The organism is Granulicella sp. L60 (genome assembly GCF_009765825.1).
In the GTDB taxonomy this organism is placed as follows: Bacteria; Acidobacteriota; Terriglobia; order Terriglobales; family Acidobacteriaceae; genus Edaphobacter.
Map to the genome: position 1 here is coordinate 109,108 of NZ_LMUR01000010.1, position 57,671 is coordinate 166,778.

Consider the following 57,671-nt stretch of genomic DNA (forward strand, 5'->3'; position numbering starts at 1 on the left):
CTATGCAGACAATGGGGCGGGTTCCGGATCTACTGGACCGTCTTTCGCCTTCCCAGCTTACTTCAGCTTGAACAAGGCTACGGCGAGCTACGATCGTACAAACAACCTGCAGATCTGGACCATCTATCATCTTCCCTTTGGCAGTGGCCATGATTACCTGAACCACGGCATCGTAGGAGCGATCGCAGGCGGCTGGCAGTTGAATGGTCAGCTTAGCCATGTCAGCGGCGCACCCTTCTCGGTAAGCCCTTCGAGTTCGACTATCAACTCTCCTGGCAACACGCAGTATGCCGATCTGATCAAGCCCTATCGACAGCTCAGTGGTCACAACCGCACACCAGGCAATACTGCAATAAGCGGCGGCAACCCATGGTTTGACCCGACTGCTTTTGCAAACCCTACCCTGAACCCTGACGGCACTCCTCGCTTCGGCAACACACACCGCAATGAGTTTCGCGGTCCCGGTGTAACCGATATCAACGCAAGCGTCTTCCGCGGGTTTCACGTCTTCCGCGAGAGCGAGTTCCAGGTTCGTGTAGAGGCCTTCAACCTGCTGAATCACCCGCAGCTGATCGCCAATCCAAACTCGACACTCGGCAACAGCTCCTTCGGTTACATCACCAACTTCAGCAGCACCAATAATGCCAACCTTACGCGTACGCTACAGTTCAGCGGTCGCTTCAACTTCTAACAGCTGCAGATTTGTATAGTAAGAGGCAGCCTAACCGGGCTGCCTCTTTTTTAGCGGACGATGAGAGAGAAATACACGATGAACCGACGTTCTTATGTGTGGCCTGCCTTGATGCTGTTTGCGACGGTCTTCTACCACTCGAACTACGTGAGAGCGCAAACCGAATCGACGAGTGAACAATATCCTGCAGTGGTTCATTTAACTGCGGAACAGGACCATCAGAGAATGATGGATCTGCTGCACATAGATTCAATTCGACGTGGGCGAGACGGCAGTCCCGACTCTCCTTACGCGGCAAATTACGATGAATCGAAGGCGAACCCTTATCCTAGTCTTCCCAATCCGCTCATCCTGAACAACGGAAAGAGTGTGAAGACCGCGAAAGTATGGTGGAGTGAACGCCGCCCAGAGATTGTGGAAGCGTTCGATCGTGAGATCTACGGACGTGTCCCCGCAAGCACCCCTAAGGTGACGTGGGAGGTGATCAGTACAAAGAACACCACATACGGTACGACGCCGGTCGTGACGAAGAGCCTGCTCGGACACGTCGACAACTCGTCTTATCCGCTGATTCATGTTGATATTCAGTTGGAGTTGACTACTCCCGCCAATGCGAAGGGACGGGTTCCGGTGATCATGGAACTCAGTTTTCCAAATAGTCGACCTGCACGAGCCGGAGTACCGGCTCCTCCTCCGCCTCCGCCGGGACCGAGCTGGCAGCAGCAGCTTCTCGATAGAGGCTGGGGCTATGCAACTCTTATACCCGTCAGTATCCAAGCCGATAACGGGACGGGTTTAACTGAAGGCATCATTGGGCTCTGCAACAAGGGACAGCCCAGAAAACTGGACGACTGGGGAGCGCTGCGAGCATGGGCATGGGGTGCATCGCGTGCCCTCGACTACTTCGAAACAGATAGCTCCGTCGATGCCAGGCAGGTTGGAATCGAAGGTCACTCGCGCTATGGAAAAGCCGCGCTGGTTACGATGGCATACGATCAGCGGTTTGCGATCGCATACATAAGTTCGTCTGGAGAGGCGGGCGCGAAGCTAAGTCGCCGTAACTGGGGCGAGGTCGTGGAAAATGTTGCGGGAACGAGCGAGTATCACTGGATGGCGGGCAATTTTCTGAAGTATGCAGGCCCGCTGCACTGGACTGACCTTCCAGTCGATGCGCATGAACTGGTCGCATTGTGTGCTCCGCGCCCCGTGTTTATCGGAGGAGGCGCAACGCAGGGAGATGGCTGGGCGGATGCACGAGGAACGTTTATGGCAGAGGTTGCCGCCGGTCCCGTGTATCGGCTGCTGGGGAAGCATGACCTTGGAACTACTGAATTTCCTGCTATGGAGACACCTCTTATCAACGGCGATCTCGCGTTTCGACAACATAGCGGCGGTCACACTCCTGTTCCGAACTGGCCGACTTTTATCACCTTTGCGAGTCGCTACCTTCATGCTCCCGCGGCAGGAGCATAGCCGAGATCAGCCCTCCCGTTTAGCGACTTCAGCTACATCTCAGTACGTGACGTGCGACCTCGCCATCATGCCTTACGTTTTCTGGAAGGTTTTTCACTTGCTGTCGCATTCGCTGCACGGTGGTATCCGGAGTGTCGTTGCAGAACTAGGGCAGCTGCGCCTCTAAGCCGTGCGAGCTCTGCATCCGTGGTGACCATCAGCCGTGGAGCGACGCCCGGCGCCAGGGTGCGGCTGTTCAACTCCGCTTCTACAATGGGCCCGAACTTCGGCCACGAGATCGTCAGATCCCCGGTAAGCAGGATCAACTCCGGCGACAATGCGGTGGTGATGAGCGTGAGCCCTTGGCCCAGAAACATCGCCTGACGGCTCAACGCCTCAACTGCCTTTCGATCACCGTCCTCCGCCCGATTGAGTAGTTCACGAATAGTCAGAGGCTCTGATTTTGGAGAGAGCTCCGCATAGAATCGCAGCGCTGCACGTGAAGAGGCATACATCTCCCAGCACCCATTGCGACCGCAGCCACACCGAAGACCGCTGGGATTGATCGGGATGTGTCCAAACTCACCCGCCAGGCCGGACTTGCCGGTGACCAACTGACCATTCGCAAGAATCGCCGCGCCAACTCCCTCCGAGATCGTAATCAGGACGGCGTTACGAATGCCATCCATTCTGCCGAACCAGAGTTCTGAGAGTAGGCAGGCATTCGCGGCGTTGTCCATCTCAACCTGGAGTGAGATTCTTTGCTCAATCGCCTTCTTGATGTCATAGTCGCCCCACTTCAGGTTTGGCGCCATGATGAGCCGTTGCGTTACAGGATCGACTCGTCCGGGAAGACTGAGACCTATTCCTTCGAAAGACCTCTCAGGATGCCTTGCAAGCATCTTCTCCATGCAATCGATGACGTTGCTTACACCACGCTCGGGATCAGTAAGAAGAGGAAGTGTCTCACGGGAGAGAAACCGTCCGTTCAGATCGACCACGGCAATGACTGCCTGGTCGGGACGAATATCGGCGGCCAAAATGACCATGTCCCCGTTCAGTGAAAGCAGGGTAGGACGGCGGCCCCTTGGTCTGCGTGCTGCAGCGCCTTCAACGATCCACTTTTCTTCGAGGAGTTGTTCGACGATCAGAGACACGGTACTCGGCTGCAGTCCAGACCATCTCGACAGGTCGGCGCGGGCAATCGGCTGCTTCGTGCGGATCAGTTCCAGTACGACATCTCGATTGATATCGCGAGCGATCTCGCTCGACGCAAGTTCCACATACGCGAGATCTATACGTCGAATGCCTTGTCTTCTTTGGGCTCGGTCTATCTGAGTCTTCATGGTTCCTATGTTCCCGGAAATAAGGTATACAAGCTTTCGGCATTGCACTGCGTCATTTGTTCTTTGTCGGAGAGTGATCTAACACTCTTCAGGTTTGTGCGCCGGTTTACACATACTATTCGTCGAATTAAAGATGTACTACAACAAACAACGATCTTTCCGCGATAGGCATAACCCGTGTCTGGAGAAATCTCTCAGGATGCATCTAAGATGCTGCATCTAAAGTCATCGCGACCATCTCTTTTACTAGCCAAGCAAATATACGCCTCGGAGGCGCTGGCTGTAAGTCTGTTTCTGGATAGCTATTTATATTTGTCGAAAATAATATCTAATTCGCTGTCTTTACATTTGGGGTTTGCGAAAATTCCGCGTTATTCCCACCTCCGCGAACCCTTGGGAGCATTTGTTTCCGCAGCGAGTGCATTGGTAGAACTTTATGGCGGGTAAGCAACTCGAGACAGGCTGGGCAGGTGTCAGAGGGGCTATACCTGCGGATCTGAGCGCAATAATAGACAAAACGCCCTTCTTCCGTGCTGCCTTTATCGTTGAAGCAAGAGGCGCTGCTGATTCATTGTCCTTATTCTTCAATCAAAAACGAGTGACAGTGCTAAATTATTTGTGATACAAACATAAGACGTTTGAGTCAAGTCTCTTCCAGGAAAGCGACGCGCATGTTTGATTTCACGGGCAAGGTCGCTGTGGTTGTGGGTGGGACATCCGGGCTCGGAAAAGCTATTGCTCTTGGGCTAGCACAGGCAGGCGCGGACGTAGTAGCCTCCGCACGATCAAAGCCACGCGTCGAAGAAGTCGCTAGTGAGATCGAAGCTGCGGGCAGACGGACCTTGCGTATTGTGTCCGATGTCACGGACAGGAAGTCTCTGCAGAGCCTCCATGACGATGTCCACGAGGCATTTGGCGCGATTCATATTCTGGTTTACGCCGCTGGTATCACCAGCCGGGTTCCTACTCTCGACTGCTCCGAAGAGCTTTGGAATAGCATCATGGACGTCAACCTGAACGGTATGCTCCGCGCGTGTCAGATCTTTGGCAGGACGATGATTGGGCAGGGTTATGGACGCATTATCAATATTGCCTCTCTCTCTACCTTTGTGGCCTTTCACGAAGTCGCAGCTTACTGCGCCAGCAAGGCCGCGGTAGGATCGTTGACACGCTCTCTTGCAGTCGAATGGGGCGGTCATGGTGTCTGCGTGAATGCAATTGCTCCGGGGATCTTTCCGACGGAACTGAATCGAAGCTTATTGGAGACGCCTCGGGGACAGGAGCTTTTGCTGCGGACGCCGATGCACCGTTTCGGCAAAGTGGAAGAGGTTGTCGGAGGTGCCGTCTACCTGGCTTCCTCCGAGTGCTCCTTCACGAACGGAGAGATTCTGACCATCGACGGCGGTTATATGGCTAGCGGCGTCAATCAGTAAGACTGATACTTCCTCGAAATCGGAACCCTGGCCCGGAATAAAACTGAATTATTGACAGTAGTGTGTCTAATCCAATATCTTTCGATACGCAAAATAAATGACTTTGATCGAGTGGCCGTCTTTGCTGAGCTGTGATTCGAGGATGTGCGATGAGCAGATCGACCGCGGTCTTTTGATGGGTTAGCATGAAGCGTTTGGTATGTCCGCTTCCCTATGCATTCCCCGGCATCGCAAAGTGCTTTGCACGAAAGGATACTCATCGTGATTCGTTCTCTCTTCTCTGCCGCCGCCGCTGTCTCTCTTGCAACCGTAGTGCTGGTCTCGCCGGCCTCTCTTTCGGCGCAGAACGATAAGGTCTACCTCGATCCATCGCAGCCGATCGAGAAGCGCGTCGATGATCTGGTCTCGCGCATGACTCTCGATGAGAAGGTCAAGCAGATGATCAACACCGCTCCGGGCATCCCGCGGTTGGATGTTCCAGCATACGACTGGTGGAACGAAGGTCTTCACGGTGTCGCTCGCTCCGGATTCGCTACACTCTTTCCTCAGGCAATCGGTAACGCCGCTACCTTCGATGAGCCCCTGCTTGGCAAGATCGGAGAAGTTGTATCGGTTGAAGCTCGCGCCAAGCACAACGAGGCCGACCGCAACGACATTCACTCCATCTACTTTGGGCTCACCATCTGGTCGCCCAACATCAATATCTTCCGCGATCCACGCTGGGGTCGCGGCCAGGAGACCTACGGTGAAGATCCCTTCCTGACCGCCACCTTGGGCACCGCTTTTGTGAAAAGCCTGCAGGGCGATGATCCGAATTACTACCGTACCATCGCAACTCCAAAGCACTACGCCGTCCACAGTGGGCCTGAATCCACTCGACACAAAGCCAATATCGACCCCAGCCCGCATGATCTTTGGGATACCTACCTGCCCGCGTTTCGTTCCACCATCGTCGAAGGCAAAGCCGATTCCATCATGTGCGCTTATAACGCCGTTGACGGAGAGCCAGCCTGCGCCAGCGATTTGCTGTTGAAAAAAGTACTTCGCAACGACTGGAAGTTCCAGGGGTTCGTCACCTCCGACTGCGGCGCCATCGATGACTTCTACGAGCCTCAGGACCACCACACTAGCCCTGATGCCGAACACGCCTCCGCCGACGGTATTCGCGCTGGTACTGACACCAACTGCGGCAAGACCTATCTCAATCTCGCAGACGCTGTGCACAAAGGTATCATTACCGAGTCGGAGATTGACGTCTCGCTCAAGCGTCTCTTCACCGCTCGCATGAAGCTCGGACTCTTCGATCCTGCTGCCAAGGTCCCCTACGCCTCCATTCCTTTCAGCGAGGTTATGTCGCCCGCACACACCGCGGTCGCCCTGCAAGCCTCTCGCGAAGCCATGGTTCTCCTCAAAAACAGCAACCAGACGCTTCCGCTCTCGCCTGCAAAGTTCAAAACCATTGCTGTCATCGGTCCCAACGCCGCGTCCCTCCCTGCAATTGAGGGAAATTACAACGCTATCCCTCGCGACCCCGTTCTTCCTGTCGACGGCCTCGCCGCAAAGTTCCCGAACGCGAAGATTCTCTACGCCCAGGGATCGCCTTACGCTGAAAACGCCGCGATTGTCATCCCTCGTACTCAACTCCGCGTCGCACAGGGCTCTCCTACCGAAGGCCTCAAAGGCGAATACTTCGACAACGACAGCTTCACCGGCACTCCTGTGGTAACTCGTACCGACAAGGAGATCGATTTCGACTGGAATGGAGCATCGCCCAGCCCGGGTGCGATCAACTATCGTGCCTTCTCCGTGCGCTGGACCGGGACGATCCAGGTTCCTGCGCCTGGCGACTATCAGCTCACCGGCATCATGGCCCACTGCAGTCCCTGCAGCGAGTCTGAGCACTACGCCGTCAAGTACGACGGAAAAGAACTTTCGACCTCCCAGCTCACTGTCGACAAATCTCAGCACGGAGCCACCACCACCGGTGCGAAGATCCACATCGACGACACCAATCCGCACCCCATAGAAATTACCTACTCGCACACAAAGAAACTGCTAGGTGCAGGCTTCTCGCTTCAGTGGGTTCCTCCAGTCGAGCCAATGCGCGCCCAGGCTATGGAGAACATCCGTAAGGCCGACCTTACTATCGCCTTTGTTGGTCTATCGCCAAACCTCGAAGGGGAAGAGATGCCAGTCCACATTCCCGGTTTCTCCGGTGGCGACCGTACCGATATCGTTCTTCCGGAAGCCCAGCGCCAGCTCTTGGAGGCAGCGAAATCCACTGGCAAACCTCTCGTCGTCGTACTCATGAATGGCAGCGCCCTCGCGGTCAACTGGTCCCAGCATAATGCCGACGCCATCCTCGAGGCCTGGTATCCGGGTCAGGCCGGCGCGCAGGCCATCGCCGAAACGCTGGTAGGCGAGAACAATCCCGGAGGCCGTCTTCCCATAACCTTCTATAGCTCGGTCGATCAGCTTCCCGCCTTCGACAACTACTCAATGGCCGACCGCACCTACCGCTACTTCAAAGGCAAGCCGCTGTATGGCTTCGGCTATGGACTCAGCTATACGACCTTTTCCTACTCCGGTCTTAAGCTCTCGAAGAAGCGCCTGCATGCAGGAGAGAGCCTCACCGTCGAGGCGGATGTCAAGAACACCGGAAGCCGCGAGGGCGACGAGGTCGCGGAACTCTACCTCATCCCACCCCACACTGACGTATCTCCCGCGCTGGCCTTGGATGGCTTTACGCGTATTCACCTGGCTGCCGGCGAAACCCGCCATGTCACGTTCACTCTTGATCCGCGCACCCTCTCGCAGGTCGATGCAAAAGGCATTCGCGCTATGACCCCCGGAAGTTACAAACTCGCCGTCGGCGGCGGTCAGCCGACGGAGGCGAAGGACATAACTACCGAGTTCTCTATCGAAGGCTCGCAGGAGATACCGCGCTGATGCGTCTGCCTCTCGTCCTTGTTCTTCTCACAGCCACAAGCATCGGCACGGCGTGTGCGGAGACTGGCGCAGATGGCTGGCTCCGCTATGCGCGCATTACTGATCCTTCGGCCCTCCACCAATACGACGCTCTACCCAGCCGCATCGTCGTCCTCGGCGACACACCTGTAGACCATGCCGCCGCGACCGAACTTCAGCGTGGTCTCGGCTCAATGCTCGGCCGCACCTTCACCATAGTGCAAGGCATCGGACAACTCAACGGTGGATCAGACGCAATCATCATCGGTAGCGTCGCCGCACTGAACAAAAAAATCGCCGTCATACAATTAGACGACCCACTCAAACCCGAATCCTTCACCCTTGGCTCCAGGAGTGAAGGCCCGTCTCATCGCTTCATCATCTTTGGCGGTGACTCGCGTGGTGAGCTCTACGGAGTCTTTCATCTGCTCGAACTCGTAGCCAGCCAGCAGACGCTGCCTGCGAAGCCAACCACCGAGTCACCCTCTTCTCCAGTCCGCTGGGTAAACCAGTGGGATAACCTCAACGGCACGATCGAGCGCGGCTATGCTGGCCGCAGCATCTTCTTCGACAACGGCCATGTTCGCTCCGACCTCACGCGTGTCTCAGCCTATGGCCGCCTTCTGGCCTCCGTCGGCATCAACGGCGCGACGGTCAACAACGTCAACTCCGACCTCCGCACTCTCGAACCCGACATGATCGTCGAGTTCGCCCGCATCGCCGACCAGCTTCGTCCCTGGGGCGTTCGTATGTCGCTCTCTGTCGACCTCTCCAGTCCAATGGTCGTAGGCCACCTCGCCACCTTCGATCCCAACGACCCCATCGTCGCCGCCTGGTGGCAGACAAAGGTAGACGAGATTTATAAAGCGATCCCTGACTTCGGAGGCTTCGTCATCAAAGCGGACTCCGAGGGCCGCGTCGGCCCATCTAAATACGGACGCACTCCAGCCGAGGCCGCCAATGTTGTCGCCCGCGCACTGAAGCCGCACGGAGGCATCGTCCTCTACCGCGGCTTCGTCTACAACAATCATCTTGACTGGAACGACCTGAAGGCCGATCGCGCCCGTGCTGGCTACGACAACTTCCACGCACTGGACGGCAAGTTTGAGCCCAATGTCGTGATTCAGGTCAAACACGGCCCCATCGACTTCCAGGTGCGCGAGCCCGTCTCGCCACTCTTCGCAGCCCTCCAGCACACCAGTCAATCCATCGAACTTCAGATTACGCAGGAGTACACCGGCCAACAACGCCATATGGTCTTCCTCGTCCCCATGTGGAAGGACGCACTCGACACCGACCTTCGCGCCCAAGACCGCAAAACCCTGGTAAAAGAGATCGTCGAAGGTAAGAGCTTTCATCAGCCTCTGGGTGGCTTCGTCGGCGTAGCCAACGTAGGGCTCGACACTAACTGGATGCATCATCCCATGGCCATGGCGAACCTCTACGGCTTCGGCAAACTCGCCTGGAATCCAGACCTCACCAGCGATCAGATCATCGACTCTTGGACTCGTCTTACCTTCGGCAACAACCCGCAGGTCGTCTCTACAATCGACCGCCTTCAACTCGAATCCTGGCACGCCTATGAGCAGTACACCGGCCCCCTCGGCATGGGTACTCTGACCAATATCCTCGGCGTCCACTATGGTCCTGGAATTGAATCTGCCGAACGTAACGGCTGGGGACAGTGGTTCCGTGCCGACAGTAAAGGCATCGGTATGGACCGCACCGTGGCTACCGGCACCGGCTACATCGGTCAGTATCCACCAGAGCTCGCAGCAAAATATGAGAGCCTGGCAACCTGTCCAGATGACCTCCTGCTATTTATGCATCACGTGCCGTACGACTACGTTCTGCACAGCGGCAAGACCGTCGTCCAGCACGTCTACGACTCACACTATGAAGGTGCCGAAACCGCAGCCACCTACGCTCCCGCATGGATGACGCTTCACGGCCTTATCGACGGCGAACGCTACAACGAAACACTGCAACTCTTCGAGTACCAGGCAGGTCATGCCATCGTCTGGCGCGACGCTGTCACAGACTGGTTCCAGCGCATCTCCGGTATCCCCGACAAGATCGGCCGCGTCGGCAATCATCCCAACCGCGTCGAAGCCGAGTCCATGCAAGCCGACGGCTATACCCCGGTCGACGCAACTCCATGGGAGACAGCCTCGGGCGGCAAGGCAGTCGCCTGTGACCGTACCAATACCTGCATTCTTACTGCAAAGCTCGACAAGCCCGCAGGCTACTACACCATCGCCGTTCAGTACTTCGATCTCCGCACCGGTGCCTCAAAGTACGATCTGCTCCTGAATGGAGCATCCATCGCCCACTGGACAGCAGACGCTGTACTCCCTGCAGCTACCATCGACAAGCGCTTGGACGGCAGCACAAGCACCCGATACACCATCTCCAACATCGCCCTGAAACCCGGTGACACCCTTACTCTAAGCGGCACACCCGACGGCGACGAACACGCACCCGTCGACTATATCGAGATCACCCCAACCAAGGACCGCACGCATCCATGAAGATCACCGCCGCCCGCCTCATCGTCTGCTCTCCTGACCGCAACTTCGTCACGCTCCGCATCGACACCGACGAGGGAATCTACGGCTTGGGCGATGCAACGCTTAATGGGCGTGAGCTTGCCGTCGCATCCTATCTCGAAGATCACGTTCTCCCCTGCCTCATCGGTCGCGATCCCTTTCAAACCGAAGACATCTGGCAGTACCTCTATCGTGGAGCCTACTGGCGTCGCGGCCCTATCACCATGACCGCCATCGCAGCCGTCGACATGGCGCTCTGGGACATTAAGGGCAAGGCGCTCAACACTCCCGTCTACAACCTGCTCGGCGGAAAGTCCCGCGAAGGATGTCTCGTCTACACTCACGCCAACGGAGCCGACATCGCCGAGGCCCTTGACTCTGTTCGCAAGCACATGGACGAGGGCTATCTCGCCGTCCGCGCCCAGGCTGGAGTTCCGGGAGTCGCAAGCAGCTACGGTGTCCCCAAAGCCGGAAAGCCGTACGAGCCAGCGGAGCGCGGCCTGCCCTCAGAGAGCCTCTGGTCCAGCGAAAAGTATCTCAACTTCGCACCATTGCTCTTCGAAAAACTGCGCGTTGAGCTCGGTCCTGACGTCCATCTTCTCCACGACGTCCATCACCGGCTGACACCCATCGAGGCAGCCCGCCTTGGGAAGTCTCTCGAGTCCTATCACCTCTTCTGGATGGAAGATCCTTGTCCCGCCGAGCTGCAGGAGGGCTTCGAACTCATCCGTAAGCACACCACGACGCCTATCGCGACCGGGGAGGTCTTCAACTCCATCTGGGACGCGCACGACCTCATCCGGCACCAGCTCATCGACTACATCCGTATGACCGTCGTTCACGGCGGCGGCATCACCCACGCGAAAAAGACCGCAGACTTCGCCGCCCTCTACCAAGTCCGCACCGGCTACCATGGTGCAACCGACCTCTCCCCCATCGCCATGGCAGCCGCCCTCCACCTCGGTCTGGCGATCCACAACTTCGGCATCCAGGAGCACATGCACCACAGCAAGCTCACTGACGAAGTCTTCCCGCACCAATACAACTTCAACGCTGGCTATATGCATCCCGGCGAAGCGCCTGGCCTGGGGGTGGAAATTGACGAGACACTCGCCGCCAAATACCCTTATCAACGAGCCTATCTTCCGGTCGCCCGCAAGTTGGATGGAACACTCACAGACTGGTAACGCCGACAAGTTCACGCAACCAAAGACGGCGTCGCCGTTCGAAGAACCTCTCATTTGCGTGAGAGGCCAGAATTTGACTGCCCATTTTGTGTAATTGCGGCTCCAGTCTGAAGCCGTCACACTCGTTCCAAGTCTAAAAGAAATAAACCAGCACGATAGTCGTCTTCGTTAAATCCGGTCGTATCCCTATTGCGGTCCCCGATAGATTTTATGCAAGGAAGCTAGCGTGGAAATACCTGACATTCTGATCGTAGGTTCGATCCTGCTGGCATGTGGCAGTTGCGGTCTTCTTGTTGTGCGACTGAGCAATCCACGCTTGAAGGGTCTGGGGTGGCTAGGCGGTTCTTTCGGTGCCGGAGGAATCGGCGCACTCCTTCTTCTCCTTCATGGAAGCGTTCCGGCCTTCTTTTCCGTACTTTGTGCCGATGTCCTGATACTGCTTGCCTTTGTTCTACTGCACATCTCCTTCCTCGATCTTGTCGATTCGGACTCTAACCTCCGCAGCTCCGGACTGCTGCTACTAGTCATTCAGGCTTTGGGCGACGTTCCTTATCTTTACCCACATCCGGTGGTTCACCTCCGCATCGTCAGCGTAGGAGTGCTGGTCGCCGTCCAGGTGCTCCTTACGGTAAGGCTGCTCGTTTGCAGTAACAAAAAGGGAGTTCGCGCACCCGTCTGGTTCTGCGTCATCATCCTTGGTGGATTTGCGGCGCTCAATCTGCTGCGCAGCATCGCAGACGCCGTGGGACTGCTCTCGACCGCCTCGATCTTCTATCAAGTGGAAGCACTGACTTTTCTCATTTATATCGCTACTGCATTGGGAATCGCCTTTGGCTTCTTTTGGATGACCACTGCGACACTCAGTTCGGCATTGGAGGAGATCGCCAGCACAGATCCGCTGACCCGGATCTATACACGTCGCGTCTTCCGTGAGTGGTGCGAAAAGGAGCTAATCAGGAGTGAGCAAACGGGGAGCACGTTCTCGTTGCTCATGGTTGATCTCGATCACTTCAAACAGATCAACGACCGTTTTGGCCACCGTGCCGGAGACGACGCACTGTGTGCCGTTGTAGAACAGATGCAGCGTTCCATCCGTGGAATCGATGTTTTAGGGAGATGGGGCGGAGAAGAGTTCGTCGTTCTCCTTCCGGGAGCTTCGGCCTCATCGGCTCTGCAGATCGCTCAGCGGCTGCGTGGCAACGTCGAAACGCTGATGATCCCGCCCTCCATCAGTGCTTTTTCACGCGGCGAAGAGGCGATTCCTGTCACAGTCAGCCTTGGGGTAGCGAGCTACAGAGGTGTCGGAGATCAGATCGAAGACATGCTGGAGCGTGCCGATGCAGCTCTCTATGAGGCAAAAGACGCAGGAAGAAACCGCGTGCTGGCCGCCATATAAAGAACGTATCTCGCACCACGCCGGGTGCATATCGCGCCCACATCGACCACTCCAACTTCATGGTAGTTACCTAGGATTCAATGCTCTGGGCCAGTCCGACACGTCGGTAACGGTTCTGTAGCGCCTTTAGCAGAGGAACAATCAAGCGCCCGGCCATTCAGCATTCAGAGCAACGACAGGGAATGACTCCTGCAATCCAACTTCTGCACATCCTTCCATCGTTTTAAAAGCCCCGAACCCAAATCCAGGCACTTCAACGACCCTAGGAAGATTGCCTACGCAAGCCTCTCTTGGAGAGGAGGATGAGCAGGTTAGCGCACCTGAAATCCGTCAGGAAAAGTCAGGCCATGATTATTAATGAAATAGCCATTTCATAATTTCCTTGACAAGTATGGAGCATATTCTTTATTCCATTATCCGCAATGAGTATTTCAGTTTCTCGGTGCTGAAATCGTTTGCAATGGATTCGCAGGTTGACGAGGGTCAGATGGCACGAGCCGCATTCACGCTTCTACAGACGCTAAAACGCAGCCTTTTGCGGAACACGCTAGAACTCGCGGACATGCTTTCTGAGAGTGGACAACTTCTTGGCAGCAGCGTATTCGCCCGAGTCTGGAACAATAGCCGGCCGCAGTGTCATTTGGAGTGGTGCACTACTTCCGCGCCATTGAGACTGATCTATCACGCGACCGACAGCAACGACCGAGAAAAGGCTACCTGGCAGAAACAACGATACGAAGCACATGTAGTCAGTCGACGTAAAACACTCAGGAGTTATAGATGAATATGCCACAAAACACTTTACCCGCCCAGAACGCTCCACGCATCCGCCCGTGGTTTTCGATGATGCTTCTCGCCCTGAGCATGGTGCTGTTTCTCGGCGCTGGCGCTCACGCTCAACTTACGGCTGGGCACGTTACCGGCGCCGTTAAGGATTCAACCGGGGCAATCGTTCCAGGAGCCACCGTTACGCTTACGAGCGAAGGAACAGGCATCGCGGCGAAGACCACCTCCACATCGAGTGGAGACTACACCTTTGCACAGGTAAACCCCGGATCTTATACGTTGCGTGTAGATGCTCCAGGCTTTCAATCACAGATCACTCGCGGCATTCAGGTGCACGTTCAGGAGAGCGCAACCCAGGACTTTACCTTGTCCGTGGGAAATGTGTCGGAGCAGGTGACAGTCACTTCCGCAACTCCCCTATTGCAGGCAGAGTCTGCATCCGTCGGACAGGTGGTGGATTCCAAAGCCATTAACGACCTGCCCCTGGTGAGCAGGGACTGGACCACTCTTGCCCATCTCGCCGCCGGAACAACGACGACTAGTACTGGAGGAGCAGCGGGCCTTCAGTTTTCCGCCAATGGAGTAAATACCACCCAGAATGACTACCGTCTGGATGGCATCGACGACAACATGGAGTTCTATGGGGGATTCGGAACGATTTCGATTCAAGGTGTTGTCTCTATCGTTCCTCCGCCCGATGCCATTCAGGAGTTCAACCTTCAGACGGGAGACTTAAGCGCCGCATTCGGCCACTCCACCGGCTCAGTCGTCAACGCTGTCATCAAATCCGGCACAGACAAATTTCATGGCGATCTTTGGGAGTACCTGCGGAACAATGTTTTCAATGCCAATGACTTTTTTGCGAAACAGGCTGGACTCCCGCGGCCGGCATACCATGAGAACCAATTCGGCGGAACGATCGGTGGACCAGTGGCAATTCCTGGGACGCACCTTGGGCTTAAGAAAACGTTCTTCTTCTTCGATACGCAGCGCGTCAGGATTCTAACGCCGGTAACTTCTACTTCAACTGTTCCAACTCCTGCGATGAGAAATAGCAACTTCACAAATATGCAGGACCTGATCAACGACACCAGCGGCACTCGCACGGACGGGCTAGGCCGCGTATTCCCGACAGGCACAGTCCTGGATCCCACGACGACCAGGCAGGTCGCTGCTGGCGCTGTGGATCCGATCACCGGGCTGCGAAACGGTTCATCCAACTCGGTGTTTGTGCGCGATCCCTTTTTCAGCGGTGGTAGCGTCGCCGGTATCACCAACTTCGTCGGCCTTACACCGCAACTTAACATGCTTCCGGCAGGCCGTATCGATCCGAACGCGGTGAAGATACTGAATCTTTATCCTTCGCCAACCGGAAACGGCCTGGTCAACAACTTTGTTTATTCTCCTAACATCGATCTCACTCTCAATCAATATGACGTCCGTATTGATCACGACTTCAATGAGAACAACCAGCTATGGGGAGTATTCAACTGGTATCACGCCTTCCAGACGACTCCAGGGTCTCTGCCGGGGCTCGCTTTCGGAGCCGTGTATGGAGGCGGCACGGATGACAGTCCGCACTGGGCGACCGCCATTAGCTACACGCATATCTTCACTCCCTCCCTCACGAACTCGCTCAATGTGGGCGTTCAAAGCTCCACAAACAATAACGTGCCGCCGTTTGGCAACACTCCCGGAATTCCCGACCAGTTTGGAATTCAGGGCGAGCAGTTCGGCCCTGGGCTTGGTGGTCTTCCAACGATCAATCTTACGAATATGACAACGCTTGGTGCATCCGGCTACAACCCGGTCACCAACAACGTCTCTTCCTATGAAATACAAGACACCGTGACGAAGCTCTATAAGAACCATACGTTCAACATCGGTTATGAGGTCACCCTGATTCGGGCAAGACTGCGGCAGCCAACCAGTGGATCGGGAGCTATGACGTTCAGCGGCCAATTTACTGACGTTCCAAGCAACTCCTCAGGGTATACCTCCATGGCCGATATGTTGCTAACACCTACAGGAGCCTCTGTTCCCGGGGGGCTCAGCAACCAGGGAGGTGTGACTTCGTTCGTCCAGTCCAACGCTACGACTATCCACAACGAGAGGCTATATAACGCAGTATTCTTCCAGGACGATTGGAAAGTACTTCCTAATCTGACTCTCAATCTCGGCCTGCGCTGGGACCGCTATGGAGCGCCGCTCGAAGACAACGATCATCAGGCGAACATGATTGGAAATGATGGAGGCAACGGTCCTGGAGGCACGTTCTACATGCCTCAATCCACTTGCGGTGCAGCGCCAGCTCAGTTCCTCGCTCTCCTTGCTAAGGACAATATCAATCAATCGTGCATTGGGAACAGAAGTCTCAGCAACGTTCAGAATACGAACTTTGCTCCAAGAGTCGGCTTCGCCTATCGGATCAGGCCCGATCTCGTTATTCGCGGAGGATACGGCATTGCCTATGGTTCCTTGGCGAACATAGGTGCAGCGCCTTATGTTCTGGGCAACAACTTCCCGTTTGCATACAGCGTTACCTATACCGCTCCTAATCCCACAACGCCGGTCACACTTTCCAACGGTGCGCTTCCAACTCTGGAGAATGTTTTTGCATCAGTAAATCTCTCCTCTGCTGCGACGGCAAATCCGAGTGGGGCCAACCTCGCCGGGCGTGTCTTCGATTTCTCGACGCCTTATACGGAAGCCTTCAACTTGACGTTGCAGAAGCAGCTCGGAAGCCATGATTCTGTGCAGATCGCTTACGTCGGGGACGTCGGCAGGCATCTCGATGCTCGAGGAACCTTCAACGATCCTTCGGAGATAACGCCTCCGGGGACCAACAACTTCGCGAACGGCATCATCCCCTTTCCGGATTTTGCTATCGGCTCTGCCTTCCTAACGACGAATGCAACAAGCTCCTACAATTCACTGCAGACGGTGTATACGCATCAATTCAGTGGAGGCTTGTCTGTCCTCGCAAACTACACTTACAGCAAGTGCATGACGAATCAAGGGGCAATTACGGACGGTATAAACTACCGGGCGCAGTGGCTTCCTGGGTTTGGCATCAATCGGGATTACACTCTCTGCCCGAATGATGCGACCAACGTGGTACACGCATCGGGATCTTACGATCTGCCGGTTGGGCGAGGAAGGGAGTTTCTATCTTCGGCGAACCCTGCCACGCAGGCTGTACTCGGCGGATGGGGAGTCAACTACATTGTGACTTACCAAAGCGGGCAGCCCTTTACGATTACCTGCCCAATACCGACCACCTCCTACTTCGGCTGCAATGCGAACAGGGTCCCTGGCGTGAGCGAGTCTGCAGGAGCACACACCCAGAAGCAGTGGCTGAATCCGAATGCGTTCTCAAATCCACCTGTGGCTACGCAGTTGGGTCAGACGGACTATTCCCCACTCGGTTCGGTATCCGAGCAGGTCCGCGGTCCCAGCTTTACCAACGTGGATGCATCTGTCTTCAAGGAGTTTCCCATCAGGGAGGCCGTTCACCTGCAGTTTCGCGCGGAGGCGTACAACCTGTTCAATCATGCGCAATTTGGCAACCCTACCACAAACCTGGACTTCCTGAACGCTCCTACATTTACGGAGATCACGACTCTAAGAAATCCAACGCGGGTACTGCAGTTCGCACTGAAACTGTTCTACTAGTTTGTCATTTTTCTCCGTATGCTCCTTCGCATGGAATCGTTCAACACGATCTATGCGAGGGAGCATTCGGCACTTCAGATCCGACAATCCAATTACTCGCAATTCAGCGGATTGATCGAATGATGTCAGCTAGCGAAGGATCATACACCTACATGGGGAATTACACTCTGATGTCCTTACAGAATCTTAAGAAACTCAAAGGCCGTTGCAGCGCAGCTTTCTGGCCCACCGTACGCGCCAGTGTCATGTTCTCAGCTTTAGTCGCGATGAGTTTTCATGTCTCGGTCGCTCAGAGCGATCATAAAACATGGTCACAATATGGCGGCGGCCCCGATAGTTCGAAATATACGACGCTCAATCAGATCACGAAGGAAAATGTCGGCAACCTTACAGTCGCTTGGACCTATCCGACGCGCGATCACAGCACCTATCTCTTTAATCCGCTTGTCGTCGAAGGCACCATGTACGTCCTGGCACGCGGCAATTCATTGGTCGCTCTAAACGCCGAGACAGGGAAAGAGATCTGGGTCCATGAAAATCTTCCAGGCATCACAACCCGAGGAATCACCTTCTGGCAAAGCAAGGATCATAAAGATCGGCGACTGATCTTTACGATCAACCATTTCATCGAAGAGATCGATGCACGTACGGGAAAATCCATCCTCAACTTCGGCAGCAATGGCCTGGTGGATCTGCGAGTCGGCCTAGGCCGCGATCCCGATACGGTGGTTCGTATTAAAAGTGAAACTCCGGGACGCTTATTTGAGAACCTGATCATTCTTGGTTCAGCTACAGGCGAAGGCTACATGTCGCCCCCAGGCGATCTGCGCGCCTACAATGTCCTTACAGGCAAGATGGAGTGGATCTTCCACACCGTCCCACATCCGGGCGAGTTCGGTTACGACACCTGGCCCAAGGATGCATGGAAGTATGCCGGCGGTACAAACACATGGGGCGAGATATCGATCGATGAGAAGCGCGGCATCGCCTATTTTCCAACCGGCTCCTCAACCTACGACATGTATGGTGCGGACCGTATCGGAAAAGATCTCTTCGCAGACTCTATCCTGGCGCTCAATGCTCGAACCGGAAAACTGATGTGGCACTTCCAATTTATTCATCACGATCTCTGGGACTACGATTCAACGTCGGCGCCGCAGCTGATCACAATTCACCACGACGGCAAAACAATCGACGCTGTCGCCGAGGCAGGAAAAGTTGGCTTTCTCTACGTCTTCGATCGTGTAACCGGTAAGCCGATATGGCCGATCGAAGAACGTCCAGTTCCGAAGAGCGATGTGCCCGGCGAACAGTCTTGGCCCACGCAGCCCTTCCCAACAGCTCCACCTCCATTTGCGCGCCAGGGAATGACAGCGGCCGACGTCAACCCTTACATGACACCCGCGGAGATTGCATCTTGGAAGAAGAAGATAGCCAACGATAACAATCAAGGTCTCTACACCCCACCGTCGCAGTACAAGGAAACCGTAGCGCTGCCCGGTGCACGTGGAGGATCAAACTGGGGCACCACCGCCGCCGATCCGGCGAAGGGTCTTGTCTACGTTCTTACGCAGGATTGGCCCTCATTCGTACCCCTCGTTGCGGAGCGGCGGCTACCTTCCAGCAACGGACGCTTCGGTGAATCCGCGACAGGCAAGACTATCTATCAATCAAACTGCCAGGCTTGCCACGGAGCCACCCGGCAAGGCGCCGGAGAAGTCCCCTCACTCGTCGACATAGATGCTCGTTTCAACCTCGACGAGTTCAAGCAGGTCGTCGCAGTCGGAAAGGGCGACATGCCCGCGTTCCCTTCTTTGACCGGGGCCAATCAAGAGGCACTCTACGCGTACCTGCTCAACCCAGAAGGAAAGACCCGCCCATCTCGCGTGCCCGAGCCACCACCCCCTAACCTCGGCGGACCAGTCGTCGCTTCAGGAGGAGCTCCAGGCGGCTTGGTTCTACCCACCCTGGATCTCAAGAAATATGGCGGCGGCTTCGCAGGCGCACCCTACCCCGATGGAGTTGACGCTCCCAAGCGCCTCTATTCAGACTATGGGTTGGACTATCCCTACGTCATCGCCCCTCCATGGTCTTACATCGTCGCCTATGATTTGAACACCGGAACGATAAAGTGGAAGGTTCCGCTGGGTGAGGATCCTGAACTCGCTGCCAAGGGAATCACGGGCACGGGATTCATTCAGGGCGGCGAGCGCCGTGGAATGGTGGTCACCTCTACAGGTCTGATCTTCGTCAACGGAAGGGATGGCAAAATTCGCGCATACGACGCGAATAATGGAAAGGTACTTTGGAGCGCGGCGTTACCGGCTGGCACCGAAGGAATTCCTTCCATGTATGAAGTAGGTGGTCGGGAATATCTTGCCGTACCTGCAGCATCAGCCCAACCATCCGGACGCGGTGATGCCACTTATCAACCCGCAGGAAGCACTGCAAACAGAGCTTACGTTGTCTTCGCTCTACCCAAATAACTTCATGCAACGGAGCCGATCACGATGCCGCAATTACCGTGAAAAATAGGGTAGGATCGTATAAAAGTACGACGTAATTCATAGTTACAACAAATATTCACTAGGTATCTTCTTCCTATATGGCTACTAAAAAAACTGCCCAAGTCGCCACGGTGCAAAGCTTGGATCGCGGGTTGGCTATCGTTCAGGCGATCGCCAACTCCCAACAGCCTATGTCGCTAGGTCAAGTAGCGGAGTTGATGGGAATCGATCGCAGCACCGCGTTTCGCCTGCTGCATACGCTGAAGCGCCGCGGCTTTCTCGCAATGCCCGCTGGCCGCAAGGACTACATTCTCGGCTCCTCCATTTGGACGCTCTATAACCACTACAGCTGGAGCAAGATGCTTGTGAAAGTGGCAAGCGGGCTGCTGAAGGAACTGGCAACACACACCAACGAGACGGCACATATCGCAATCCGCGAGGGAAGCCAGGCGCTCTTTATGGACTGCGCCGCCGCAAGCCACATGGTTGCCGTGTCGAGCCGCATTGGCGAACTCCTGCCTCTCTACTGCACCGCCCATGGCAAGGCGTTGTTAGCAGATGCTACAGAGCAGGATCTAAAAAAACTGTACGGTAACCGACCTCTGAAAAAGCTTACAGAGTCAACGCTGTCTACGGTGCCGGAGCTGGTGAACGATATCGCCGGAATCAAGAAACGCGGTTATGCCGTGGACGATGCAGAGTTTCGCGATGAAATACGCTGCATTGCGGCGCCCATTCGTCTGAACAAAGATATCGTCGGTTCAATTGGAATCTCGGCGCCCGTACTAAGAGTTACGAAAGAAAATACACGCATAAACATAGAGCACGTATGTAATATCGCAACTCGAATCGGTGATGTCTTGAGCAACTTGAAGGACGAGGACTAATCAGGCCACTTACTGTTTCCACGTCGACCAGGCAAGTCCGTCCACCCACATTCCCGCTGGTAGAAGCTGCGTCACCGCCCAATTGGAAGTATCGATCTCTGCAACCTGGCTACTGGTATTGCAGGAGACGAAGGCGCGTGTTCCATCCGGAGAGAGCAATACCTCCTGCGGGCTTGCCGGAACGTCAATTGTCTTCTCGAGCTTCATACTGGACAGATTGATCACACCAACCTGCTTGCTGGCCGGCAACGCGAGCACTAGATACTTTCCATCTTTTGTTACAACGCCTCCATAGCCCTTAGCCGGCAGATCGACCCAGGCACGCACCTTGCGCGTCGTCGTGTCGATGGCCGCAAGCCGCGGCTCTGAAGCATCAGAGACGAAAACAGTCTTATCATCGTTCGAGATTGCGATCCGCTGAATATGCTGCGCAACTGGTATAACCCCAACCAGCTTGTGAGTCTTCAGGTCGAGCACCGAGACGGTGCCGGGTGCTACATTCGCGGTGTATCCAAAACGGCCGTTGTGCGAAAGAACGAGCATATGCGACTCAGCCTGGCCAGTCGGAACAGAGTAAAGAACCTTGAAGGTGTGTGGATCAACGGCAGTAATGGATTGATCAAGTTCCGTCGTCACATACAGCACGTTGCGATGGACATCGTATACCGGCTTATGCGGGCGTACACCATGTCCAAAGTCAACCACCTTAACTATCTTGCGCGAAGGTAAGTCGACAACCAGCATCTCCTGGCCATCGGTTCCTGCATGCCCCACACCTGCATTGCCATAGATAGGCAGATAGACAGTCTTACCATCGGGTGAAGTGGCAACCTCGTGTGCCTTAATGCGGCCCTCCTCCGCGACGGTCGCAATCTGCTTACCAGTGGCGGGATCGATGATGGAGAGAGTCACATCATTCTGATTAACCGCCAACAGTGTGCCCGCCGTCTGCGCATACGAACAGATGGAGACAAGTCCAAGAATAAGGAAGCCGGAAATCGAAGCCCTTTGCACCATGTTTAATCTCGATTCAATAAGACGCGAATTAGGTTATGAACTACATGCGACATGCAGGCTACAGAAACGAATTAGATAGGAAGTGCTGTGACTATCTAGTTCGGTGAAGCTACTAGAGTAGACTGCGAATGCTTCCACCGTCGACCCCCCAAACCGAAGAAGTAACGAAAGAAGTAAGATCGCTCGCGAGAAAGACAATGATGTTGGCAACCTCTTCTGGCTCGCCAAGCCGTTCAAGTGGTAGCTGGCGAAGTTTCATCTCGTGTTCCACCGCCTCCCGCGGAGGCATGCCGTGAAGGGAACTCAAAGCATCTGCGAACCCGCCAGGTTTCGACCAGAAAGGAGTCCATATGGGACCAGGAGCCACCGCATTGACGCGGATCTTAGGCGCCTCCGAACGAGCCAGGCTTTTGGTTACCGCGATCAGCGCCGCCTTCAGCGCACCATAGTCCGCAGGCGCTCCTTCCGGCTGCCGCCCAAGATCAGAGGTGTTGTTAATAATGACGGCCTTATCCTTTTGCCTCAGTAACGGAAGTACCTTGCGCGTAACTCGAATCGCGCTCATGAAATTCACCTGAAACGTTCGCTCCCAGTGTTCGTCGGTGAGATCCATAAAGGGTTTAGCATCTGCGAAACCAACATTATTCACTAAGATGTCGAGGCCATGAGGGAGCTTGGCTAATACAGCGTCTACGCTGCTCTCCACCCCGCTCAAATTGCTGAGATCACCCTCAGCAATAATTGCCTTAGCCCCAGCTTGTTCAACCAGGGCCGCGGTCTTCCTAAGCTCTGCGCCGTCGCGATCGATCATGGCAACGTAAGCGCCCTCTTTTGCGAAAGCGATCGCGGTGGCTTTGCCGATCCCGTTGGCTGCTCCGGTAATGAGTACTGTTTTGCCCGCCAGTCCCGTTTCCATGTTGCGCAATCTCCTTCTCGAACTAGTTCTTCATAGCAATCAGTGTTGACGAAACTCGTTGGCCAGCATATCTAGCAACGCAGTAGGCGGCGCACCATCGTGTGTGACCACTCTGTAGCGAAGAGTCAAAGTAGTGTTGGCCGGGATGGTATATCCATTCATCGACGTGATCGCCGGATTCAACATCCAGAGATACGTCGCGTTATGCCACCAGGTTGGGGGATTGAGGGGCGAATTGATGACGGTAGCCCCAATCATCTTTCCGCTCTCCTGAGGAGTAATGGTGAAGTCCCACCACGGTGCATCAGGACGATCCGAATCCGGGTAGGCATAGTGCGGATCGGGTCCAGTCATCTTGCCCGCAGGCGTGGAATAAAACGAAGGCCCATCTTTTCGAGCCTGCAGTGCAAAGCCCCCAAACCCGGACTGCTTCAACACATAATCCGCGATCGGAGTCAGATGGTAGGTGAGGTCGATCACAAATACACCGTCCACCTCGGTCACCACCGCATCGTCCGACTCGTCGAGCATCTTGCGCCCGTCAACGTTCCAATCATTGTGTATCTCAAGCTCCGCATGCTTTGCGTCAGCACTGACGAGCTTCACATCTTTAGTCACGATCACGCGTCCATCACGAGGCGCATAGACGCCCCACCCCCAGAAATCCGCACGCGTGATGCGAAGCGCGCGCGCCGGATGATTCGGACCCATCTTGTCCACGTCCTGAGGCTCGTGAAACTCAGCATCCTGCCAACCCACCCAGATGCCTCGATGGTGCGGATGATCGTTTGGTGCAATGTTTGTGATGCGTTGGCCGCCAGGCGTATATACAGGATGAAAGCACGCAGTACTCGGCGAGGTCAGCGTAGAGCCAGCCGGCTTGCTGGTCATATACTCGAAGACCGTTCGGCCGTCCGGAGTCTTCAGCACCGGACCGGTCGCCCCCTCCGTCAGCGTATAGGCTTGCGAGAAAGCAAAGACCGGCGCTGCAATTAGAACGACCGCCGCCAGCATCCGCATCGCACCCGCCCGTCTCGTCTCTAAGATTTTTCTCTGCATCGTGTCCCTCTATTACCCCTCGTGCATGGTTATTTCTTGACGGCCTTCGACCCGTTCTTCGGAGTTCCCCAAAAAATATAGGTGCCGAACCGCGTAGACGTAACAATATCGAGCGCACCATCGTGATTAAGATCAGTTGCCAGAATGTCCGAACCTGCGCCCGAGTGATTGTCGATCATGTGCGGCTCAAAGCGAGCTCCCCCCGGTGCAGACTTGTCCCGAACCGTCTTGTACCAGTACAGAACGCCCTCACCGTACGGATCCGGATCATAGAAGTTATCGCGATGCGTCCAATAGCGTTTGCCGACGATGAAATCCGGCACCCCGTCGCCATCCACATCTCCAAACGTCGCTCCATGAGCCTGCGAAAAGATCACGCCGCCGGGACCCGGATGCGCAGGATCGTCCTGAATCATGTGCTCAACGAAATCAATATTTCCCGACGCATCGCGCTTCTGCTCATACCACGCGATGCCGTATCCATGCGCCTGCAAGACCGTGACGACATCGTTCAACCCATCGCCATTCACGTCATACACGGCCATAATCGCACCGCCAACGCCGGAGCGCCCATTGCGGCTAAACGCATACGGATGATACTTCCACGGTTTACCATCGTCATGCGCGGGCTGCTCCCACCACCCAAACGCATTCACAATATCCATGCGGCCATCGCCGTTAATATCCCCCGTCCCGATACCGTGTGCCGTGCCCATATTCGGTTCCGAGACCACATGCACCGTCCAAAGCTTATAGGGATTCTTCAGATCCGGATGAGCCCACCGAACCGTCCCATCCGCAACGTAAACGAGATCAGGATGCCCATCGCCATCAATATCGGCCAACTGCGCGATCTCACTCTGAATATCCTCTACGACAAGATGCTTGTCCCACCTGCGCGACTCGCCCCGAGGATTCTCATACATCCACACGCCGTGATCATGATCCGAAAAACTCGCCGTAAGCGAATCCACCCAGCCGTCGCCAGTGAAATCCCCAGAGAACTGCATCCAGCACTCATGCGTGTAGTCGTCCGAAGGATTGCGCGTCACCCCCAGATAAATTTCGCGCCGCTTCCGATAATCCGGCCCCAGATAGTAGTACGGCCCAGCGATCACATCCTCAACGCCATCATGGTTCACATCGCCAGAGGCCGAACCCCACGCATAATAAAAGTCGCTTAGCCGTTGCTTGCGAAACTCCTTGGAATGAAACTCCTCGGGATACTCCTTCCAACCTTCATCCTTGTAAGAGACCTGCTTGTAAGTAATCTCCCCCTCTCCTACATAGAGCGCGATCGGACCATACTTCCCAAGGTTCTCCTCCGCGTCGCCACCCGCCGCCTCATGTCCCTGATTGATGAACGCGCGCACAGTGTTCGCATCCAGAATCACCTCAGCAGTGTTCCACTCACCGTTCTGCACCTCAGTCACCGGAACCGGTATAACCGACGGCATCGATGGTCGCGCAGCGGCAGGCCTCGGCTTAGGCGCAGGCGCATCCGGATTCACAGGAGGAGCGATGCGCACCTGCCCGCCCGCCGACCGCAGCGGCTCCTTCGTCAGTATCTTTCCACTCGCATCCAGCGTGACGGCATAAGAGGCCGTGTTGCCTGCGTCCAGCGAAACAAAGATTCCCTTGTAGCCATCGGCCGTCTTCTCCGCCCGAAGCAGATAGCCAGCCTTGCACGGCCCCGCGCACTTGAAGACCGAGTACATCGCGACATCCTGGTAGGACTGGTCGAGCATCAGCCACCCGCCGCCTCCATTAGCCTTCCCGGTGATCTCGCCCGCCTTCGCGCTCCAGCTTGCATCGCCGACAGGATGCCAACCCTTCAGAGCCGAGCCCTCGAAGACGCTGTCAGGACGAAAGGAAGGTGCAGCGGCAATCGCAGATGCAGCGAAACCCAGTAGTAGAACCCCAGTAAAATAGCGTGGATTCGGAAACCTCATGTTGTCTTACCTCAAAGTGCCCGGTCTCTGTCTGGAACCGTAACTATCGCTAAACCGTCCTGAATAATCGTCTGTCTCAGTTTTTGCTCATTGCAAATGACGCAATATCCATTTCACATTGGTGGCGCCCATCTTAGCAAGGCGCAAAAAAAGTTGTCAAGGAATGGAATAGGGCAGCCACGATTATGGTGAAGAGAACGTGTTTATGCAGCGCACGAACCGTCCAGCTCTCGCCATTGTTGTTGCCTATCCTTTTGTTTTGTCATCCCGTAGGGATCCGCTGTTGCGCTCCGTCCCAGCATCAAAGAGCGTCAGGCCAAACGACCTCACACCACCTGCGCCTCCATCCCACCTGCTACCGGACCAGACGCATCAGAAGCATGGACTAAAGGAATGGAACACCCTCAAGACCGAGTGCGCAGGCAGGCACCACGCAGCCAGACCGCGCTCAACCAGCGCTCTCTCCGGCACAAGAGCCCACCTTCGCCCCAAACATCGCGGACGACGCCCTCTCCCGCTGCCCCCCACGCCAGTGCGCAGGCGGCATCCCCTCCCAGGCACGGAACGCCCGAACAAACGAGTTCGCGTCCTCATACCCCAGCAGATACGCAGTCTCGTTCAACTCAAGCTGCGAGTTGTTGAGATAGTGCCGCGCAAGCTGATGTCGTGCCTCCTCCATCACCTTCTGAAAGCTATAGCCCGCGTCCTGCAAACGGCGCTGCAGCGTTCGGGAGCTGATGTGAAGCTCCCGTGCAATCTCCTGCATCTTGGGCCTCTGGCCCGCAAGCTTTCTCTGGATCGCAACGCGAACCCTCTCAGGAAACGTCTCCTGCCCGGTATGCTGCTTCAGCTCTTCGTCAAACTGCGGCGCCAGCATGGCCAGAAGCTCCGCGTTTCGTGTTACAAACGGAAGCTCCGCATCCGAAGCGCGGAAGATGATGGCATTACGCGCAGCACCGAAGACAACAGGACAGCCGAAGTGCCGTTCGAAGATCTTTGCATGCCCAGGCTGACGCACGAACTCAAGACGGACCGGGGAGATCTGCATCCCAGTGCCATGGCGTGCGATACAGAGCACCCAGGCAAAACAAAGATCGGTCAGCACCTCGGGTTCAACGCCATCCGCCAGGAGCCACCGAAACTGAATGCTCCACTCCGCGTCGTCCGTCTCATGGATGATCTCCTCCGGACAGGAGAGCTGCTTATACCGTGCCATCTGGCGCATGGCTTCGCCGAAGTCCCCAGTAGAGAGAGCCGCGAGAGCGATAGGGCTGAAGTATTCGGACTTGGCCTCCGTGCCTAGCTCCAGCCCAATCGCCGGGTTCGTGCTCGCAAGGCCGATCTCCCGCCACAGGGCAAAGAGTTCTTCCGTCGTTACCAGAATGCGAGGTTGATCGAGCAGCCCCGGAGGCAGCCCAGCGCTCCGAAGCAGCGCAGACACACGGACTCCCAACTCTTGCAACCGTACTGGCAGCCGGCCGGGAATCCTGAAGTGTTTGCTCATGGTTATGCAGATTTAAGAGAGGCCATGTCGATCGAGAAGCGATACTTTACGTCGGACTTCAACAGTCTTTCATAAGCCTCGTTCACCTTCTGAATCGGAATCACCTCAACATCGGCAGTGATGTTGTGCTTACCGCAGAAGTCGAGCATCTCCTGTGTCTCTGCGATACCGCCAATCGGTGAACCGGAGAGGCTGCGACGGCCAAACAGCAGGTTGAACGCAGCGACCGAGAGGGGCTTCTCAGGAGCGCCGACGAGACACATATTCCCGTCGCGTCGAAGCAGACCCAGCAGCGCGTTGATGTCATGTTCAGCGGAGACGCAGTCGAGGATAAAGTCGAAGCTGCCTGCATGCTTGGCCATCTCATCTGCGTTCTTCGAGATCACAACCTCATCAGCGCCAAGCCGAAGGGCATCTTCCTTCTTATTAGGCGAAGTCGTGAACAGAACAACATGGGCACCGAGCGCGTGCGCAAACTTCACTCCCATATGGCCCAGTCCACCAAGTCCTACAATCCCAACCTTCTTGCCCTTGGTGATCCCCCAGTGGTGCAGAGGCGAATAAGTCGTAATGCCGGCGCAGAGCAGGGGAGCGGTTCCGGCGAGGTCGAGATTCGACGGCACCTTAAGAACAAAGCGTTGATCCACGACTACGCTGTCAGAGTAGCCGCCGTAGGTGACGCCACCCGTGTGCTTATCAGGGAAGTTATAGGTAAGGGTCAAGTTCGGGCAAAACTGCTCGAAGCCCTCCTTGCACTCCGGGCAGGTCCCGTCGGAGTCAACCATGCAGCCTACCGCAGCCAGATCGCCGACCTTGAACTTCGTAACCGCAGAACCGGTCTTGGTCACACGTCCGACAATCTCATGTCCGGGAATACAAGGATAGACGGTGGGCATCGCGCCGCTCCACTCGTTGCGAGCCTGATGAAGATCAGAGTGACAGATGCCGCAGAACAGAATCTCGATCTGCACGTCGGTCTCGGTTGGATCGCGCCGCGCGATCGTAGTGGATGCAAGCGGCGATGTCGCACTGGCAGCTGAGAATGCTTTTGCACTGTACATAGATCCAATGTAGACCGGCCAATTGATCTACGATATGCGAAACACGCCATTCTCCATGCGAAACACGCCATTCTCCATGCGAAACACGCCATGCTGCGAAGCCTCCAGCCAAGTATCAAATGCAGGTGAAATAAATCCCAAATCGTTGGCGTATCTTTATGAAGCAAAATAAACGACCGCGCACGAACCATCTCCACCACACCAACTACCACCAACTCACCAGCAAAAAACCACGTCGAAACACCAATTTTCGCCAAAACCCCCAATAAAAACCACGAAAACCACCCCACAAAAAAACTGCAAACAAATCTCAAAATCCCACCGCCGCGTTCGACCTAAATCGAAAGCAGCCCCGGTTCCATCTCCTTAAGTCTCGTTCCCGAAAGCTCCAGCCTCCGAGCCTCAGTGCAGTAAAACAAGATCCTGGCAGCCGCCGCCTCATAGCTAAGCCCTTTCCCATGAACGTTAGAAACACAATTCCGCTCAGCATCCACCCGCCCCAACCTGGGATCCCACGTAATATATGCTCCCAGCGAATCGGGCGAACTAAGCCCAGGCCGCTCCCCAATCAAAACAACCGACAGCCGAGTCCCAAACAGCGACCCAATCTCATCCCCAATCCCCACCCGCCCCTGCTTCACCACGCACACCGGCGCAACCCTCCATCCCTCAGGCAGCCCCCGCAAAACCTCTGAAAATAAAGGGATAGCATGCCGTTCCACCGCAGTCGCAGACAGCCCATCCGCAATCACAAACACCACGTCATACCCCCCAGCACCCAACCTCCCGGCAGACGCCGAATCCAGCCTCCGCCCCAGATCAGGCCGACGCAGATAGGTCGCCCGATCCGCCGCAGCACTAGTCAAACTGAGAACGCTAAGCCCTGCATCTTCAGTGCAAAGTCGCCTCGAAACTCCCTCAACATCCAGCGCAGCATGAACAGCATCCCGAGCCTGAGCATGCGCCAACTGAAACGCCAGGCCCTCAGAAGTAGCAAGGCTAACCCCAATCCTGCCCAACGAAAGCCGCGCCGAGGTGTAGTCCCGCAGGCTTAGCCCAAGAGTACTCGCCGGAGTGAATGAAGCGGATTTGGTTAGATCAGCCATGTTGTGAATGGCTCCCAGTGTACGGGATCGAAGTGTTCAGCAATGGACAGTCGTTTCTGGTTGTGGACGGTTCAGACCGAGCAGACAGTGCTAAGTATATGAAAGTGCATGATCAAGATTGGCTACACGCTTGCACTTACCCATGCGCGATGGATATCTCTAGACCGGACATTAAGAAGAAAAAGGTACGCAGACAGTTAGTCTTGGCTGGTTGCGGCGTTGCAGTGCTGGCTGCAGTGGCTTTCTTTGTAACGCGGCTAAAGCCTGCAGCTCCTGAAGTTGACCGGGCAACGGTGTGGACTGATGTGGTGAAGCGCGGCCCACTGTTGCGTCAGGTGCGCGGCCCCGGAACACTGGTGCCCAGAGAAGATAAGATTCGACTGATTCCAGCAGAAACCGAGGCTACGGTCGTGCGAATTCGCGTGCTGCCGGGAGCAAAAGTGCAGCCCGACACCGTGCTAATGGATCTGGTGGATCCGCAGCTACAGCAGGAGCTACTGGACGCGCAGTTGCAACTGAAGAGCGCGCAGGCGGATTACATCAATACTAAGGCAAAGGTGCAGAGCGATCTAATGGACCAGAAAGCAGTTGCGGCAACGGTTGGGGCAGATCATAACCAAGCCAAACTGCAGGCTGCGACGGATAAATCGCTGTACGACCTCGGCGTAATCAGCGGCCTGACCTATAGCGCATCGAAGGGCAAGGCCGACGAGCTGACAACACGCAACGATCTTGAAAAAGAGCGCCTGACGCTGAATGAAAAGACGATCGAGACTCAGCTCGCAGTGCAGCAGACGAAGGTGGACCAAGCGAAGGCGTTGCTAGGGCTGAAGCAGAAGCAGCAGGACGCCTTGAGTGTCCGGGCGGGAATAAACGGCGTGCTGGCGGAGTTGCCGCATCAAGTGGGCGAACATGTGGACACTGGTACGACACTGGCGAAGGTGGTGCAGTTGGACCAGCTGAAGGCAAGTTTGAAGATCGCGGAGACGCAGGCGCGGGACATTCAAATTGGGCAACCGGCGGAGATTGACACCCATAACGGCGTAATTGATGGCAAGGTGATGCGAATTGATCCGGCTGTATTGAACGGAACGGTCACTGTTGACGTAGAACTGGCTGGAACTCTGCCGCAGGGCGCGAGACCCGACCTAAGCGTAGATGGAACGATCGATCTGGACCGGATGGCGGACGTGCTTTATGTGGGCAGGCCTGCATTCGGAAATGAGAACAGCACGATCAGTCTGTTCAAACTCGGGATGAATGGAAAGACAGCGGTGCGCGTTCCGGTAAAGGTTGGACGAGCGTCGGTGAACAGCATCCAGGTTCTTGAAGGCCTGCAGGAGGGTGACACGGTGATTCTGTCGGATATGAGTCGTTGGGATAACACGGACAGGATTCGCTTGAACTAAGCATGAATTGAGAATGAGTCAGAACAAGGAGATCAAGAATGCCTGCAAGCGAGACGATTATTCAGATCGAGGATCTGACGAAGGTTTTCTACACAGACGAGATTGAGACGCACGCGTTGTCCGGTGTGCACTTGAGTATCAGTCGCGGTGAGTATGTGGCGATGTCTGGGCCATCGGGCTGCGGTAAATCGACGCTGCTGTCGATTATTGGATTGCTCGATACACCTACGGGCGGACAATACACATTGAACGGTAAGGAGGTTGCGAACCTGAACTTCGCCGACCGTTCGCGGATCCGAAATCAGGAGATCGGGTTTATCTTTCAGAGCTTCAACCTGATCGGAGATCTAACGGTGGCCGAAAATGTTGAACTCCCCCTCACTTATCGCGCCGGGATGCCGGCGGCGGAGCGGAAGAAGAGAGCACAGCAATCGCTGGAACGCGTGAACATGGCGCATCGAATGCGGCACTATCCGGCACAGCTCTCCGGTGGTCAACAGCAAAGGGTTGCAGTAGCGCGTGCGCTGGCGGGTTTGCCTTCTATTCTGCTGGCCGATGAGCCGACGGGGAACCTTGATTCGAAGAACGGCGAAGCCGTGATGAAGCTGCTGCAGGAGCTTCATCAAGAAGGCTCGACGATCTGCATGGTGACGCACGACCCAAGATTTGCGGCACACGCTGAGCGGCAGGTGCACTTGTTCGACGGCAAGGTAGTGGCAGAGGGCGAGCTGAAGCGGTTATTAGCGGAGGTAGAGGCATGACGTGGATAGAGGATCTGAGGCAAGCGATGCGCGAGATGCCGTGGTTCGTCGCGGCGGTCGTGTTACTGATCGCGATGGGAGTGGGAATAAATGCCGAAGTTCTGGGCGCAGCGGATGGAAATGAGACAAGATTGTGCCTTCATCGTGTAGATACGTTGGCGACGCCGTGGATTAGCGCGTGTGAACGGCAGGCTCGGCGATGTGCCATGGAGATCACGCCTGGCGTGACAGTGTTGATCGGCACAGATCGATACCGTTTGGAGGTAACAATCCCCGAGGCATCTGTGCGGTCACGGTTGGATACGGTACGCAAGTTGAATCTGGTCCGTGTAGCGCCATTTTTCCGTAGTGTTGTAAGCAGTCGCTTACGTGAGTGCAGGGGTTAGCAACAGAAGGCCGCAGAAGCTATCGTCACAGCCTACATCGGTCGGTGGCGTTACCTGCGAGCATCACCATCTTCGGTCCGGCTCGCCGGCAGTAATATCGTCGCGTTTGCCACCCTCAGTGCTGGTATGAACATCGCCATCAATGTAACTCCGAGAGAAGCCCTTTTTTGAATTTTAAGTATTAGACATGGAGCGGGACGATGATTGAGCTGAAAAAGGTAGAACGCAGCTACAAGACGGGGCATACAGAGACTTGGGTTCTGCGGCGAATCAACCTTTCGATCCGACAGGGTGAATTTGTAACTGTTATGGGTCCATCAGGTGCGGGCAAATCTTCTTTGCTTAACGTGCTTGCGATGCTCGACGATCAGTGGAGGGGAGAGTTTTACTTCGGCGGCGATGCGGTGCATGCGATGAATCGAAAACAGAGAGCAGAACTGGCGCGACGTCGGATTGGAATGGTTTTTCAGAGTTACCACCTATTGGATGACCTAACGGTGGCGGAGAATATCGATTTGCCATTGTCTTATAAAGATATCCCGAAGCTTGAGCGGCAGGCATTAGTGGCGGATACGTTGGACCGCTTCAACATTGTGGGAAAGAAAGATCTGTATCCCAACCAGTTGTCGGGAGGACAACAACAGCTGGTTGGAGTTGCAAGAGCGGTGATTCACAAGCCCGAGTTGTTGTTGGCCGATGAGCCTACGGGAAATCTGCATTCGGAGCAGGCAAAAGAGATCATGCAGCTATTTCGACGTCTGAATGAAGAGGGTACGACAGTTGTGCAGGTAACGCATTCGGAGGTGAACGCGGAGCATGGCTCGCGCATCATCGAGTTGAGAGATGGATGGTTGTCGCGGGATACTGCTGGATTGGAAGCGGTTGAGGGAGTGGAGGTGCGCGCGTGAGGCTGAGAGCTCTACTCAGTTATTTTGGAGTGTTGACATGGGTGCAGCTACCTGCAATGGCGCAGATGCAACAAACTGCGGTGAGCCAGACACCGGGAGCTCCACAGCCAGCGTTGCGACTCGATATCCCACACTCAGACAATCCGATAAATGCGTACAGGGCTTCGTTAGTGCCGCAACCTAATCTCGCGAACTCGCCGCGGATCGATGCGCTTGTTAACAATGGAGTTCTTGAGCTCAGTTTGAAAGACGCGATTTCGCTGGCGTTGGAGAATAACCTCGACATTGCAATCGCTAGATACAATCTGCCGATCGCAGCGGCCGATGTACTGCGTACACAGGCTGGAGGAACGTTCCGCGGCGTGAATACGGGTGTGGTTCAGAATACTCCAGGCGGTGGGGTGGGAGGTTTCGGCACAGCGGCCAGCGGTGCAGGTGCTGGTGGAACGACGAGCGGCGCCGGAGGTGCCGGTTCAGGAGCAAACGGATTGGTCTCGTCCACTCTGGGTACAGGAACAACGGTCTCCTCATACGATCCCACTATTTCGGGAATCTTTAGCGTCGAGCACTATGCGCAGCCGCTGTCTAACCTTGTTGTCTATGGAGTGCCGACGCTGCAACAGAATACGACGACGGGAAACATCAACTTTACGCAATCGTTTCCAACGGGAACGACACTGTCGGCGGTATTCGACAACAATCGCCAAACATTGAATAGTATTCAGAGTTTTCTGGACCCTACATTGAATACCTACTACCGCCTTGAGTTTCAGCAGCAGCTGTTATCTGGTTTTGGATTCGGGCCCAACTTGCGATTTTTGCGGATTGCGAAGAATAATCAACGAATCTCTGACAAGGCATTCAAACTTCAGGTAGTAACAACAGTTACGCAGGTTGCCAATATGTATTGGGACTTGGTGGCTGCTTACGAGGATGAAGGAGTAAAGAGCCGATCTCTAGAATTTGCACGACAGACTTTGGAGAGTGGTCGCAAACAGCTTGCGCTGCAGGCGATTCCTGCGATGGATGTGATGAAGGATGAGGCTGAAGAGGCTAATCGCGAGCAGGATCTTACAATCGCCAAGACAGCGCTGCAGTTTCAGGAACTCTTGATGAAAAATGCCCTGACCAAAAATCTGGACGACCCAATTTTGGAGGCGATGCCGGTGCGGCCAACCGATCAGAGTTCGATGGTGGATGCGACATCGCAGGGCTCTGGCCCTACCGAAGACATGATTACGCGGGCGATGCAGAACCGGTTAGAGCTGGGCGAGTTAGATATCAATCTTCAGAACAGCCGCATTAGCAGGGATGCAGCGCGTAACGCCCTGCTACCTTCAGTGGCTTTGACGGGATGGTATGGAGGTTCAGGACTGGCCGGCCCGCCGAATCCTGGCTCAGGCACCCCGTCGACCTCTCCGCAGGACTTTCCCGGTGCTGTACGCACAGCGCTTAATAATAGCGCTCCCGACTATTATGTCGGCGTCTCGGTAAATGTTCCAATCCGCAATCGAGTGGCAAAGTCTGACCAATATCGAGCGGAGCTGGAGACGAGACAGTCGGAACTTCAACTGCAGCAGTTGAAAAAGCAGATTCGTATTGAGGTTCGGAATGCTGAGTATGCACTGGAGCAGAACGAGGCACGAGTCGTCTCTGCTCGAAAAGGGCGCGATCTTGCACAGAAGACATTCGACATTACAGCGAAGGAGCAGGAGCTCGGGGCAGGTTCAAACTATCAGACTTTAACGGCGCGGCGGGACCTCGCTGCGGCTGAATCCACATTGGTGGCGGCGATGACCGCCTATCAAAAGGCGAAGATAGAGGTAGACCGCGCGATCGGGTCTACCTTGGAAGCCAATAGCATTTCGATAGAATCAGCGAAGACGGGCATAGCCCCGAATGGGCAATAGCAGGTGAGAGAAGGTTGAGATGCTGGCGGAGCGAATAGAGAAGGACGCTGTGGCGATTGGAGAGAGGCAGCCGCCGTGCAGGCTTTTGGTTGCGGATGATCAGCCACACATTCTGGAGGCGCTTCATCTGCTGTTGAAGCCTGAAGGCTATGAGCTCGAGATGGTGCGATCGCCTGCGTTGGTACTTGAAGCGTTGGCGCGGAATAGTTTCGACGGGGTGTTGGTCGATCTGAACTATACACGCGACACAACTTCGGGGCAGGAGGGACTGGATCTCGTCTCACGAATGAAGGAGATTGACGCACAGTTGCCGGTTGTAGTGATGACGGCTTGGGGCAACATTGACCTTGCTGTGGAAGCGATGCGGCGTGGTGCCGGAGACTTCATTCAAAAGCCGTGGGAAAATGCGCGTCTGCTGAATATCTTGCGGACACAGATGGATCTGCATCGCAGCCAGAAGAGGGCACAGTGGTTGGAGGCAGAGAATCGGATTCTGCGTGCTCCAGGTGCTCCAGATTTCATCGCTTCGGCTGCTTCGATGCGTGCCGTTTTGGAGACGATGGCAAGGGTCGGACCTTCCGATGCGAACGTCCTGATTACGGGTGAACATGGCACAGGAAAGGAGGTTGTGGCGCAGACGCTGCATCGCCTTTCTGCACGCGCCGGTCGTACGTTGGTGGCCGTGAACACGGGAGCTCTGCCGGAAGGTACGTTTGAGAGCGAACTATTCGGGCACGTAAAGGGAGCTTTCACAGATGCTCGAACAGATCGTATTGGGCGCTTCGAGCTGGCGAATGGCGGGACGTTATTTCTGGACGAGATTGCAAATATTCCGATGAGGCAGCAGGCGAAGTTACTTCGTGTCCTGGAGACGGGTGAGTTGGAGCGTGTGGGTTCGTCGAAGACCCAAACGGTGAATGTGCGGATACTTTCCGCAACGAATGCCGACCTGCGATCTGAATGTGCGGCAGGGCGTTTCCGCGAAGATCTCCTGTTCCGGCTCAATACGGTTGAGATTAGTCTGCCGCCGCTGCGAGATCGGCGCGACGATATTCCAGCACTTGCGGGACATTTTCTGGCGAGGTACGCGGAGCGTTATCGCAGGCAGATTCAAGGGTTGGAGCAGAGCGCGCTACAGCTGATGTTGAACTATGGTTGGCCAGGAAATGTGCGTGAGCTGGACCATACGATAGAACGGGCTGTGCTGATGGCGCGGGGCGAGCGGATAGAAGCCGCTGATCTTGGGTTGCATACGCAGCGCGGAGTTGCGCAGAGCATGGATGACATGAGCCTGGAGGCAGTGGAGGCGATCCTGATTCGCAAGGCGCTGGCACGAACGGCTGGCAATGTGAGTCACGCTGCTGATGCTCTGGGACTGAGTCGAGGAGCGTTATACCGACGCATCGAGAAGTATGGCCTCTGAGGAAGATACCGACGCGGAGCTTGACGGGGGAAGAGCGCGTACGCGCTTGCCGCTGACGAGATCGGGACGGCGACTCAGGTTCGAGTGGCGCTTGCGTCTGTGGTTCTACCTGGCTGGATTGCTTGTGGTGCTGCTGTGCTGGTTGTTGCTGCGAAAGTATTCCGCGGACGTTTCCATGCAATGCGTCGTTATGGTCATATTGATCGCGGGGTGGGCGTTTCTGGTCTCTGTGTTGATGGAGCAGATTATTCGGCCGCTGCAGACGCTTACAAATGTGGTGGCTGCGTTGCGTGAGGACGACTACTCGTTTCGAGCTCGGGGAGGGCAGAGAAACGATGTGCTGGGCGACTTGGCTTTGGAAGTGAATCGGTTGGCTGGAATGTTGCAGGGTCAGCGTATGGGTGCGCTGGAGGCGATGGAGCTGGCTGAGCGGGTGATGGGTTCGATGCAGTCTCCTGTGCTTGCCTTCGACCCTGGTGGGAAGTTGGTGCTGTTGAATGCCGCGAGTGAGCGGGCGTTTGAGCTGCAGTCGAAGATGGTGCTTGGTCATACCGGAGAAGATCTGAAGCTGGCTGGATTGCTGGGTGTGGGCGACGACGAGGTGATCTCGCTGGGCAGCGGACAGAAGGCTGCACGGTGGATGGTGAAGCGGACGAGCTTTCGTCTTCGCGGAGTTCCTCATACTTTGGTGGTGCTTTCGGATGTAAGCGCGGCGCTGCGCGAGGAGGAGAGACTGGCCTGGGAGAGGCTGATTCGCGTGCTTGGGCACGAGATCAACAACTCGCTCACTCCGATCAAGTCGATTGCCGAGAGTCTTCGAGGGCGGATTGCGGGATTGAAGGATCAGATTGGCGAGAGCAGCGACTTTGAGCGTGGGCTTGCGGTGATTGAGAATCGCTCGGAGTCGTTGAACCGTTTTCTTCAGGCGTATCGGCAGTTGATGGGGCTGCCGGCTCCGAAGCTGGCATCGGTGGCGGTGAGGGGGTTGGTGGAGCGGGTGGCTCAGTTGGAGAGGCGCGTGGCTGTGAAGGTGATGGATGGTGAAGATGTGGTGTTGCAGGTGGATGCGGATCACATTGAACAGGCGCTGATCAACCTGGTGCGGAATGGGGCGGATGCGGCGCTGAGTCCGGATGCGGCTGCGGATGGAGTGCCGCAGGTGGAGATTACGTGGCGGATTGTGGGTCCAGAGGTGGTGATTGGCGTTCTTGATAATGGGCCGGGGTTGAGCAATGCGAGCAATTTGTTTGTTCCGTTTTATACGACGAAGCCTGGTGGGACGGGGATCGGGTTGGTGCTGGCTCAGCAGATCGCGCAGGCGCATCGCGGGTCGGTGCAGTTGACGAATCGGTTGGATGGCCAGGTTGGGTGCAGGGCTGAGCTTAGGCTCCCTTTGACGAACTCCTGAGTACCCCTCCCCCTGGGGGGTGGGTGGGGATAAGTGCTTTGATTGCATCATTTTGCGTTTTTGTCTCTCTGTAAAATATTCATATCAAATGGGTTGCGGGTAAATATTTCTTTCTAAATGGGTTAGGTGGTTAATAGGAAAAGCCCCGACTTTGTCGGGGCTTTTTTATCTTCTATATCCAGTATAGCGGTTGGGGGATAACTCGTACGTCATGCGAATGTCCGCGGTTGGCGCGGGTTTTGGCGGTTTTGGGGGTTGACAGGGTTTTGGGTGGGACAGGCTGGAGGCCGCTTTGCGGTGGGGGTTAGACGTGAGGCTGAAGCCTTGCTGTGTCTCAGTTGCAAAACCAGAAGGCGACAGAGCAGATCCCTGCGGGATGACAAACAAAAGGGACGAACAACCGCGAAGGCAAATGCAACCGCAACCGCAGTCCTTGCGGGATGACAAAACAAAAGGTAGGCAACAGCAACGACAAAGGCAAAGGCAATATTTAGTCGCTTCGGCTTCGGCTTTCGCTCTGGCCTTCGGCAGAGTGGAATCGGCCCTGTGGCTGGGTTTAGACGCGAGGCTAAAGCCTCGCTCTACCTCAAGGGCAACAGCAATAGCAAGGACAACCGCAACGGCAAGAGCAGATCCCTACGGGATGACAAACAAAGGGACAAAACAACGGCAACAGCAAAGACAACTACAACCGCAGATCCCCTACGGGGATGACAACCAAAAGGGCAAGCAACGGCAACGGCAACAGCAATAGAAACAGCAGCAGCAAATGCACAGCAACAGCAACAGCAACAGCGACAGAGGCTGCGATTGCGACAGCGGCTGCGAGGGCAGATGCATGTTTGGTGGTGAGGGACAGGGTGGGCGGAGCGAGAACGGTTGGGTGGGTGTTGGTTGGATTGTGGTGGATCAGGGGAGCATGGAGGGTAGGGTGAGGCGGTGGGGGGCGGTGGTGTTGAGCCAGGCTTCGAACTCGGGGGAGGGGCGGAGATTGAGGATGCGGCGCAGGTAGAGGGCGTCGTGGAAGCTGGTGCTCTGGTAGTTGAGCATGATGTCGTCGGCGCCGGGGACGCCCATGATGTAGTTGACGCCGGCGGTGCCGAGCAGGGTGAGGATGGCGTCCATGTCGTCGTTGTCGGCTTCGGCGTGGTTGGTGTAGCAGATGTCGCAGCCCATGGGGAGGCCAAGGAGTTTGCCGCAGAGGTGGTCTTCGAGGGCGGCGCGGAGGATCTGTTTGCCGTCGTAGAGGTACTCGGGGCCGATGAAGCCGACGACGGTGTTGACGAGCATGGGGCGGAAGTGGCGGGCGACGGCGTAGGCGCGGGCTTCGAGGGTTTGCTGGTCGATAGCGAAGCCGTCGGTGCCGCGGTGGGCGTTGGCGGAGAGGGAGCTGCCCTGGCCGGTCTCGAAGTACATGATGTTTTCGCCTCCGGGTTCGGCCTGGGCGAGGGTTTTAGCGGGCGTTTTGGCGGGGGATGCGGCGGCTTCGGCTTGGTTGTCGATCTGGTTGTCGGTGTGGGTGTTTGGGTTGTCGATATTGTTGGGGATGGGGTTGGGTATGCCACCTCGTTTGAGGCTGCGGGCTTGCTGGTGGGCTTCGTCGATGAGGGAGAGGTTGATGCCGAAGCTGGTGTTGGTGGCTTCGGTGCCGCCGATGGACTGGAAGAGGAGGTCGAGTGGGGCGCCTTGTTGCATGGCCTGCATCTGGGTGGTGAGGTGGGCGAGGACGCAGGACTGGGTGGGGATCTCGTAGCGGAGACGGATGTGGTCGATGAGGCGGAGGAGGGTGGTGAGGGCGGATACGTTGTCGGAGGCGGGGTTGATGCCGATGACGGCGTCGCCGGAGCCGAGGAGGAGGCCGTCGAGGATGGAGGCGGCGATGGCTTTGGGGTCGTCGGTGGGGTGGTTGGGCTGGAGGCGGGTGGAGAGGCGGCCGGGAAGGCCAACGGTGGTGCGGAATCTTGTGACGACGTGGATCTTGCGGGCTACGAGGACGAGGTCCTGGAGGCGCATGAGTTTGGAGACGGCGGCGGCGATCTCGGGGGTGAGGCCGGGGGCGAGTGCGGCGAGGGTCTCGGAGGTGGCGTCATCGGAGAGGAGGTGGTCGCGGAGTTGGCCGACGGTGAGGCTGGAGATGGGGGCGAAGGCGGTGACGGCTTGCGGGGTGCGGCTGGTGTCGACGATGAGGCGGGTGACCTCGTCGGACTCGTAGGGGATGAGGGCTTCGTTGTGGAAGTGGGCGAGGGGAAGGTCGGCGAGGGCCATCTGGGCGGCGACGCGCTGCTGGGCGCTGGTGGCGGCGATGCCGGCTAGCTCGTCGCCGGAGCGGGCGGGGGTGGCTTTGGCGAGGAGGTCGGCGAGGTTGGGGAAGGTGTAGCGGACGCTTGCGACGGTGTGGGCGTGGGCCATTGGGTTCTACGCTAGCAGGTGCGGGTGGGCGCGGTTGCTACGGTATTTCTTTAAAGGTGTAGAGCGCGGCGCTTCGAGAAAAAATACGGGGTTCTTCGCTTCGCTCAGAATGACGACAATTTTTTGCTCTAGAGAAGCAACGAAGATGTTCTAGGGCTTGGTTAGTTTAATTCTGAGGACGGAGTTGAGTTCGGAGAGGCGCTCCATCTTGCGTTTGTCTTCGTCGATGTCCTGGATGGCGACGACGCCTCCGGAGACCTTTCCGTCGGGGTCGAAGACGGGGGCTGCGCTGAGGCTGATCCATGAGCTGGAGCCGTCGATGTAGTAGCGAAGATATTCTTTGGGGCCGATGGTTCTGCCGCTCATGATGGCGGTTGCGAGGGGATGTTCTTCGGGCTTATCGGGAGGTGCGTCGGGATCGTAGGCGTGGGAGTCTCTGCAGTAGTCGTCGATGACGGTGGGAGGCGCTACGGTGGTGCGGAGGATGGTTTCTGCGCGCGGGTTGCTCATGATGACGCGGCCGTCGGGGGCTTCGGCGATGACGATGCCGATGGGGACGGCGTTGAAGATGGCCTGGAGACGGGCTTCGCTGCGGCGGAGGGCCTCTTCGGCTTTGTGGTGGTCGTCGATGTCTTCGACGGTGCCGTACCAGCGGAGGATCGTGCCGTCTTCGCCGCGGCGGACGGCTGCGCGGGCACGCATCCAGTGCCAGTCGCCGTTACGCCAGCGGATGCGGTATTTGATGTCGAGGGGTGCTCCGGTGCGGAGGGATGCGGACCAGGCGTTGAGGGTGGGTTCGAGATCGTCGGTGTGGAGGACCTTGAGCCAGCCGTCGCCGAGGGAGTCGGATTTGGAGAGGCCGGTGAGTTTTTCCCAGCGATTGCTGACGTCGAGGATCATGCCGTTGGGGGCGGCGGTCCAGGGGACTTCGGGGTTGAGTTCGACGGTGTGACGGTAGTGGTCTTCGCTCTCGGAGAGGGCTTGTTCGATCTGCTTGCGGCGGGTGATGTCGACGACGGAGACGGAGATGCCGATGACTTCGTCGACCTCGTCGCGGGCGGGCTGGAAGTTGATGAGATAGGTGCGAGTGCGGCCGAGGCGGGAAGGGTCGGGGTAACAGATCTCGAGGTCGGTGCTGGCTTCGCCGTTGAGGGCGCAGTGGAGGTAAGGCTCCCAGAGGAGGGCCTGGCCGGGGAGGACTTCGGCGAAGCTTCGGCCGAGATGGGCGGCGACGGGGAGCTGGTGGATCTCGGCGAGGCGCTTGTTGACGCTGACGTAGCGGAGGTTGAGGTCGAGGAAGCAGAGGCCGACGGGGACGCCGTCGTATATGGCGTGGAGCTGGGCGAGGCGCTGGGTGGGGAGGGCCTCGAGGCGCATGGGCATGGTGGGGTCGGCGGTGAAACGCGGGTCTGCGGTGGCGCGGGTGTCGGGCGCCATGGTGGATGGCGGGGAGGCGCGCATTCGGATGGCGAGGACGGCGGGGAGTTCTTCGGGTGGGACTGGACGGCCGTAGAGCCAGCCCTGGCCAAGGTCGCAGCCGAGCCAGAGGAGCATGTCGGCGATGGCCTGGGTCTCGACTCCTTCGGCGACGGTGAGGAGACCGAGGCTGTTGCCGAGACCGACGATGGCTGCGGCGATCTTTCGGCTCTCGCGGGTGTGGTTCATGGAGCGGACGAAGGTGGCGTCGATCTTGAGCTCGTCGAGGGGAAGGGACTGAAGGTGGCGAAGGCTGGAGTATCCGGTGCCGAAGTCGTCGAGGGCGAGACGAGAGCCTTGCTCTTTGAGTTCCTGGGCGATGCGGATGGCTTGTTCGGTGTTGCCGAGGAGGGAGCTTTCGGTGATCTCGAGGACGAGGCGGCTGAGGGGGAAGCCGGCGTGCTCAGCGGCGGCGCGGATGTGTTTGGGGAGGGTGAGATCGGTGAGCTGGGTGAGGGAGATGTTGACGGAGAGGGTGAGATGGGCGGGGATGTCGCGTGCGTTGATGAAGACGGTGCGAAGGAGGCTGCCGGTGAGGAGGCCATTGAGGCCCGTACGTTCGGCGAGGGGGATGAACTCGTCCGGGGAGACGACGCCGCGGAGTGGGTGCCTCCAGCGGGCGAGCACCTCAAATCCCCGGAGGAGACCGGTGCGAAGCTCGACGAGAGGCTGGAAGTACGGCACGATCTCGTTGTGTTCGAGGGCTCGGCGTAGGTCGGATGCGTCTTCTGCCGCCATGGCAACGACGATACTACGGCCCGAATACAAGATATAGAGTTATCGCGTGATTTTTTGATCCCGCCAACGGGCGACGAGATCGCGCGCGGCCGGGGGCCAGTGGGGGAAGGTGAACTGGAAGCCGGAGTTGAGGAGGCGACCGGGGACGACTTGCCGGCTTTTGAGGATAAGCTCGGACTCGGTGCGCATGAGGAAGGTGCCGATCTCGATCATCCAGGGATAGGTGGGGAGACCGATGCGTGTGCCCCAGGCTTCGCGGAGAGCGCGGAGGAAGTCGCGGTTGGGCAGGGGATGCGGTGCGGCGAGGTTGATGGCGCCGGAGATATTGGGGCTGGCGATGAGGAGCTCGATGGCGCGGATGAGGTCGGTCTCGTGGATCCAGGAGACGAACTGGTTGCCGGGGCTGTTGGTGCCGCCGAGGCCGTGGCGGACTAGATTGAGGAAGACGTCGAAGACTCCGCCGGGGTCGGGGCTGAAGGTCATGGCGCTGCGCAGGGCTACTTTGCGGGTATGCTGCGTGGGAGCGGAGAAGAATGCTTCTTCCCAGGCCTTGGCGACGTCGATGGAGAAGTTCCAGGTGTCGGGTGCCCCGGGTTCGTTGCCGCCGAGTTCGCCGGTGGCCTCGTCCATGGGGCGGTCGAGGGAGTGGCGGTAGATGGTGGCGGTGCTGGCGTTGAGCCATACGGCGGGAGGGTGCTGGAGGGTGGCGATGACTTCGCCGAGGAGGCGGGTGGAGAGGACGCGGGAGTCCAGGATGGCTTTGCGGTTGGCAGGGGTGTAGCGGCAGTTGACGCTGCGGCCGGCGAGGTTGATACAGACGTCGCTGTGGTCGAGCTCGTCGATCCATGGGCCGGGGATGAGGCCGTCCCAGGGAAGCGTCTTCCACGGGGAGAGGTGTGGGGTGCGGCTGAGGACGGTGACGGCGTGGCCCTGCGCGTGGAAGTGGCGGGCGAGGAGTTGGCCTACTTGTCCGGCGCCGCCGGGAAGGACGATTCGCATGGGTGGAGTTTATCTTGTGGGTTTATTTTGACGGCTTATTTTGGGGCGGCTCGGTTTGAAGTTGGCGGCAGGTAGAGCTGCCAGTCGGTGGAGGATTCGGCGAGGCGTTTGATGACGACGTTGCGTTCGCGGAGGAGCCTGAGCATGTAGCGGCGAAGGAAGAGGGCTTCGGCGATGGGGCCGAGGATGGGGAGAGGCGCGGCTACGAAGAAGAGATCTTTCATCTCGGTGGCGCCGGAGGGCAGGGTGCGGAAGAGGTGGTCGCCCCGCATGGAGCGGAAGATGCCTTTGACCATAGTGATGCGAAAGTAGGTTGGCGGCTGGAAGACGGTGAGTTCGCTGGTGAGGTTCTGCCAGACGCCGAAGTGACGAGCGCGCCAGGTGACCTGCTGACCGAGTTCGATCAGGCCGGAGGTGACTCCGCCCTCCGCGGTGGCTTGTTCGCCAGAGTGGATGTTATCGAGGAGATGGACTTCGACGCTACGGGAGAGGTCGAAGCAACGCTCGATGGGGGCTTCGATGACGGTGATCTCTTCGATACGGATCATAGGGGTAGGGGTGTGGCTGGATGTGGTTGAGGTGGAAGGGTTTGGGTTGATGGCAAGAATGGCCCGAATGCGAACGTAATTTAATTATGCGCCGAGAGATATTTCCAGCTAACTAATGGATTAGTTGCTCGTCTGATTGGTTGAGTAGATTTTTCGTTTCTGTCTTTCTGAATTTCGGGAGTGATTGAGAGTTTATGCCGCCGAAGAGATCCATTACGTTGACGGAAGCTGAGTTGAGGCTCATGAAGTTGTTGTGGGCGCGCGGCGAGTCGGCGGTGGGGGAGCTGGTGGCGGCGATGCCTGAGGGTGAGGCGCTGGCGTATAACTCGGTGCTGACGACGATTCGGATTCTGGAGCAGAAGGGGTATGTGCGGCATCGGCAGGAAGGACGTGCGTTCGTCTATTGCCCGTGTGTGCAGGAGCAGGAGGCGGGACGGTCGGAGGTTCGTCATATGATGCAGCGGTTCTTCGGCAACTCGCGCGAGAGGCTGCTGCTGTCGCTGCTGGGCGATGACGAGGTGACGCCGGAGGAGCTGGCGCGGCTGCGCGAGGCGATTGCGGCGGCGGAAGACGATCGACGGGGGGATGCGTGATGGCTGCGACTCTCGGGATGACGTTGCTCGGCTCCGATCTGGTGAACTTCGCGCACGGCTTTGAAGGTGTGTCGCGGCTGGCTGCTACGAGTTTTGTGTCTGGGCTGTGGCAGGGGCTGGTGCTGGCGGCTGGTGTGGCGCTCTGTCTGCGGCTGTTGCCGAAGACCTCGGCGGCGGTAAGATTTTCGATCTGGACGGCGGTGTTTGCTGTGCTTGCTCTGCTGCCGCTGTTGCATGCTTATACGTTGCGGGCGGGTGGTGGGGTTGCTGGACATGCCGCTGTGGTGCAGGTGGATGTGCGATGGAGTTTTGCGATCGCGGCGCTGTGGTTGGTGGCATCTTTGATTCGGGCGGCGGAGCTTGGGATGGATGTGATTCGTCTGCATGGGATCTGGAAGAGGGCGACGCCGGTAGAGACGAGTTTTGATGAAGCGCTGGCTGCGGCGGGCAGACGTAGGGTGCAGGTGTGCACGTCGGTGGATGTGGATCGGCCCAGTGTGATTGGATTTTTTTCTCCGCGGATTCTTTTGCCGGAGGATGTCTATGCGCGGTTGACGGGTGCGGAGCTGGAGCAGATTGTGCTGCACGAGGCGGGGCATCTGCGGCGGGCCGATGACTGGATCAATCTGTGGCAGAAGGTGAGTTTGGTGGCGGTGCCGCTGAATCCGGTGCTGCTGTGGGTGGAGCGCAGGTTGTGCCTGGAGCGCGAGCTAGCGTGCGATGACGATGTGCTGCGTTGGACGAAGTCTCCGAAGGCGTATGCGACTTGCTTGACGAATCTGGCGGAGCATCGGATGAACCGTCGCGTGGCGGCGCTGTCGCTGGGTGCGTGGGAGCGGCGGTCGGAGCTGGCTCGGCGGGTGCATAGCATTTTGCGTCACGGCGAGGGGATGGGAAAGACGCAGGCTCGGGCGGTGATGGCTGGTCTGATGCTTGCGATGGTTGGCGGTGCGGCGGGATTGTCGCGATGCCCGCAGTTTGTTTCGTTCGCGCCGATGGATATGGGGAACTCTTCTTCGGCTTCGGTGGTTGCAATGAATTTGGCAGGGAGCTTGCCTGGGGCAGGATATCAGCCGGTGGTGTTTCATCCGCAGGGTGCGGCGCATGAGAGTTTGTTGAAGGCGTCGATGCCGATGGCTTCGGCGAATCGGACGGCTCTGCCGTTGCGCCGGGTTGTTGCGAAGCGGCGGCGAACTGCGGGTGCTTTGGTGCGCTCCAATGTTTCGCTGCGGTCTGATGTTCTACGGCGGTCAAGAGTGCAGGGACAGGGGTGGGTGGTGCTGACTTCGTGGAGTGCGCAGGAGCGCAGCGGAGTGGTTCTTACGGTTTCGGAGGAGCGCGGTTCTTCCTCCTCTAATTTTTCTTCTTCTTTTTCTTCTTCGTATGCGGCCGTGCCCACGCAGAGTGGGTGGCTGGTCATTCAACTTTAACCAAAGCTGTTCAACCTATCTTCCGAGGATCGTCATGTCTTTTGAAACTAATAAATTAGTAGGTAAGCTGGGACGGGCTGCCGTTCCTGCAGGTGCTGTTGCGACGCTGGTTCTGGGTGCTTCGCTCTTCTTTCATCACAACGGCGTTCATGCGGCGATGATCTCGTCTGCTGCGCCGATGGACGATAACAGTGTGTCGTCGCTGGTGGCGCTGGATAATGCGGTGGAGTCGGTTGCGGCGCGTGTGACGCCTGCGGTGGTGAACGTGGCGGTGACGTCGCGTGGTTCGTCCGAGCGTGAGGCGGGCGATGAGCAGTCGCAGAATCAGGGGCCGGATCAGGGACAGATGCAGGGATTGCCTCCGGGATTTGCGCAGTTCTTTGGGCAGGGCGGGCAGGGAATGCAGAGGCCGCAGCAGCCGCAGCTAGAGCATGGAATTGGAAGCGGGATTATTATTTCGCCGGATGGCTACATCGTTACGAATAATCACGTGATCGATGGCGCGGTGCAGATTCGTGTGACGTTGAACGATCGGCGGGTGATGACGGCGAAGCTGGTGGGCGCAGATAAGTTGACGGATCTTGCGGTGATCAAGGTGGATGCGCATGATCTACCGAGCATTGCGTGGGGCGATTCGACGAAGTTGAAGCCGGGACAGACGGTGCTGGCGTTTGGCAGTCCGTTTGGCTACTTCCAGTTTTCGGTGACGCGCGGGATTGTGAGTGCGGTGAATCGGCCGAATCCGTACTCGAACGATGCGCGGAAGCCGGGTGGTTATATTCAGACGGATGCGGCGATCAATCCGGGCAACTCGGGCGGTGCGCTGGTGAACTCGCATGGAGAGCTGGTGGGGATTAATACGTTTATCATCTCGGACAGTGGATCGTTTGCGGGTGCGGGATTTGCGATTCCTTCGCAGCTTGTGCGGGCGACGGCGGAGCAGCTGATCAAGACGGGTACAGTGCATCATGGGTATCTCGGGATCAGCATGAACGATGTGACTCCGGCGAATGCGAGCTTCTTCAACCTGAAGGAGGCAACGGGAGCGATTGTGGCGCAGGTGACGCCGGACTCTCCAGCAGCGCGTGCGGGGCTGAAGAATGGCGACGTGATCGATGAGCTGAACGGCGAGAAGATTGTGAACGGAGGCGCGCTGCAGGTTGCGGTGAGCGAGGATACTCCGGGTACGACGATCACGTTGGGAATTATTCGCAATGGGTCGAAGCAGACGGTGAACGTTCAGGTCGGCGAGTTCCACAAGGATGCTGAGGTGGCTAGCAACGATGGTTCCGGCGCTCCGCAGAGTGGCAAGCTGGGTCTGGCGGTGAGCGAGTTGACGCCGGATGTTCGGCAGCAGCTACACATTCCTTCGCAGGTACAGGGCGTGGCGGTGCAGACGGTTCGTCCAGCGAGCCCTGCGGACGATGCGCAACTGGCTCCGGGGGATGTGATTCTCGAAGTGGATCGTCATCCGGTGTCTTCGGCGGATCAGTTTGTCAGCCAGGTGCATGCGAATCCAGGGAAGGACTTGCTGCTGCTGGTTTGGTCGCAGGGAAATGCCAGCTACCGGGTGGTGCATCCGGATGGAGGTAATCAGAGCGGTATGTAGTTCTGATGAGGGAAGAGGCCGCCTTGAGAAATTCGGGGCGGCCTTTTTCTTTTAGGTAACTTTGTCCTGCCGGACGGGCCGCCTGCTCGGCGGAGGGTCACTTCGTGACTTGTGTACCTTGACTTGGCGGGTGGATTTCGGTGGTCCTCCCGTTGGTCGGGGTCTTTGTTTTGTGGACGGGACCTGCTCTTGGGTGGGATGAATATGGTAGATTACTGATTATGGAATCGATTCTTCAAAGCGCCTGCCCAGGCTGTTGTTGTTGTGGAGAATCTCTGCGCGTGCGCTCCTCGCGGCGTTAGTTCCTACTCTCTTCTAAAACTTATCGCTTTACAGAAGTCACGCGGCTCATCGTCGCCTGGCTCCGGTGTTGGAATGAATTTGTCAGCTTACACACATAACGGCAGATCTTTTACGGTCGTCTCTCACGGCACCGTGTGTTGTTGTTGTAGCTGATCTTCGCATCCCCCTTTCTTAAAATTCATTCCTTTTATTCGTAAGACCAGCCCGGCTGACTGCCTTGGGAGTCACTTCATGTTTCGTCGCAGCGTTATTCTTTTTCTTCTTTCTGTCGCAACGGTTCACGCCCAGGTTGTGGGAGGCACGATCAGCGGTACGGTGTCGGACGGTGAAGGGGCTGTGATTCCCGGAGCTACGGTGGTGATTCGGAATCAGGAGACTGGCGGCGAGCGGCATCTTGTGTCCGACTCTTCCGGCATCTATGCGGCGCCGTCGATTCCGGTCGGGATGTATACGGTCTCGGTTGCGCGGGACGGCTTTGCTCCGCAGATTCGCACGGGTATTTTGCTGACGGTTGGTCAGGCGACACGCATCGACGTGTCGTTGCGACCCGGGGCGTTGGCAGAGCAGGTTACGGTTACGGATGCTCCAGCTTCGGTGAATGTTTCCACGCAGCAGATTGCCGGGCTGGTAGGTGAGAATCAGGTGAAGGAGCTTCCGTTGAACGGGCGATCGTACGATCAACTGATCACGTTGAACCCTGCTACGGTGAACTACACGGCGCAGCGAAGTGGATCGGTGGGAACGTCTAACTCGTCGGTCGGTAGTATGTTTGCGGTCTCGGGACGGCGGCCGCAGGACAACCTCTATCTGCTGAATGGGGTGGAGTATACGGGGGCTTCGCTGATTAACGTGACGCCGGGCGGGACCAGCGGACAGCTGCTTGGCGTTGAAGCTGTGAGGGAGTTCAATGTGGTCTCGGATACGTACTCGGCCAGCTATGGAAAGCGGCAGGGAGCGCAGATCTCAATTGTTACTGCTTCGGGTACAAATACGATACATGGCTCCGCGTATGAGTTTCTGCGTAACTCATTTTTCGATTCTCGTAATTATTTTGACCAGGCACGCATTCCGAGCTTTCAGAGGAACAACTATGGTGCTGCGCTTGGCGGACCTATTCGTACGAACCGGCTCTTTCTCTTTGGGAACTATGAGGGGTATCGGCAGAATTTAGGGATCACCGACGTTACACTTGTGCCTGATAACCAGGCTCGGCTGGGCTTTTTGCCGAATCCTGCGAATCCTAGTGGGCCACGTAAAAATATTGGTCTTGCTGCTGGTGTTGGGCCTCTGTTGAACTTGTGGCCGGTGCAGAATGGGCCTGAGCTGGCGGATGCAAATGGGAATCCTACGGGGATTGGAGAGGCGTTTTCCAATCCTACGCAGCATATTCGTGAGGACTTTGGGACTTCTCGTTTTGACGCGAATCTTTCTGCGCGAGACCTTCTCTTTGCGGTGTATACGGTGGACGACTCCTTCGCGAATACGCCTACGCAGAATCCTCTTTCGCTGATCGATGAGAGTCTTCGGGAGCAGGTGGTGAGTGTGCAGGAGCAACATGTTTTCTCTGCGCATCTGTTGAATACGGCTCGGCTGGGTTACTCGCGTGCGTCGTTCTTTTTTCTTGGAAGCGTGCCGGCCTCGGTTCAGGCGACGACGCCTGGTTTTATTCCGGGAGAGCCTACGGGAGCTATCGTGATTGCGGGTTCGACGGCTTCGAATGGATCGTCGCAGATCACGGGCGCGGGCGTGAATGTCGGATCAAATAATGCGATCGCTCGCAATCTCTACACCTTCGACGATCATGTGTTCTATTCGCGTGGGCACCACCAGATCGAGGCGGGCGTATGGCTTCAGAGACTTCTGTCGAACGACAATCTCGCGCAAAACCAGTATGGCCAGGCGTCGTTTGCTTCGTTGACTACTTTTCTTCAGGGTACGGTGAAGACCTTCACCATCGTGCCAACGCCGACTGCGCTGAACTGGACTGCGTTGATGGGCGCGGCGTATCTCGAAGACACGTGGCAGGTGGTTCCGACGCTTGAGCTTCGTGCGGGTATTCGATTCGAATCGACGGATGGATGGAATGAAGCGCACAATCGGGCTGCGCGTTATGGATTCACCGATGGGATCATCAACACCAATCCAACTACAGGTGGATCTGCACTGAGTGATAATCGTGCGAAGTTTTTGCCGGAGCCGCGTGTGGGGTTGGCTTGGAATGTCTGGGGTAACGGTGAGACCAGTCTTCGCGGAAGTGTTGGGCTGCATCATTCGCTGCTCGACAATCTCGATTATCGGCTGGATCAGGCTGCGCCGTTCAATACGACTTACTCTTATTCGAATGTGGCGGTTGCTAGCCCGACGGGAGGCGCGCCAGGGCTTATCTCGCCGTCGAATGTGCAGACGGATATTTCGACGCCTGCGGTTGTCTCTTACACGCTTCAGATTGAGCAGCAGATCGGCCATGCGAGTTCGCTCACTGTCGCTTACGTCGGTTCGCATGGCTATCATCAGATACTTTCGGAGGACCAGAATGAACCGGCTTCGATTGTGTGCTCTGTAGATGCTGCATGCCCAGCGGGGATTCCGGTGGGCACGATCTACTATCCGACTATCGTGAAGGCGAACCCGCTGGTTGCGAATACGACGTCGTGGACGTCTGGCGGCTCGAGCAACTACAACGCTCTGGAGGTTGATTTCAGGCGTAACCTCACTCGGGATCTTCAGTTCCGCGCTAACTATACGTACGCGAAGAATCTTGATGACGGCTCGGCGTGGAATACGAGCGTGTCGGCTAACACGCCGGCGTTTGTTTCTTATCCGGGGAATCCCGCGCTTGATTATGGGCCGGCTGCAACCGATATTCGTCATCTCGCTGCGTTCAACGGAACCTATGGGCTTCCGCTTGGGCACGGCCATCGCTTTGTGTCTTCTTCGTCTCCTGCGATCGATCGAATCGTCTCGGGCTGGAGTTTGAGTACGATTGCTACGCTGCAGACTGGGTTTCCGTTCAGCCCCCAGCTTGGCTATAACCCTACGGGCTCGGGCGATACTCGTAATCCTGTGCGCCCGAACCGGAATGCGGCGTTCAACGGCAGACTTTACACTCGCGGAAGTACGGCTGCACGGGCTGCTCAGTTCTTCAATCCGTCTGCGTTCAGCGCGCCGGCGTATGGTACCGTCGGCAATCTTGGCCGCGATACGCTGACGGGTCCGGGGTATGCGGACTGGGATCTTTCTCTGTTGAAGTCGACGCAGATCTCAGAGCGTACTCGTCTTCAGTTTCGTGCTGAGTTTTTCAACGTTCTGAATCACACGAATCTGGAGACGCCGAACGAGGTGGTGTACACCAGTGGGCCTACGCAGGGTACGTCTGCGAATCAGAGTGCCGCTGCGGTGCTGAGTCCGTCGGCTGGGGTGGTTACGGCAGCGGCTACGAGTCGTCAGATTCAGTTGGGGCTGAAGCTACTTTTCTGAGGCGATTCGATGAGATGGATTTGGAGACGAAGAAGTGGCTGTGATGCAGTCACCTCTTCACTCTGTCGACCTGAGAGAGAAAAAAGTTCAAGATGCGTAGGAGCCTCGAAAAGAGATTATTGCCATCCGCCGCCCAGCGCTGCGTAAAGCTGCACGAGAGAAGCGGCCTCTTGCTCCTGAGCTTGCGCTAGCCGCAGTTGGGCATCGTAGAGATCGGTGTCGGTAGTAAGAACTTCCAGGTAGCTTGTATTGCCTCCGGAGTAACGTAGTTTGGCGAGGCGAACAGCGTCGGTCGCGGAGACGACAAGAGCTGTTTCTTCTTCTCGCTGTTCGCGAGTCTCTTTGTAGGCGCTTAGGGAGTTTGATACGTCCTTCAATGCGTTCAGGATGGTCTTGCGATATTCGAGCAGCATCTCTTGCTCCTGCGCTTGCGAGAGGTGATAGTTGCTGCGTATTCGGCCGCCGTCGAATATTGGTTCGGACAGAGAACCGGCCGCAAGCCAATAAGCATTCTTCCCGGAGAAGATGCTTTGCAGTTGATTGCTTGTGGATCCTCCGAGGCTCGTGAGTGAGATCTGCGGGAAGAATTGGGATTTAGCGACGCCGATGCGTGCGTTCGCAGCGATGAGTGTGGCCTCCGCTTGTTGAATGTCGGGGCGCCGCTCCAAGAGTTGCGATGGCACGCCAGTGGGTACTTCTTTGGGATGGGGCTGGTCTGCGATGTTGAGACCGCGATCGATGTCTTCAGGATTGTGGCCCAGCAGGATGCTGATGATGTTTTCCTGAGTGGCGATCTGCCTTCTAAACTCTGGAAGATTTGCCTGAGCGGTGTGCAGGAGCTCCTCTGCCTGCCGGGTATCGGCAAGGGAGCCTGCGCCGTATTTTTCGAGAGTCTGTGTGAGTTGCAGAGAGTCTTGCCTGGCTTTGATTGTGCTCTTCGTTATCTCTAGCTGCGCGTCGAGGCTTCGAAGTTGGAAGTATGCTTGCGCTACCTGCTGAACGAGCGAGGTTCGAGTTGCCCTTTGTGCCCACTGGCTGGCGAGGAGTTCGGCTCTTGCAGCTTCAGACTGGCGACGATACATGCCCCAGAAATCAAGGTTCCACGCGGCAGAGGCGCTGAAGCCGCCGCCGTTGAAGAATGAGGTCGCCGGGGTGCCGTTGGAGTTATTGCCGGCCAGGGATGAGGGGATTTGAATTGCAGAGTAGCTTGCACCTGCACTGACGGAGGGCAGCTGCTGTGAACGAGCGATGCCGACCTGTGCCTGTGCCTCCAGAACGCGCTGTGCGGCTATACGGAGATCGAGGTTGTTCTGCAGCGCCTCTGTAACGAGTCGTTGTAAGACTGCATCCTGAAAGACTGTTGGCCATTGCTGATCCCCGAGGGATGGTTCAGCTTGAGCAGGCGGTGCGATCTCAGGCGCGAGAGCTCCACGAAAGTTCTGCGGGGTGGTGGCCGTAGGTCTCTTGTAGTTCGGACCTACGTTGCAGCCCATCACCATGAACGTCAGCAGACCGGCTATGGCTGCTTGAGCAAATCTTTTCATCACCACGTGCGTGATGTCTTGCTCTTCTGAGATTTTTGAATCCGATATGTAATCAGCGCACTTCGACATGTTCACCCTCATTGAGCAGATCGCTCGGGCTTGCCACCAGCGACTCGGAGCCTTGGAGTCCACTTAGAACTTCGACCTGTATGCCCATGTCCTTGCCGATCGTGACTGGAACGAAGTGGATTGTATGTTGGGCATCAATGACGACGACATGCATGCCGGTGTGATCGACGACGAGAGAGCTGGTCGGGATAATGAGCGATGAGCGTTGCTGTGGAAGTGTGAATTTGACCTGTGCGTACATGCCGGGCAGTAGGGAAGCATCCTGGTTATCGACCTGCACCTCCGTGAGCATGGTGCGTGCTGCATTGTTGAGAGCTGCGGCGTTACGAATGACGGTGCCGGTGTAAGCGCGCCCGAGCTGTTCCTTAACATCGACCTCTGTCTTCTGGCCGTCCTTGATGTTGACTGCTTCGGATTGGGGAACGTCGATTTGGATGCGAAGGGTATTGCTCTGGGCGATGCTGAAGAGAGGCTTACTTGTGGCGGAAGCGCCGGTGGTGACGAGGTCGCCGCGCTCGATATTGCGCTCTGTAATAACCCCATCGAACGGCGCGATGATGCGTTCGAAGCTCTGCATCTGCAGCAGTCTTGAGACGTTTGCACGGTTTGCTGTTACGTTCGCGTCTGCGGCAGTGATGTTTGCATCCGCAGCGGAGACGTCGGCTACCCTTGCGTTATGCGACTGCACAGCGCTGTCGACGATCTGCTGAGAGATAGCATGTTGCTCTCCTAATGGAAGATCACGTTCCTTCGTCAGGCGAGTGAGTTCTGCATTCGCTTTTGCCTGCTCCAGAGATGCCTTTGCCTGTTCCAGCGATGCTTCGGATTGGGCGAGTGTGGCTCGGGCTTGCAGTAGTTGCTGGTCGATCTCGGGTGACGAGATGACGGCAAGCACCTGGCCGGACTTTACTTTGGTGCCGATGTCGACGTTTCTACGATCGAGGTATCCGTCGACACGCGCGAACAGGTTGGCGCTGTAGAGTGGCTCGATGTTGCCAGGCAAGAGTAGTACCGATGTTGGCTCGCCTTGTTGCGCATGGGTCAGGCTCACGACCGGATGTGTCGCTGGAGCTTCGCGGACGGCGGCGAGAGCTTCGCGCTGGCGCGCAAGGCGGGGCAATGCACCGATCGCCACGAGAACGAGGAGGATTGCCCCGGCGCCGATTGTGCCTACAACCATGCTTGTGGATCGTGTTTTCGTGCGTTCCGTAGGAAGTGTTTCCGTTTGCTGGGTCATGCTGCCTCCTGTTGTGCGCTGGCGTTTCTTCCGTGGATCAAGGTGAACATTAGAGGGACGAAGAACAGTGTGGCGAATGTAGCGACGGTAAGTCCGCCGATGACTGCTCTTGCAAGCGGTGCGTTCTGCTCGCCGCCTTCGCCGATGCCAAGTGCCATCGGAAGCATACCGATGATCATTGCAAAGGCGGTCATGATGATGGGCCGGAGGCGTGTGTAGCCCGCAGTGATTGCAGCTTCGAGAGGTGCGATGCCTTTTGCTCGGAGTTCATTGGCAAAGGTCACGAGAAGAATCGAGTTCGCAGTGGCAACGCCGATGGACATGATGGCGCCCATCAGGCTGGGGACGTTGAAGGTGGTTTGAGTGAGGAAGAGAGCCCACACGATGCCGCAGAAGGCGCCGGGCAGGGCACAGATGATGATGAAGGGATCGAGCCAGCTCTGGTAGTTGACGACCATCAGGAGGTAAACCAGGAGGGCTGCAAAGGCGAGGCCCAAGCCCAATCGGTTGAACGCTTCGTTCATGCTCTCTACCTGTCCGCGCACGACGATGGTGGTGCCTGGAGGAAGATTTTTGCTTTCTTCTTTCACGATGCGGTTTACTTTTGTCGCTACGGAACCGAGGTCGCTGTCTTGTGTGTTGGCGTAGATGTCGAAGACTGGCGCTCCGTTATGGTGATTGATTACGACAGGTAGAACAGCGGGAGTCAACGTAGCCATGTTACCGAGGACTTCTGTTCGGTTGCTGAGCGTCTGCATTGGGATCGGAGTGTTTTGCAGGGCGTTGATGGAGTTGATGTCGTACTGTGGCGTCTGCGCAGCGACGGAGTAGGTGATCCCCATCTTTGGGTCGAGCCAGAAGTTCGGTTGAACGGCAGAGCTGGAACTCAGGGAGATATAGATGCTGTTCGCGACGTCCTGTTGGGTCAGACCAAACTGGGCAGCGCGAACGCGATCGATGTCGAGGTGAAGATCGGGTGCGTTGACTACCTGGTGCATGTGGACGTCGACTGCGCCGGGAACGGTTGCGAGGCGCTCGCGCAGGTGACGCGCAACTTCGTAGTTGGCGGGGTCGTAGCCTCGAATTTGGACATCGATCGGCGAAGGCAGTCCGAAGTTGAGGATCTGCGTCACCATGTCGGCGGGCTGAAAGAAGAAGGTGAGATCAGGAAATTGCTTTTGAAGCTGGGAGCGTAGTTGCTTCACATACTTCTGTGTTGGGCCATGATGTTTTTCGTTGAGGGCGATGAGGACTTCTCCATCAGCGCTGCTGATGGTTGCGCCGTCGCCGAAGGCATAGTTGAAGGTCTCAGGCGTCAATCCGATGTTGTCCATGATCAACTCGGTCTCGTCGGCCGGAATTGTTTTGCGAATCTGTTCCTCTACCTGGCTGAAAAGTACCTTGGTGGACTCGATGCGGGTTCCGGGTCTGGCTCTGATGTGCAGCTTGATTTGTCCAGCGTCGACGGATGGAAAGAAGTCTTTGCCGACGAAGGGAAGCAGGAAGAATGCCGTGGACATGATTGCGATGGATGCGATGAGTGCGGGTCTGCGGTTATCCAAGACTGTTTCTAGCGCTCGTGTATAGCGATTTTGGACCCACAGGTAACCTTCATTGAATCGATCGTTGATGCGGCCAAAGATGGAACGCGATCTGGCTTTCGCGTTGTCGGCGGAGGTATGGTTATCGATGCTGTGCTCGGCACCGAGGAAAAAATTTACCAGGACGGGAACCAGTGTTCTTGAGAGAACGTAGGATGCGAGCATTGCGAAGACCACAGCAAGCGCCATGGGGGTGAAGAGGTACTTCGCTGGGCCGGTTAGAAAGACTACCGATACGAAGACGATGCATATGGTCAGCGTGGAGACTAACGTTGGCGTTGCGATCTCTGAAGCGCCGATGAGTACTGCTTGTCGCAGGGGCTGGCCGTCCATGTGTCGATGGATATTTTCGATGGTGACTGTTGCGTCATCTACGAGGATGCCGATTGCGAGGGCCAGACCGCCAAGCGTCATGGTGTTCATCGTCTCTCCCATCGCGCTGAGTACGATGATCGAACTGAGAATGGATAGCGGAATAGAGATGGCAATGATTAGAGTGCTGCGCCAGCTTCCGAGAAAGAGCAAGATCATGAGTGCTGTAAGTGATGCTGCGATGACTCCTTCGCGAAGGACGCCAACGATAGAGGCTTTGACGAAGATGGACTGATCGAATAACTCCGTGATCTTCAGCCCTTTGGGCGCAGCGGCACGCGAGGCAGGCAGAACGTCGTTCTTGATTTGGTTGACGATGTCCAGCGTTGAGACGGAGCCGGTCTTCATGATGGCGAGAAGAGCTGCGGGCTTGCCGTTGGCACGAGCCACATTTTGTTGCACGGACCAGCCGTCTCGTACGTGGGCAACGTCTCTCATATAGACAAGCGAGCCATTCACCGTCTTGATGGGAACATCGTTCAGCGATAGTGCGTCGACAGGACTGGAGTTGGTGCTGACGGTATATTCGCTATTGCCAATCTTGGCTGTGCCTGATGGGAGCGTCACGTTTTGCGAATTTATCGCTGCAGTGACATCGATTGGCGTCAGGCCTTTCGCGAGAAGAGCGTTCTGATCGAGATCGACCATGATTTGACGGGCAACTCCGCCGTAAGGTGTGGGAAGAAGGGTACCTGGAACTGTGCTTAGCTGCTGTCGTATTCGAAAGAGTCCGTAGTCGTAGATCTCAGATTCAGAGAGGGTGTCGCTGGAGAGTGCGAGCTGAATGATGGGTACGGTCGATGCGCTGAAGCGAAGGATCCACGGCGGATTTACACCGGAGGGCATACGAAAGCGAATGGAGTTTACGCCAGCGCCTACCTGGGACATGGCGGCGTCGATGCGGACCTGCGGCTGAAAGGATATTTTGATGACGCTGGCGCCGCTGGTTGTTTGCGAGTCGATTGCCTTCACGTCGTTGACGGTAGCCATAACGAATTCGCTAAAGGTGGTGACCCTTTGCTCCATCTCCTTGGCGGGTAGTCCGGAGTAGGTCCAAATCACGGTGACTACGGGGATGTCGATGTTCGGGAAGATGTCAGTTGGCGTCGTTGCGATCGCAGAAAAGCCGAGAACCAGGATTAGGATCGACGCTACAATGAAGGTGTAAGGGCGATCTAAAGCAAGTCGAACAATCCACATCTCGAGTCTCCGTTCGTACAATATTTAGGCTTGCTTGTTTAGATGAGCGTCGAAATACTTAGATTCACGCTTTTTGATGAATGGATTTGCGCTTGATTGCGTCTGATAGATATGGCGAAGATGAAGGATGATGAGGTCGCTCAGATTGGAAAGGCGCTCGGTGACCCGAACCGCCTCGCGATCTATACACAGATCGCCGAGCATGATGAGCTTTTTTGCGGCGAGATGCATGCCAAGCACACGATCTCCGGGGCAACGCTCTCTCATCATTTAAAGGTGTTGCACGAGTTAGGGCTGATTACTTCGCGCAAAGAAGGTTTGAACGTCTACTATCGCTCGGTGCCGGAAAAGCTTGCGGGGTACCTTCAAT

At 56.6% G+C, this 57,671-nt stretch carries 36 protein-coding genes (2 of these 36 only partly in view); 21 read left to right on the forward strand and 15 right to left on the reverse strand.

Features of this window, described 5'->3' with window-relative positions:
• Both GSQ82_RS03810 and GSQ82_RS03815 read left to right on the forward strand, forming a co-directional pair.
• Positions 1 to 691, forward strand: partial view of a TonB-dependent receptor gene (locus GSQ82_RS03810; protein WP_158790691.1) — the 3' end only. 2,975 nt of this gene lie to the left of the window's left edge; only the last 691 of its 3,666 coding nucleotides appear in the window; its start codon lies beyond the left edge, outside the window; it ends in the stop codon at positions 689 to 691.
• A gap of 78 nt (positions 692 to 769) precedes the next feature.
• Positions 770 to 2,164: an acetylxylan esterase gene (locus GSQ82_RS03815; protein WP_158790692.1), complete on the forward strand. Its 1,395-nt coding sequence runs from the start codon at positions 770 to 772 to the stop codon at positions 2,162 to 2,164.
• A gap of 65 nt (positions 2,165 to 2,229) precedes the next feature.
• Here the strand turns inward: GSQ82_RS03815 and GSQ82_RS03820 are convergent, their stop codons facing one another.
• Positions 2,230 to 3,489 carry an ROK family protein gene (locus tag GSQ82_RS03820; RefSeq protein ID WP_158790693.1) on the reverse strand — a complete coding sequence of 420 codons (1,260 nt, stop codon included), beginning with the start codon at positions 3,487 to 3,489 and terminating at the stop codon, positions 2,230 to 2,232.
• Between the two features lie 671 nt (positions 3,490 to 4,160).
• Here GSQ82_RS03820 and GSQ82_RS03825 point away from each other — a divergent pair.
• The 8 genes from GSQ82_RS03825 to GSQ82_RS03860 all read left to right on the forward strand — a co-directional run bounded on the left by GSQ82_RS03825 (position 4,161) and on the right by GSQ82_RS03860 (position 20,876).
• A complete protein-coding gene (locus GSQ82_RS03825) occupies positions 4,161 to 4,922 on the forward strand; it encodes an SDR family NAD(P)-dependent oxidoreductase (RefSeq protein ID WP_158790694.1) in 762 nt (253 codons plus the stop codon).
• A 261-nt stretch (positions 4,923 to 5,183) separates the two neighbouring features.
• Complete coding sequence (locus GSQ82_RS03830) at positions 5,184 to 7,871, forward strand: glycoside hydrolase family 3 C-terminal domain-containing protein (protein WP_371417155.1); 2,688 nt, start codon at positions 5,184 to 5,186, stop codon at positions 7,869 to 7,871.
• Positions 7,871 to 10,420: an alpha-glucuronidase family glycosyl hydrolase gene (locus GSQ82_RS03835; RefSeq protein WP_158790696.1), complete on the forward strand. Its 2,550-nt coding sequence runs from the start codon at positions 7,871 to 7,873 to the stop codon at positions 10,418 to 10,420. The genes GSQ82_RS03830 and GSQ82_RS03835 overlap by 1 nt, the downstream gene beginning before the upstream one ends.
• A complete protein-coding gene (manD, locus tag GSQ82_RS03840) occupies positions 10,417 to 11,625 on the forward strand; it encodes a D-mannonate dehydratase ManD (protein WP_158790697.1) in 1,209 nt (402 codons plus the stop codon). Before GSQ82_RS03835 ends, manD begins: the two co-directional genes overlap by 4 nt.
• A 226-nt stretch (positions 11,626 to 11,851) precedes the next feature.
• Positions 11,852 to 13,021, forward strand: coding sequence for a diguanylate cyclase (locus tag GSQ82_RS03845; RefSeq protein WP_158790698.1), 1,170 nt, complete (start codon positions 11,852 to 11,854; stop codon positions 13,019 to 13,021).
• Between the two features lie 780 nt (positions 13,022 to 13,801).
• The gene (locus tag GSQ82_RS03850) at positions 13,802 to 17,482 is read left to right on the forward strand and encodes a TonB-dependent receptor (protein ID WP_158790699.1); all 3,681 of its coding nucleotides are present in this window, start codon (positions 13,802 to 13,804) and stop codon (positions 17,480 to 17,482) included.
• Positions 17,483 to 17,652: 170 nt separating this feature from the next.
• A complete protein-coding gene (locus GSQ82_RS03855; protein WP_158790700.1) occupies positions 17,653 to 19,968 on the forward strand; it encodes a PQQ-binding-like beta-propeller repeat protein in 2,316 nt (771 codons plus the stop codon).
• A gap of 119 nt (positions 19,969 to 20,087) precedes the next feature.
• Entirely contained in the window at positions 20,088 to 20,876 is a 789-nt protein-coding gene (locus tag GSQ82_RS03860; RefSeq protein ID WP_158790701.1) for an IclR family transcriptional regulator, read from the forward strand.
• Between the two features lie 9 nt (positions 20,877 to 20,885).
• Here GSQ82_RS03860 and GSQ82_RS03865 read toward each other — a convergent pair whose 3' ends face one another.
• The 7 genes from GSQ82_RS03865 to eutC form a co-directional block, all read right to left on the reverse strand.
• Positions 20,886 to 21,893, reverse strand: coding sequence for a YncE family protein (locus GSQ82_RS03865; protein ID WP_158790702.1), 1,008 nt, complete (start codon positions 21,891 to 21,893; stop codon positions 20,886 to 20,888).
• Positions 21,894 to 22,005: 112 nt separating this feature from the next.
• Positions 22,006 to 22,809: an SDR family NAD(P)-dependent oxidoreductase gene (locus tag GSQ82_RS03870; protein WP_158790703.1), complete on the reverse strand. Its 804-nt coding sequence runs from the start codon at positions 22,807 to 22,809 to the stop codon at positions 22,006 to 22,008.
• Positions 22,810 to 22,848: 39 nt separating this feature from the next.
• Entirely contained in the window at positions 22,849 to 23,868 is a 1,020-nt protein-coding gene (locus GSQ82_RS03875; protein ID WP_158790704.1) for a DUF6807 family protein, read from the reverse strand.
• A gap of 29 nt (positions 23,869 to 23,897) precedes the next feature.
• Positions 23,898 to 25,820: an FG-GAP-like repeat-containing protein gene (locus tag GSQ82_RS03880; RefSeq protein WP_158790705.1), complete on the reverse strand. Its 1,923-nt coding sequence runs from the start codon at positions 25,818 to 25,820 to the stop codon at positions 23,898 to 23,900.
• Between the two features lie 448 nt (positions 25,821 to 26,268).
• Positions 26,269 to 27,261: an AraC family transcriptional regulator gene (locus tag GSQ82_RS03885; RefSeq protein WP_254061407.1), complete on the reverse strand. Its 993-nt coding sequence runs from the start codon at positions 27,259 to 27,261 to the stop codon at positions 26,269 to 26,271.
• A 65-nt stretch (positions 27,262 to 27,326) separates the two neighbouring features.
• On the reverse strand, positions 27,327 to 28,385 hold the full coding sequence (locus GSQ82_RS03890; RefSeq protein ID WP_158790707.1) for an NAD(P)-dependent alcohol dehydrogenase: 1,059 nt from the start codon (positions 28,383 to 28,385) through the stop codon (positions 27,327 to 27,329).
• Between the two features lie 335 nt (positions 28,386 to 28,720).
• On the reverse strand, positions 28,721 to 29,491 hold the full coding sequence (gene eutC / locus GSQ82_RS03895) for an ethanolamine ammonia-lyase subunit EutC (RefSeq protein ID WP_158790708.1): 771 nt from the start codon (positions 29,489 to 29,491) through the stop codon (positions 28,721 to 28,723).
• Between the two features lie 149 nt (positions 29,492 to 29,640).
• Between eutC and GSQ82_RS03900 the strand changes: the two genes are divergently transcribed.
• The 6 genes from GSQ82_RS03900 (at position 29,641) to GSQ82_RS03925 (ending at position 37,696) form a co-directional block, all read left to right on the forward strand.
• The gene (locus GSQ82_RS03900) at positions 29,641 to 30,900 is read left to right on the forward strand and encodes an efflux RND transporter periplasmic adaptor subunit (RefSeq protein ID WP_158791275.1); all 1,260 of its coding nucleotides are present in this window, start codon (positions 29,641 to 29,643) and stop codon (positions 30,898 to 30,900) included.
• A 38-nt stretch (positions 30,901 to 30,938) separates the two neighbouring features.
• Complete coding sequence (locus GSQ82_RS03905; protein WP_158790709.1) at positions 30,939 to 31,661, forward strand: ABC transporter ATP-binding protein; 723 nt, start codon at positions 30,939 to 30,941, stop codon at positions 31,659 to 31,661.
• Positions 31,662 to 32,247: 586 nt separating this feature from the next.
• The gene (locus tag GSQ82_RS03910; protein ID WP_158790710.1) at positions 32,248 to 32,955 is read left to right on the forward strand and encodes an ABC transporter ATP-binding protein; all 708 of its coding nucleotides are present in this window, start codon (positions 32,248 to 32,250) and stop codon (positions 32,953 to 32,955) included.
• A 56-nt stretch (positions 32,956 to 33,011) separates the two neighbouring features.
• Positions 33,012 to 34,865 (forward strand): TolC family protein, encoded by a 1,854-nt coding sequence (locus tag GSQ82_RS03915; RefSeq protein WP_158791277.1) that lies wholly within the window; start codon positions 33,012 to 33,014, stop codon positions 34,863 to 34,865.
• 19 nt (positions 34,866 to 34,884) lie between these two features.
• A complete protein-coding gene (locus GSQ82_RS03920) occupies positions 34,885 to 36,288 on the forward strand; it encodes a sigma-54 dependent transcriptional regulator (protein WP_158790711.1) in 1,404 nt (467 codons plus the stop codon).
• 175 nt (positions 36,289 to 36,463) lie between these two features.
• Positions 36,464 to 37,696, forward strand: coding sequence for a PAS domain-containing sensor histidine kinase (locus GSQ82_RS03925; RefSeq protein ID WP_254061408.1), 1,233 nt, complete (start codon positions 36,464 to 36,466; stop codon positions 37,694 to 37,696).
• Positions 37,697 to 38,605: 909 nt separating this feature from the next.
• On the opposite strand, the gene GSQ82_RS24915 is transcribed toward GSQ82_RS03925, so the two are convergent.
• The 4 genes from GSQ82_RS24915 to GSQ82_RS03950 form a co-directional block, all read right to left on the reverse strand.
• Positions 38,606 to 40,105 carry an ethanolamine ammonia-lyase subunit EutB gene (locus tag GSQ82_RS24915; protein ID WP_254061409.1) on the reverse strand — a complete coding sequence of 500 codons (1,500 nt, stop codon included), beginning with the start codon at positions 40,103 to 40,105 and terminating at the stop codon, positions 38,606 to 38,608.
• 150 nt (positions 40,106 to 40,255) lie between these two features.
• Complete coding sequence (locus tag GSQ82_RS03940; RefSeq protein ID WP_158790713.1) at positions 40,256 to 42,319, reverse strand: EAL domain-containing protein; 2,064 nt, start codon at positions 42,317 to 42,319, stop codon at positions 40,256 to 40,258.
• 39 nt (positions 42,320 to 42,358) lie between these two features.
• Positions 42,359 to 43,318 (reverse strand): TIGR01777 family oxidoreductase, encoded by a 960-nt coding sequence (locus GSQ82_RS03945; protein WP_158790714.1) that lies wholly within the window; start codon positions 43,316 to 43,318, stop codon positions 42,359 to 42,361.
• A 35-nt stretch (positions 43,319 to 43,353) separates the two neighbouring features.
• Positions 43,354 to 43,866, reverse strand: coding sequence for an SRPBCC family protein (locus tag GSQ82_RS03950; protein ID WP_158790715.1), 513 nt, complete (start codon positions 43,864 to 43,866; stop codon positions 43,354 to 43,356).
• Between the two features lie 194 nt (positions 43,867 to 44,060).
• Here GSQ82_RS03950 and GSQ82_RS03955 point away from each other — a divergent pair, with 194 nt between their 5' ends.
• From GSQ82_RS03955 to GSQ82_RS03970, 4 genes are all read left to right on the forward strand, one after another.
• Positions 44,061 to 44,459 carry a BlaI/MecI/CopY family transcriptional regulator gene (locus tag GSQ82_RS03955; RefSeq protein ID WP_158790716.1) on the forward strand — a complete coding sequence of 133 codons (399 nt, stop codon included), beginning with the start codon at positions 44,061 to 44,063 and terminating at the stop codon, positions 44,457 to 44,459.
• Positions 44,459 to 45,889, forward strand: coding sequence for a M56 family metallopeptidase (locus tag GSQ82_RS03960; RefSeq protein ID WP_158790717.1), 1,431 nt, complete (start codon positions 44,459 to 44,461; stop codon positions 45,887 to 45,889). The genes GSQ82_RS03955 and GSQ82_RS03960 overlap by 1 nt, the downstream gene beginning before the upstream one ends.
• A gap of 34 nt (positions 45,890 to 45,923) precedes the next feature.
• Positions 45,924 to 47,498 (forward strand): Do family serine endopeptidase, encoded by a 1,575-nt coding sequence (locus GSQ82_RS03965; RefSeq protein WP_158790718.1) that lies wholly within the window; start codon positions 45,924 to 45,926, stop codon positions 47,496 to 47,498.
• A gap of 534 nt (positions 47,499 to 48,032) precedes the next feature.
• Complete coding sequence (locus GSQ82_RS03970) at positions 48,033 to 51,278, forward strand: carboxypeptidase-like regulatory domain-containing protein (RefSeq protein WP_158790719.1); 3,246 nt, start codon at positions 48,033 to 48,035, stop codon at positions 51,276 to 51,278.
• Between the two features lie 116 nt (positions 51,279 to 51,394).
• Here GSQ82_RS03970 and GSQ82_RS03975 read toward each other — a convergent pair whose 3' ends face one another.
• From GSQ82_RS03975 to GSQ82_RS03985, 3 genes are read right to left on the reverse strand one after another with little or no spacing between them, the layout of a single operon-like run.
• Positions 51,395 to 52,891, reverse strand: a complete 1,497-nt coding sequence (locus tag GSQ82_RS03975) for an efflux transporter outer membrane subunit (protein WP_254061410.1) — start codon at positions 52,889 to 52,891, stop codon at positions 51,395 to 51,397.
• Entirely contained in the window at positions 52,875 to 54,071 is a 1,197-nt protein-coding gene (locus tag GSQ82_RS03980; RefSeq protein WP_254061411.1) for an efflux RND transporter periplasmic adaptor subunit, read from the reverse strand. Before GSQ82_RS03980 ends, GSQ82_RS03975 begins: the two co-directional genes overlap by 17 nt.
• 53 nt (positions 54,072 to 54,124) lie before the next feature.
• Positions 54,125 to 57,301 (reverse strand): efflux RND transporter permease subunit, encoded by a 3,177-nt coding sequence (locus GSQ82_RS03985; RefSeq protein ID WP_158790721.1) that lies wholly within the window; start codon positions 57,299 to 57,301, stop codon positions 54,125 to 54,127.
• A 111-nt stretch (positions 57,302 to 57,412) separates the two neighbouring features.
• Between GSQ82_RS03985 and GSQ82_RS03990 the strand changes: the two genes are divergently transcribed.
• On the forward strand, positions 57,413 to 57,671 hold the 5' portion of the coding sequence (locus GSQ82_RS03990; protein WP_158790722.1) for a helix-turn-helix transcriptional regulator. It continues 35 nt past the right edge of the window; the window shows 259 of its 294 coding nt (coding positions 1–259); the start codon lies at positions 57,413 to 57,415; the stop codon falls past the right edge of the window.

Coding starts and splice junctions, on each gene's coding strand:
- GSQ82_RS03815 (WP_158790692.1), top strand. CDS start 770: ATGAACCGACGTTCTTATGTGTGGCCTGCCTTGATGCTGTTTGCGACG.
- GSQ82_RS03820 (WP_158790693.1), bottom strand. CDS start 3,489: ATGAAGACTCAGATAGACCGAGCCCAAAGAAGACAAGGCATTCGACGT.
- GSQ82_RS03825 (WP_158790694.1), top strand. CDS start 4,161: ATGTTTGATTTCACGGGCAAGGTCGCTGTGGTTGTGGGTGGGACATCC.
- GSQ82_RS03835 (WP_158790696.1), top strand. CDS start 7,871: ATGCGTCTGCCTCTCGTCCTTGTTCTTCTCACAGCCACAAGCATCGGC.
- manD (WP_158790697.1), top strand. CDS start 10,417: ATGAAGATCACCGCCGCCCGCCTCATCGTCTGCTCTCCTGACCGCAAC.
- GSQ82_RS03850 (WP_158790699.1), top strand. CDS start 13,802: ATGAATATGCCACAAAACACTTTACCCGCCCAGAACGCTCCACGCATC.
- GSQ82_RS03855 (WP_158790700.1), top strand. CDS start 17,653: ATGTCCTTACAGAATCTTAAGAAACTCAAAGGCCGTTGCAGCGCAGCT.
- GSQ82_RS03860 (WP_158790701.1), top strand. CDS start 20,088: ATGGCTACTAAAAAAACTGCCCAAGTCGCCACGGTGCAAAGCTTGGAT.
- GSQ82_RS03865 (WP_158790702.1), bottom strand. CDS start 21,893: ATGGTGCAAAGGGCTTCGATTTCCGGCTTCCTTATTCTTGGACTTGTC.
- GSQ82_RS03870 (WP_158790703.1), bottom strand. CDS start 22,809: ATGGAAACGGGACTGGCGGGCAAAACAGTACTCATTACCGGAGCAGCC.
- GSQ82_RS03875 (WP_158790704.1), bottom strand. CDS start 23,868: ATGCAGAGAAAAATCTTAGAGACGAGACGGGCGGGTGCGATGCGGATG.
- GSQ82_RS03880 (WP_158790705.1), bottom strand. CDS start 25,820: ATGAGGTTTCCGAATCCACGCTATTTTACTGGGGTTCTACTACTGGGT.
- GSQ82_RS03890 (WP_158790707.1), bottom strand. CDS start 28,385: ATGTACAGTGCAAAAGCATTCTCAGCTGCCAGTGCGACATCGCCGCTT.
- eutC (WP_158790708.1), bottom strand. CDS start 29,491: ATGGCTGATCTAACCAAATCCGCTTCATTCACTCCGGCGAGTACTCTT.
- GSQ82_RS03900 (WP_158791275.1), top strand. CDS start 29,641: ATGGATATCTCTAGACCGGACATTAAGAAGAAAAAGGTACGCAGACAG.
- GSQ82_RS03905 (WP_158790709.1), top strand. CDS start 30,939: ATGCCTGCAAGCGAGACGATTATTCAGATCGAGGATCTGACGAAGGTT.
- GSQ82_RS03910 (WP_158790710.1), top strand. CDS start 32,248: ATGATTGAGCTGAAAAAGGTAGAACGCAGCTACAAGACGGGGCATACA.
- GSQ82_RS03915 (WP_158791277.1), top strand. CDS start 33,012: ATGGCGCAGATGCAACAAACTGCGGTGAGCCAGACACCGGGAGCTCCA.
- GSQ82_RS03920 (WP_158790711.1), top strand. CDS start 34,885: ATGCTGGCGGAGCGAATAGAGAAGGACGCTGTGGCGATTGGAGAGAGG.
- GSQ82_RS03925 (WP_254061408.1), top strand. CDS start 36,464: ATGCAATGCGTCGTTATGGTCATATTGATCGCGGGGTGGGCGTTTCTG.
- GSQ82_RS24915 (WP_254061409.1), bottom strand. CDS start 40,105: ATGGCCCACGCCCACACCGTCGCAAGCGTCCGCTACACCTTCCCCAAC.
- GSQ82_RS03940 (WP_158790713.1), bottom strand. CDS start 42,319: ATGGCGGCAGAAGACGCATCCGACCTACGCCGAGCCCTCGAACACAAC.
- GSQ82_RS03945 (WP_158790714.1), bottom strand. CDS start 43,318: ATGCGAATCGTCCTTCCCGGCGGCGCCGGACAAGTAGGCCAACTCCTC.
- GSQ82_RS03950 (WP_158790715.1), bottom strand. CDS start 43,866: ATGATCCGTATCGAAGAGATCACCGTCATCGAAGCCCCCATCGAGCGT.
- GSQ82_RS03955 (WP_158790716.1), top strand. CDS start 44,061: ATGCCGCCGAAGAGATCCATTACGTTGACGGAAGCTGAGTTGAGGCTC.
- GSQ82_RS03960 (WP_158790717.1), top strand. CDS start 44,459: ATGGCTGCGACTCTCGGGATGACGTTGCTCGGCTCCGATCTGGTGAAC.
- GSQ82_RS03965 (WP_158790718.1), top strand. CDS start 45,924: ATGTCTTTTGAAACTAATAAATTAGTAGGTAAGCTGGGACGGGCTGCC.
- GSQ82_RS03970 (WP_158790719.1), top strand. CDS start 48,033: ATGTTTCGTCGCAGCGTTATTCTTTTTCTTCTTTCTGTCGCAACGGTT.
- GSQ82_RS03975 (WP_254061410.1), bottom strand. CDS start 52,891: ATGTCGAAGTGCGCTGATTACATATCGGATTCAAAAATCTCAGAAGAG.
- GSQ82_RS03980 (WP_254061411.1), bottom strand. CDS start 54,071: ATGGTTGTAGGCACAATCGGCGCCGGGGCAATCCTCCTCGTTCTCGTG.
- GSQ82_RS03985 (WP_158790721.1), bottom strand. CDS start 57,301: ATGTGGATTGTTCGACTTGCTTTAGATCGCCCTTACACCTTCATTGTA.